General features: G+C 43.2%; 55 protein-coding genes, 1 tRNA gene, 1 rRNA gene and 1 pseudogene (1 of these 58 running past the window's edge). 22 read left to right on the top strand and 36 right to left on the bottom strand.

The features are described from left to right. On the bottom strand, positions 1 to 1,276 hold the 5' portion of the coding sequence (locus HQN90_RS19975) for a M23 family metallopeptidase (protein WP_173221881.1). It extends 269 nt beyond the left edge of the window; 1,276 of the gene's 1,545 nt are visible here — the first part of the coding sequence; it begins with the start codon at positions 1,274 to 1,276; the stop codon falls past the left edge of the window. A 269-nt stretch (positions 1,277 to 1,545) separates the two neighbouring features. On the opposite strand from HQN90_RS19975, the gene HQN90_RS19970 reads away from it, so the two are divergent. After that, positions 1,546 to 1,809 (top strand): hypothetical protein, encoded by a 264-nt coding sequence (locus HQN90_RS19970; protein WP_173221879.1) that lies wholly within the window; start codon positions 1,546 to 1,548, stop codon positions 1,807 to 1,809. A 41-nt stretch (positions 1,810 to 1,850) separates the two neighbouring features. Here HQN90_RS19970 and HQN90_RS19965 read toward each other — a convergent pair whose 3' ends face one another. The 7 genes from HQN90_RS19965 to HQN90_RS19935 all read right to left on the bottom strand — a co-directional run bounded on the left by HQN90_RS19965 (position 1,851) and on the right by HQN90_RS19935 (position 9,996). Further along, positions 1,851 to 2,495, bottom strand: coding sequence for a hypothetical protein (locus HQN90_RS19965; RefSeq protein WP_173221877.1), 645 nt, complete (start codon positions 2,493 to 2,495; stop codon positions 1,851 to 1,853). Between the two features lie 161 nt (positions 2,496 to 2,656). After that, complete coding sequence (locus tag HQN90_RS19960) at positions 2,657 to 3,943, bottom strand: adenylosuccinate synthase (RefSeq protein WP_079415799.1); 1,287 nt, start codon at positions 3,941 to 3,943, stop codon at positions 2,657 to 2,659. An 837-nt stretch (positions 3,944 to 4,780) separates the two neighbouring features. Next, on the bottom strand, positions 4,781 to 6,145 hold the full coding sequence (dnaB, locus tag HQN90_RS19955; protein ID WP_079415801.1) for a replicative DNA helicase: 1,365 nt from the start codon (positions 6,143 to 6,145) through the stop codon (positions 4,781 to 4,783). 191 nt (positions 6,146 to 6,336) lie between these two features. Then, positions 6,337 to 6,786, bottom strand: coding sequence for a 50S ribosomal protein L9 (rplI, locus tag HQN90_RS19950; RefSeq protein WP_079415803.1), 450 nt, complete (start codon positions 6,784 to 6,786; stop codon positions 6,337 to 6,339). Next, the gene (locus tag HQN90_RS19945) at positions 6,783 to 8,744 is read right to left on the bottom strand and encodes a DHH family phosphoesterase (protein ID WP_173221875.1); all 1,962 of its coding nucleotides are present in this window, start codon (positions 8,742 to 8,744) and stop codon (positions 6,783 to 6,785) included. The genes rplI and HQN90_RS19945 overlap by 4 nt, the downstream gene beginning before the upstream one ends. Before the next feature lie 19 nt (positions 8,745 to 8,763). Then, a complete protein-coding gene (locus HQN90_RS19940) occupies positions 8,764 to 9,678 on the bottom strand; it encodes a DUF2232 domain-containing protein (RefSeq protein ID WP_173221873.1) in 915 nt (304 codons plus the stop codon). A 6-nt stretch (positions 9,679 to 9,684) separates the two neighbouring features. After that, complete coding sequence (locus HQN90_RS19935) at positions 9,685 to 9,996, bottom strand: MazG-like family protein (protein ID WP_173221871.1); 312 nt, start codon at positions 9,994 to 9,996, stop codon at positions 9,685 to 9,687. A gap of 280 nt (positions 9,997 to 10,276) precedes the next feature. Between HQN90_RS19935 and HQN90_RS19930 the strand changes: the two genes are divergently transcribed. The 6 genes from HQN90_RS19930 (at position 10,277) to HQN90_RS19905 (ending at position 16,665) form a co-directional block, all read left to right on the top strand. Continuing rightward, positions 10,277 to 11,011, top strand: a complete 735-nt coding sequence (locus tag HQN90_RS19930) for an MBL fold metallo-hydrolase (RefSeq protein ID WP_173221869.1) — start codon at positions 10,277 to 10,279, stop codon at positions 11,009 to 11,011. 32 nt (positions 11,012 to 11,043) lie between these two features. Next, positions 11,044 to 11,910 carry a Cof-type HAD-IIB family hydrolase gene (locus tag HQN90_RS19925; RefSeq protein ID WP_173221867.1) on the top strand — a complete coding sequence of 289 codons (867 nt, stop codon included), beginning with the start codon at positions 11,044 to 11,046 and terminating at the stop codon, positions 11,908 to 11,910. Between the two features lie 103 nt (positions 11,911 to 12,013). Then, positions 12,014 to 13,063 (top strand): ABC transporter substrate-binding protein, encoded by a 1,050-nt coding sequence (locus tag HQN90_RS19920; RefSeq protein WP_173221865.1) that lies wholly within the window; start codon positions 12,014 to 12,016, stop codon positions 13,061 to 13,063. A 19-nt stretch (positions 13,064 to 13,082) separates the two neighbouring features. After that, entirely contained in the window at positions 13,083 to 14,825 is a 1,743-nt protein-coding gene (locus HQN90_RS19915; protein WP_173221863.1) for an ABC transporter permease, read from the top strand. Further along, complete coding sequence (locus tag HQN90_RS19910) at positions 14,822 to 15,895, top strand: ABC transporter ATP-binding protein (RefSeq protein WP_173221861.1); 1,074 nt, start codon at positions 14,822 to 14,824, stop codon at positions 15,893 to 15,895. Before HQN90_RS19915 ends, HQN90_RS19910 begins: the two co-directional genes overlap by 4 nt. Next, positions 15,892 to 16,665, top strand: coding sequence for a Cof-type HAD-IIB family hydrolase (locus tag HQN90_RS19905; protein ID WP_173221859.1), 774 nt, complete (start codon positions 15,892 to 15,894; stop codon positions 16,663 to 16,665). Before HQN90_RS19910 ends, HQN90_RS19905 begins: the two co-directional genes overlap by 4 nt. 98 nt (positions 16,666 to 16,763) lie before the next feature. Here HQN90_RS19905 and HQN90_RS19900 read toward each other — a convergent pair whose 3' ends face one another. Then, on the bottom strand, positions 16,764 to 17,750 hold the full coding sequence (locus tag HQN90_RS19900; protein WP_338042355.1) for a sugar-binding transcriptional regulator: 987 nt from the start codon (positions 17,748 to 17,750) through the stop codon (positions 16,764 to 16,766). Between the two features lie 646 nt (positions 17,751 to 18,396). Here HQN90_RS19900 and HQN90_RS19895 point away from each other — a divergent pair. From HQN90_RS19895 to HQN90_RS19885, 3 genes are all read left to right on the top strand, one after another. Continuing rightward, the gene (locus HQN90_RS19895) at positions 18,397 to 19,137 is read left to right on the top strand and encodes a LytR/AlgR family response regulator transcription factor (protein WP_173221857.1); all 741 of its coding nucleotides are present in this window, start codon (positions 18,397 to 18,399) and stop codon (positions 19,135 to 19,137) included. Between the two features lies 1 nt (position 19,138). Then, on the top strand, positions 19,139 to 20,425 hold the full coding sequence (locus HQN90_RS19890) for a sensor histidine kinase (protein WP_173221855.1): 1,287 nt from the start codon (positions 19,139 to 19,141) through the stop codon (positions 20,423 to 20,425). Positions 20,426 to 20,546: 121 nt separating this feature from the next. Beyond that, positions 20,547 to 22,601: a serine hydrolase domain-containing protein gene (locus tag HQN90_RS19885; RefSeq protein WP_173221853.1), complete on the top strand. Its 2,055-nt coding sequence runs from the start codon at positions 20,547 to 20,549 to the stop codon at positions 22,599 to 22,601. A 326-nt stretch (positions 22,602 to 22,927) separates the two neighbouring features. Here HQN90_RS19885 and rpsR (HQN90_RS19880) read toward each other — a convergent pair whose 3' ends face one another. From rpsR (HQN90_RS19880) to rpsF, 10 genes and pseudogenes are all read right to left on the bottom strand, one after another. Continuing rightward, on the bottom strand, positions 22,928 to 23,215 hold the full coding sequence (gene rpsR, locus HQN90_RS19880) for a 30S ribosomal protein S18 (RefSeq protein ID WP_029196139.1): 288 nt from the start codon (positions 23,213 to 23,215) through the stop codon (positions 22,928 to 22,930). A gap of 1,122 nt (positions 23,216 to 24,337) precedes the next feature. Next, positions 24,338 to 24,850: pseudogene (locus HQN90_RS19875) on the bottom strand (oxidoreductase); the annotation flags it as partial. A gap of 341 nt (positions 24,851 to 25,191) precedes the next feature. Next, positions 25,192 to 26,061 (bottom strand): NADPH-dependent F420 reductase, encoded by an 870-nt coding sequence (locus HQN90_RS19870; protein WP_173221851.1) that lies wholly within the window; start codon positions 26,059 to 26,061, stop codon positions 25,192 to 25,194. Between the two features lie 194 nt (positions 26,062 to 26,255). Beyond that, the gene (locus HQN90_RS19865) at positions 26,256 to 27,380 is read right to left on the bottom strand and encodes an NADH-dependent flavin oxidoreductase (RefSeq protein ID WP_173221849.1); all 1,125 of its coding nucleotides are present in this window, start codon (positions 27,378 to 27,380) and stop codon (positions 26,256 to 26,258) included. A 174-nt stretch (positions 27,381 to 27,554) separates the two neighbouring features. Further along, the gene (locus HQN90_RS19860) at positions 27,555 to 28,127 is read right to left on the bottom strand and encodes a TetR/AcrR family transcriptional regulator (RefSeq protein WP_173221847.1); all 573 of its coding nucleotides are present in this window, start codon (positions 28,125 to 28,127) and stop codon (positions 27,555 to 27,557) included. Between the two features lie 351 nt (positions 28,128 to 28,478). Continuing rightward, on the bottom strand, positions 28,479 to 28,790 hold the full coding sequence (locus HQN90_RS38340; protein WP_216855386.1) for a hypothetical protein: 312 nt from the start codon (positions 28,788 to 28,790) through the stop codon (positions 28,479 to 28,481). 633 nt (positions 28,791 to 29,423) lie between these two features. Continuing rightward, a complete protein-coding gene (locus HQN90_RS19850; protein ID WP_173221845.1) occupies positions 29,424 to 29,693 on the bottom strand; it encodes an SNF2-related protein in 270 nt (89 codons plus the stop codon). 412 nt (positions 29,694 to 30,105) lie between these two features. Continuing rightward, positions 30,106 to 30,393 (bottom strand): 30S ribosomal protein S18, encoded by a 288-nt coding sequence (gene rpsR / locus HQN90_RS19845; protein ID WP_029196139.1) that lies wholly within the window; start codon positions 30,391 to 30,393, stop codon positions 30,106 to 30,108. 24 nt (positions 30,394 to 30,417) lie between these two features. Further along, a complete protein-coding gene (ssb, locus tag HQN90_RS19840; protein ID WP_173221843.1) occupies positions 30,418 to 30,903 on the bottom strand; it encodes a single-stranded DNA-binding protein in 486 nt (161 codons plus the stop codon). Positions 30,904 to 30,938: 35 nt separating this feature from the next. Next, entirely contained in the window at positions 30,939 to 31,226 is a 288-nt protein-coding gene (gene rpsF, locus HQN90_RS19835) for a 30S ribosomal protein S6 (RefSeq protein WP_173221841.1), read from the bottom strand. Between the two features lie 241 nt (positions 31,227 to 31,467). Between rpsF and HQN90_RS19830 the strand changes: the two genes are divergently transcribed. Together HQN90_RS19830 and HQN90_RS19825 are read left to right on the top strand one after the other, a co-directional pair. Further along, positions 31,468 to 31,656, top strand: a complete 189-nt coding sequence (locus HQN90_RS19830) for a YjzC family protein (RefSeq protein ID WP_173221839.1) — start codon at positions 31,468 to 31,470, stop codon at positions 31,654 to 31,656. Positions 31,657 to 31,684: 28 nt separating this feature from the next. Further along, entirely contained in the window at positions 31,685 to 31,954 is a 270-nt protein-coding gene (locus tag HQN90_RS19825; protein WP_173221837.1) for a hypothetical protein, read from the top strand. Between the two features lie 705 nt (positions 31,955 to 32,659). Here the strand turns inward: HQN90_RS19825 and HQN90_RS19820 are convergent. The 5 genes from HQN90_RS19820 to HQN90_RS19800 all read right to left on the bottom strand — a co-directional run bounded on the left by HQN90_RS19820 (position 32,660) and on the right by HQN90_RS19800 (position 34,834). Continuing rightward, positions 32,660 to 33,097 carry a hypothetical protein gene (locus HQN90_RS19820; protein WP_173221835.1) on the bottom strand — a complete coding sequence of 146 codons (438 nt, stop codon included), beginning with the start codon at positions 33,095 to 33,097 and terminating at the stop codon, positions 32,660 to 32,662. Positions 33,098 to 33,321: 224 nt separating this feature from the next. Next, positions 33,322 to 33,409 (bottom strand) — tRNA-Ser (locus HQN90_RS19815). 68 nt (positions 33,410 to 33,477) lie between these two features. Then, positions 33,478 to 33,693 carry a DUF951 domain-containing protein gene (locus HQN90_RS19810; RefSeq protein WP_079415837.1) on the bottom strand — a complete coding sequence of 72 codons (216 nt, stop codon included), beginning with the start codon at positions 33,691 to 33,693 and terminating at the stop codon, positions 33,478 to 33,480. 31 nt (positions 33,694 to 33,724) lie between these two features. Further along, positions 33,725 to 34,579, bottom strand: coding sequence for a mechanosensitive ion channel family protein (locus HQN90_RS19805; RefSeq protein ID WP_173221833.1), 855 nt, complete (start codon positions 34,577 to 34,579; stop codon positions 33,725 to 33,727). An 18-nt stretch (positions 34,580 to 34,597) separates the two neighbouring features. Next, a complete protein-coding gene (locus tag HQN90_RS19800; RefSeq protein ID WP_173221831.1) occupies positions 34,598 to 34,834 on the bottom strand; it encodes a putative Se/S carrier protein in 237 nt (78 codons plus the stop codon). Positions 34,835 to 34,932: 98 nt separating this feature from the next. Between HQN90_RS19800 and yyaC the strand changes: the two genes are divergently transcribed. After that, positions 34,933 to 35,556 carry a spore protease YyaC gene (gene yyaC, locus HQN90_RS19795; protein WP_173221829.1) on the top strand — a complete coding sequence of 208 codons (624 nt, stop codon included), beginning with the start codon at positions 34,933 to 34,935 and terminating at the stop codon, positions 35,554 to 35,556. Here yyaC and HQN90_RS19790 read toward each other — a convergent pair. The 12 genes from HQN90_RS19790 to rpmH all read right to left on the bottom strand — a co-directional run bounded on the left by HQN90_RS19790 (position 35,531) and on the right by rpmH (position 46,340). After that, positions 35,531 to 36,022 (bottom strand): DUF4446 family protein, encoded by a 492-nt coding sequence (locus HQN90_RS19790; protein ID WP_173221827.1) that lies wholly within the window; start codon positions 36,020 to 36,022, stop codon positions 35,531 to 35,533. The two genes, yyaC and HQN90_RS19790, sit on opposite strands and share 26 nt — an antisense overlap. Positions 36,023 to 36,037: 15 nt before the next feature. Continuing rightward, positions 36,038 to 37,198, bottom strand: coding sequence for an aminotransferase class V-fold PLP-dependent enzyme (locus HQN90_RS19785; RefSeq protein ID WP_173221825.1), 1,161 nt, complete (start codon positions 37,196 to 37,198; stop codon positions 36,038 to 36,040). An 83-nt stretch (positions 37,199 to 37,281) separates the two neighbouring features. Then, complete coding sequence (locus tag HQN90_RS19780; RefSeq protein WP_173221823.1) at positions 37,282 to 38,154, bottom strand: ParB/RepB/Spo0J family partition protein; 873 nt, start codon at positions 38,152 to 38,154, stop codon at positions 37,282 to 37,284. Then, a complete protein-coding gene (locus HQN90_RS19775; RefSeq protein ID WP_079415849.1) occupies positions 38,151 to 38,909 on the bottom strand; it encodes a ParA family protein in 759 nt (252 codons plus the stop codon). The genes HQN90_RS19780 and HQN90_RS19775 overlap by 4 nt, the downstream gene beginning before the upstream one ends. 159 nt (positions 38,910 to 39,068) lie before the next feature. Continuing rightward, positions 39,069 to 39,884: a nucleoid occlusion protein gene (gene noc, locus HQN90_RS19770; RefSeq protein WP_079415851.1), complete on the bottom strand. Its 816-nt coding sequence runs from the start codon at positions 39,882 to 39,884 to the stop codon at positions 39,069 to 39,071. Positions 39,885 to 40,129: 245 nt separating this feature from the next. After that, on the bottom strand, positions 40,130 to 40,858 hold the full coding sequence (rsmG, locus tag HQN90_RS19765) for a 16S rRNA (guanine(527)-N(7))-methyltransferase RsmG (protein WP_173221821.1): 729 nt from the start codon (positions 40,856 to 40,858) through the stop codon (positions 40,130 to 40,132). Further along, the gene (gene mnmG / locus HQN90_RS19760; protein ID WP_173221819.1) at positions 40,858 to 42,756 is read right to left on the bottom strand and encodes a tRNA uridine-5-carboxymethylaminomethyl(34) synthesis enzyme MnmG; all 1,899 of its coding nucleotides are present in this window, start codon (positions 42,754 to 42,756) and stop codon (positions 40,858 to 40,860) included. Before mnmG ends, rsmG begins: the two co-directional genes overlap by 1 nt. Positions 42,757 to 42,802: 46 nt before the next feature. Continuing rightward, a complete protein-coding gene (mnmE, locus tag HQN90_RS19755) occupies positions 42,803 to 44,179 on the bottom strand; it encodes a tRNA uridine-5-carboxymethylaminomethyl(34) synthesis GTPase MnmE (protein ID WP_173221817.1) in 1,377 nt (458 codons plus the stop codon). A 71-nt stretch (positions 44,180 to 44,250) separates the two neighbouring features. Continuing rightward, entirely contained in the window at positions 44,251 to 44,868 is a 618-nt protein-coding gene (gene jag, locus HQN90_RS19750; RefSeq protein WP_173221815.1) for an RNA-binding cell elongation regulator Jag/EloR, read from the bottom strand. Next, positions 44,865 to 45,635 (bottom strand): membrane protein insertase YidC, encoded by a 771-nt coding sequence (yidC, locus tag HQN90_RS19745; RefSeq protein ID WP_411830184.1) that lies wholly within the window; start codon positions 45,633 to 45,635, stop codon positions 44,865 to 44,867. Before yidC ends, jag begins: the two co-directional genes overlap by 4 nt. A 71-nt stretch (positions 45,636 to 45,706) precedes the next feature. Next, positions 45,707 to 46,066: a ribonuclease P protein component gene (gene rnpA, locus HQN90_RS19740; RefSeq protein ID WP_079415863.1), complete on the bottom strand. Its 360-nt coding sequence runs from the start codon at positions 46,064 to 46,066 to the stop codon at positions 45,707 to 45,709. 139 nt (positions 46,067 to 46,205) lie between these two features. Then, a complete protein-coding gene (gene rpmH, locus HQN90_RS19735) occupies positions 46,206 to 46,340 on the bottom strand; it encodes a 50S ribosomal protein L34 (protein WP_029196162.1) in 135 nt (44 codons plus the stop codon). A gap of 604 nt (positions 46,341 to 46,944) precedes the next feature. Between rpmH and dnaA the strand changes: the two genes are divergently transcribed. From dnaA to HQN90_RS19690, 9 genes are all read left to right on the top strand, one after another. After that, the gene (gene dnaA, locus HQN90_RS19730) at positions 46,945 to 48,336 is read left to right on the top strand and encodes a chromosomal replication initiator protein DnaA (RefSeq protein ID WP_173221813.1); all 1,392 of its coding nucleotides are present in this window, start codon (positions 46,945 to 46,947) and stop codon (positions 48,334 to 48,336) included. A 179-nt stretch (positions 48,337 to 48,515) separates the two neighbouring features. Then, positions 48,516 to 49,658 carry a DNA polymerase III subunit beta gene (dnaN, locus tag HQN90_RS19725; protein WP_173221811.1) on the top strand — a complete coding sequence of 381 codons (1,143 nt, stop codon included), beginning with the start codon at positions 48,516 to 48,518 and terminating at the stop codon, positions 49,656 to 49,658. Positions 49,659 to 49,670: 12 nt separating this feature from the next. Continuing rightward, on the top strand, positions 49,671 to 49,886 hold the full coding sequence (yaaA, locus tag HQN90_RS19720) for a S4 domain-containing protein YaaA (RefSeq protein ID WP_079415869.1): 216 nt from the start codon (positions 49,671 to 49,673) through the stop codon (positions 49,884 to 49,886). Between the two features lie 28 nt (positions 49,887 to 49,914). After that, positions 49,915 to 51,030 (top strand): DNA replication/repair protein RecF, encoded by a 1,116-nt coding sequence (gene recF, locus HQN90_RS19715; RefSeq protein ID WP_173221809.1) that lies wholly within the window; start codon positions 49,915 to 49,917, stop codon positions 51,028 to 51,030. A gap of 5 nt (positions 51,031 to 51,035) precedes the next feature. After that, positions 51,036 to 51,284, top strand: coding sequence for an extracellular matrix regulator RemB (remB, locus tag HQN90_RS19710; RefSeq protein WP_079415873.1), 249 nt, complete (start codon positions 51,036 to 51,038; stop codon positions 51,282 to 51,284). An 81-nt stretch (positions 51,285 to 51,365) separates the two neighbouring features. Continuing rightward, positions 51,366 to 53,282 (top strand): DNA topoisomerase (ATP-hydrolyzing) subunit B, encoded by a 1,917-nt coding sequence (gene gyrB, locus HQN90_RS19705; protein WP_173221807.1) that lies wholly within the window; start codon positions 51,366 to 51,368, stop codon positions 53,280 to 53,282. Positions 53,283 to 53,327: 45 nt separating this feature from the next. Next, positions 53,328 to 55,823, top strand: coding sequence for a DNA gyrase subunit A (gene gyrA / locus HQN90_RS19700; RefSeq protein ID WP_173221806.1), 2,496 nt, complete (start codon positions 53,328 to 53,330; stop codon positions 55,821 to 55,823). Positions 55,824 to 55,907: 84 nt separating this feature from the next. After that, the gene (locus HQN90_RS19695; protein WP_173221804.1) at positions 55,908 to 56,975 is read left to right on the top strand and encodes an HD-GYP domain-containing protein; all 1,068 of its coding nucleotides are present in this window, start codon (positions 55,908 to 55,910) and stop codon (positions 56,973 to 56,975) included. Positions 56,976 to 57,374: 399 nt separating this feature from the next. Then, a 16S ribosomal RNA gene (locus HQN90_RS19690) occupies positions 57,375 to 57,671 on the top strand; the annotation flags it as partial.

Below are 57,671 nucleotides of genomic sequence, written 5' to 3'. Positions count from 1 at the left end.
TGTTCCCGGTGATATCAATCCCTTTGTGGAGCTTGCCCCAGCGTACGCCAAACGTACTCGAAATGCTAGGAGAAACGACAGGCCATGCGAACTTGCCAGTGCCTTCGCCTTTGACGACTTTGGTTCCCTTTTTCACTTTGGCTGTGACCGGTTTGTCGATGATCTCTTCATCCACGAGCTTTTCTTCGGTCATTAAACCATCGACCTTCGTCACTTGAATCGTAACCTTCTTCAGCCCGTTCTTGCCTGGCGAAATCGGTTCTACGACCCCGACGCGTTGCGAATCATCTTTCACATACTCCGTATCGTATTGAATCTCTTGATTCTTCACAATGCGTTCTGTCGTTTTAACGGAAAGCGGCGGCTTCAACACCGTGACATCGAGCTGATTGCCGATTTTGAGCTTATCATCCTGAAGCCCAGGATTTTTATCATAAATAAATTGCTTCGTAATCCCTAATTTCTTAGCAATACAAGAAACGCAGTCGCCTTCAACTACCGTGTATTTGGCTGGCTGAACATCACCCGTTTGGAGTTTCTTGACGACGTCTTCGGGTTTAGCCAATTCCTTCGGATCAATATTTACATCGACCTGATCCACCTGCTGAACAAACTCAACCTTCTCAAGCTCCGAAGGTGCAGTTGCAATATCATCGCCCATACTCGCCGATAGCGCAGCAACCTTAGCGGTTTCCTTGCCTTTGGGCGCGAAAGGAGCGCTTACCTGATCCAGAACCTGATTAACGGTCTGTTGATCCTTCAAAATGGCAACCGTCTTCCCGTCTATCTTCAACGCTACCCCGACCGGTTGAGGTATCAGCAGTTGATTAAGAGACGCCAGAACAGATGCATCATCCGACTTAGCATTGTAAGCCCTTTCAGGGCTGTAGGTGATCCCATCTGTTTTGAGAACAACGTGTACTTCTGGAAAATCGTTCTGAACTTCTTGTGGTCTTTGCTGCTTATAGTCATCAATAATTTTATTATCACTTACAATACCTATTTCTTTGCCATCCAGCATAACATGATAAACGTTATTCATGCCTGCTTCCACATATTGATGTCCGGTAAATGTAATTACCCCTGTGAGAGCGATTGCGCTGACTCCCAGTACTAGAGACCATTTATGTCGTTTCATTACCGTTAGCGTCGTTGTTGTCGTTGTTTCTTCCAGCTGCTTGTCTGATACTGATTCATTTCCGGTCAAGCTTTCTCGCTGAGGTGTGAATCTCTTGATGAGATCCTTCACAAAGCGCATACCCCTGAAACCTGTCATGATCTTCTCCCTTTGAACGGTTTTGCATCCACAGATACATAAATAAACCTTGATTAGACATAATATCCATAAAGGATGTCTTCCTTTTGTTAAATTTAACACACTTTCTCTGCCTATTTCAACAAAATCCTCGATATCCATGTGATAGATTCGTGTCAACCACCAAAAGAAGACGCTAAAGAGTCACTTTTTTGTCCGCATTGCCAATTGATTTTTGCTGCTGCTGCTAAATTTGACGAATTTGCTTGAAAATTAGAAAGGGGTTATAGATGATGGAAATCAATCTAGAAGCGAGATTTTTCGACAGATTTAATATGGAAAAAACGGCCGAAATTCTTCGATCGCAAGGTGTGCTCGATATTCGATTTACAACCGAGAACGAATCCAACACTCCTTACTCTACGGACAGCTACGTTCAATCCATGGATCATGACGCGGCTGAACCCATCTACTCCCTTAGGGTCAGTGTTGAGAAATCCCGCTATCGCCAAGCAGAGGATACGATTATCAAATACGGCGGACAGCTCCATTAGCTTTAATCGACTATTCGGATGCCTCTCGAGCTCTAGCTGGTTTAATACTTGCCCAGAATATCGTTCAACTGCTTCAGCTCGTTCTCATTTAAATACTTTTTAAGCGTTTCGTTGATTTGGTCCATCTCATCCGTGGTAATCCCATCCTCGAGCATAACGGATAGATGCTGAACTTCACTTTGCGGCAGCTTGGCAACAACAAGCGAGAATAATTTCATCTTATCTTCGCTGGTTAAGGCCTCCTTCTTTTTGGCAAAATCCTCGGTCGACATGACGATATCTTTCTTCTGTTCATGGCTCTCGCTTTGTACCCGTCCCATCACAGGCAGAGCATCATCCTTCGCTGGGGAAGGCAAGGCGCCAACTTCCTTATTCGGATTACTTTTGGAATCAGCTGTAGGCTGACTTCCAGACGGGCTGGGACTAGGAGCAGGCTTCGCGTTCGAAGGTGTTTCGACTGGAGCAGCTTGCTTCCCTCCGTCTCTACGCATAACTATATTCAGCTCGCCCCCCAATCTTGCAGCAAATTCACTAAATTGAATCTTTTTACCCAAAGCTGGGATCTGATATTGTCGAAATATATCCTCCACGTACATATTCACAACATACCATGTCGTAAACATCGAAATTGATGTAATAAGGACGGTGCTAATGACAATTTTGCTCAACCACGTTAATAATTTCATTTCTTCATATCACTCCTGGCGCATAATCATGTTCCCCCTTCCCAGTATTGACGAAATCATCTCCATTAAATCCCTTTGGACAAAAAAGAAATCCTCTAAGCTGCGCAACAGCCTAGAGGATTTTTGTTTATAAAGCGAAATGACTCGCTTCCCTATTTATTTTATGCGTAGATAGGACGAACCAAGTTTGTTTGCTCACGATTACGGCCTACCGAGAAGATCGCAATCGGAATGCCTGTAAGCTGGGATACGCGCTCTACGTAATGTCTTGCGTTCTCTGGTAGATCGCTCAGCGTACGCGCTTCAGATACGTCTTCTGTCCAACCTGGAAGCTCTTCGTACACGGCTTCGCACTCGGAGATAGCTTTCAAACTAGCTGGGTAGTGCTCGATCAATTCACCGCGGTACATGTAGCCTGTGCAAATTTTGACAGTTTCAAGGCCTGTTAACACGTCGATGGAGTTCAAGGAAAGACCTGTGATCCCACTAACACGTCTTGCGTGACGAACAACAACACTGTCGAACCAGCCTACGCGGCGCGGACGTCCTGTTACTGTGCCGTACTCAAAACCTTTTTCACGAATCCAAGCACCGATCTCATTGTCCAGCTCCGTAGGGAAAGGTCCGTCGCCAACACGTGTTGTGTAAGCTTTGGCTACACCGATGATGTTGTGAATCTTCGTTGGGCCTACGCCGGAACCGATACAAACGCCGCCAGCCGTTGGGTTCGAGGAAGTTACATACGGGTATGTACCTTGGTCGATGTCCAACATAACGCCTTGTGCGCCTTCGAAAAGCACTCTGCGGCCTTGATCGATATATTCATTAAGAATAACGGACGTATCCTTCACATAAGGACGAAGGACCTCAGCGAATGCCAAGTATTCTTTGAGGATAGGCTCTACATCAAGACCTGTGGAACCGTACACTTGCTCGATCAATACATTTTTCTCAGCCACAATGCGTCTAAGCTTCAATTCAAACTCTTCCGCATCCATCAAATCCGCAATACGAATGCCGTTGCGAGCTGCTTTATCCATATAACAAGGTCCGATCCCTTTGCGGGTCGTGCCAATTTTGCTATCACCTTTGCGGTCCTCTTCCAAACCATCCAGCAGCAAATGATACGGCATAATGACATGCGCGCGGTCACTGATGTTCAGATTCGTCGTTGTAAAACCATTATCATGAATGTAATTAATTTCTTCAATAAGTGCAGCTGGGTTGATAACCATCCCATTCCCAATTACACACGCTTTATCTTTGTAAAAAATACCGGAAGGAATCATTGTTAGCTTATATTTCTTGCCGCTAATAATAATCGTATGGCCTGCATTGTTACCACCTTGGTAACGAGCAACAACCTCAGCAGATTCCGCTAAGAAATCCGTGATTTTCCCTTTTCCTTCATCTCCCCATTGCGTACCGACAACAACAACCGTTGACATATGCACTTACCTCCGTACGGTGACGAGTCACCCATAATGAGCCTTGATGGCTGTAATTCCACAGAGAAAAGTTGGACCTCATTAAAGCGCTAAAGCATTCAGCGTCCATCATACTTCCCTCTGGCGATGCAAATCCCTTTACACACCGCTCGCGCGGGTCACAGGCTTACTCACCGAAGGAACACCAGGTCTCTTCGGCAGTGATCTGCAGGAAGTGGACCTACCTTTCGGCATGAAAAACGACCTAACTTCGAACTAGCCCTGCATCATCATACAGGCATTCGACAAGGTTTTTTTCACCGTCTCTAGTGTAGCAGTCCCCCATAGCAAAGTCAATGAAAAACGAACAATTCCACATGTGCTTGTATAATCGTTCGGAAATTGCACACACTATTACATTCCACCTTCGGATCTGCAAGCAAAACGTGAAAACTTGAGGAGGAATCGCGTTAACTCCGCGCTTTGGCTGCTTCTAACCTGCTTGTTCTTTAGGGCTGTTTTTCGGCCTCTCAGCGACCAATTACAGAGAATCTGCTCTTTTCTCCTCCTGTAAGGCCGTTTTTCAGCCTTACGGAGGGCATTTCCAGCTTTCCACCCACCTTAAGGCTGAATTTCGGCCTCTCAGCTTCCACTCGAGGAGAATCTGCTCTTTTCTCCTCCTGTAAGGCTGTTTTTCAGCCTTACGGAGTTCATTTCCAGCTATCCGCTCACTTTAGGGCTGTTTTTCAGCCTTACGGAAGTCAGTCCCAGCTTTCCACCCACCTTAAGGCTGTTTTTCAGCCTCTCAGCTTCCACTCGAGGAGAATCCGCACCTTCGCGGTCAAAAAAAAACAGCCGTCAATACTGACCGGCTGCTGCTTCTTGATGACTTCGATCCATGTTCACGAATTTATTGAATTGCTTCAAGAAAGCCAACTCCACGGTGCCTACCGGACCGTTCCGCTGCTTAGCAATGATAATTTCGATAATGTTCTTCTTCTCGGATTCTTTATCGTAGTAATCGTCACGGTAAAGGAACGCGACGATATCGGCATCTTGCTCGATGGAGCCCGATTCCCGAAGGTCAGACATCATCGGGCGTTTGTCCTGCCGCTGCTCAACACCCCGGCTCAGCTGCGAGAGCGCAATGACCGGTACGTTGAGCTCACGCGCAATTTGCTTCAGCGTACGGGAGATCTCAGAGACCTCCTGCTGACGGTTGTCGCCTTTGCCGCGGCCGGCAATCAGCTGCAAGTAGTCGATGAGGATCATGCCGAGCCCCTTCTCCTGCTGCAGACGACGGCATTTGGCGCGAATGTCCGCGACCGTAATTGACGGTGAATCGTCGATGTAGATGTTGGCCTCAGACAAAGCGCCGATCGCCATCGTCAGCTTCTCCCAGTCGTCGCCCTCGAGGTAACCTGTCCGCATGCGGTTGGCATCGACATTCGCCTCGGCGCAAATCATACGCTGTACGAGCTGCGCCGCGCCCATCTCGAGGGAGAAGATGGCGACGGTTTCCTTCGCTCGGACGCCAACGTTCTGCGCCACATTCAGCGCGAACGCGGTTTTCCCTACGGAAGGACGCGCCGCCAAGATGACAAGGTCAGAACGCTGGAAGCCGGACGTCATCTTATCGAGGTCAATGAACCCCGAAGGGATCCCCGTTGAGCCGCCCTTATTCGAGTAGAGCTGTTCAACCTTCTCGAAGACTTCCATGAGCACGTCGCGAATGACCACGAAGCCGCTTGAGCTGCGGCGCTGCGAAATCTCGAGGATCTTCGATTCAGCCTCGCTCAGCATGGAACCTACATCGTCTTCATTGGCATAGCCGTTGGAGACGATCTGTGTCGCTGTGCGAATCAAGCGGCGAAGCATCGATTTCTCCTCGACGATCGCCGCATAGTAATCGATGTTGGCTGCTGTCGGCACTGCATTGGCCAGCTCCGACAAATACGTTACGCCGCCGATCTCTTCGAGCTGCTGCTTGTTCTGAAGCAGCGATGTTAGTGTTATCAGATCGACAGGCTCCTGATCTTCCGCAAGCTCAACAATCGCTTCGAAGATCCGCTGATGCGTCCCCCGATAGAAATCATCGCTGGATATCCGCTCCATAGCCGTAATCAACGCATCGCCATTAATCAAAATAGCACCGAGCACCGCTTGCTCGGCTTCTATATTTTGAGGGGGTACACGATCCATAAACATATTATCTCCGCTCATGCTGTTATACCCGCCTTTCTTTTCGTAGTTAGTTGTTTCATATTTTCGGATCATTTTAATAAAATAGAAGCCCCCAGAGACTCTTATTGGGACAGGAACCTGCCAAATAAGTGATAGACTCACAAATAAGAGCTGCTAGGGACTTCTATTCAGTTCATTTCTTTTATGACTATGACTTTAATCTGATTGTGTTACTTCTCTTCCGTCACTTGTACATTCAAGCTAGCTGTAACATCACTATGAAGCTTCACAGGAACTTTGGTCACACCAAGTGTGCGAATAGGATCTTCCAAAACAATTTTACGTTTATCGATCACAATTTTATATTGTTTTTCCAGAACCTCAGCAATTTGCTTACTTGGAATCGCTCCGAACAATCGTCCGCCTTCACCTGCTTTGGCCTTGATTTGAACGGTCATTTCTCCCAGCTTCTCACCTAGTGCCTGCGCGTCTGCTTTCTCTTGATCCTTGCGGCGTTGTTCAGCTTTCTTCTGGTTATCGAGCACCTTCACAGTGCCTGTTGTCGCTGGAGCAGCAAGCCCCTGAGCAATCAGGAAATTCTGAGCGTAGCCCTCAGATACTTCTTTCACTTCACCTTTTTTACCTTGGCCTTTCACGTCTTTCAATAAAATTACTTTCATTCGAAAAGTCCCTCCTCTTCCTGAATATCCTCTAATACTTTCTTCAATCGGCTCGTTGCTTCCTCTAAAGTGCCATCCAGCTGAGTAGCCGCATTCGTCAAATGCCCGCCGCCACCCAGTCGCTCCATAACCACTTGGACATTCATCTGCCCCAAAGATCGAGCGCTAATGCCAATCAAACCGTCATGTCGCTCCGCGATGACAAAGGAAGCCATAATATTCGTCATATTCAACAATGTATCAGCAACTTGCGCAATCATCAACTGAGAATATTTATGGTTTGACGACGCAACGGCGAGTGCGATATGTTCGTGAATCGTTTCCGTGTGCTTAATCACTTCGGCTCGCTCGATATAAGAATCGAGATCTTCCTTGAGCAGACGCTGAATAAGCGCGGAATCAGCCCCATTTCGACGTAAATAAGAGGCGGCTTCGAAGGTTCTGGCTCCGGTACGGAGGCTGAAGCTCTTCGTATCTACCACAATGCCGGCAAGCAGCGTCGTGGCCTCCAACACTTCCAATGCAAGCTTCTCATTGATGTATTGGAGCAGCTCCGTCACGAGTTCGCATGTAGACGACGCGTAAGGCTCCATATAGACGAGTGTAGCATCATGGATAAACTCCTCACTGCGACGATGGTGATCGACCACCACGACCCTATGGGTCTGCTGCAGCAGCTTAGGCTCGGCTACCATAGATGCCTTATGCGTATCTACGACAACTGCCAAAGAGCGCTGAGTCGTAATCTGCATCGCTTGTTCCGGTGTGATGAACCAACGATGCAGCCTTTCGTCCGCGGCGATCGTTTCCATCACCTTTTGAATCGACGGATTAACGCCCTCCAGTACGATGTAACCTTCTTTGCCAATTACCTGTACCGCCTTCAAAACACCGATAGAAGCCCCAATACAGTCCATATCCGGAAACCGGTGACCCATGATGATCACCTTGTCACTATCTTTCATCAAATCACGTAACGCATGGGAGATCACTCTTGCCCTTACCCGCGTTCGCTTCTCGACCGCATTCGTTCTGCCGCCATAAAAAGACAGTCGCTGTCCAGCCTTGACGGTAACCTGATCGCCGCCGCGGCCCAAGGACATATCCAGACCCATTTGAGCCATTTGGCCAAGCTCCATAAGCTGTTCAGTCCCTGAGGCGATCCCGATACTTAACGTCATCGGCAGCTTGTTCTCAATGGTCAGATCCCGGACATCATCCAGGATCTCGAATCGTGTTTGCTCTAGTAAGCGCAGAGCTTTCTGGTCCAGCAGGATGAGGAACCGATCTGATGAGGTTCGGCGCAAATAAATTTGGTGCTTTTGAGCCCATTCCGTAATCTCACCGGTCACCTTCGCCAGCATGATACTGCGCGTCTGATCATCCAGTCCTTGCGTCGATTCCTCTAAGTTATCCATCATCACGATACCGATAACCGTTTTTTCATCTTCATACTTCTTGGCCAAAATCGCTTGTTCCGTAATTTCACGGAAATAAAGCAGCCGCTCTTCGGGCTTAATCCATACTTGATAAATAAACTTTCCGATCGATATCTCGAGCTTATCGGTTTTGTCCTTTTTGCTTTTCAGATCAGGTAAATAATCGTACAAGGGCTCACCGATGACCGAATCCTTCTCCAACATTTTCGCGACAAAAGGGTTATGCCATTCAATGCGCTTCTCTTCATTATATAAAATAATTCCGATGGGGAGGCCGCTCATCACTTCATTGCCGGCTTTTTTCACCCGATGTGTAATTGTCCCGACATAAGTGTTCAGCTCTCTACGAAAAGCCGTCTCTGCTTGCAGCGTAAAATATGCCATAACCCCGCAGACCATGAAGGCTGTAAGACCCAACCACCATTTGAACATATAGATTGTCGCTGTCATCACAATGAGCAAAACGAAAATCCACACGATATGTTGACCGTGCCATCGCTTTAAAAGGAACTTCGGCATTCGAAACTAGCTCCTAATCCTATAAATTTTTCTTAAACCGTTCACGGATTGGAAACGCAACATCAAATACCCCTAATAAGCTGTATACGATAAAAAGAGGAGGCATAAAACATACCAAGATTATCGCTGCAATCGGTAAAATAGGCTTCCACTTGTTCGCATGAGCAACGAAGAACAGAAAGCAAATCGCTTGGATGGTAAAAGCGAGCATAAGCAGCGGCATCGCATTCATCAGCAGCGTGGGAATGAAGGAGTTTGAATTGGGGTTCGTGAATAAATCCAAAACAAACACAATCAAATAGAGCCAAACGAGCGATTTCTGCAGCATCCACTCCCGCATAGGGCGCAGTCCGGGAATACCTTCCCCTGTTTTATTAAGCAGCCAACGGCTGATACCGTGAGTTACAAACGTATAGAACAGGGCAACGAAAATCAAGTACAACGGAATCACTTGGACAATGAAATTCACATACCAGTTTTGATCCTTCGGCAGCACCTCTTGAATCCCTGCAGGCATGCTCGCAATGCTGTCTATCATGAAGTTTTTGAACTTCGCAACCGGATCGAACCCAAGTGAATACCCGATCAGAAGAGTGATCAACGATTCCGCCAGAAACGTAATGATTCCTGCCGTCAACACGGACCTTGCGGCTGCTTTGCGTTTATATAAATTACCCATAACCAGAACCGGCGGCAAGAAGAACAGAGAAACCGATATCAACGAAATCCCATGCCATTGGGTTAATAAATAAACGACAAGCAAGCTCACCACATAACTGATCACGAAACGCTTGGTGCTTGATTTAACGTATAGCATTAATACAGGAATGATAAGAAAACTAAATGTGAAAATAATAAAAGGCGTCATTAAAGATAGCAATGAAACAATGGTCACTGCGCTCCAGATAATGCTTTGCCAATTTCGATTCCCCAACCGGGCTCACCTCTTACGTAAATGTTCTTCGAGCGATGAAATGTCGCCGTACCAATCCTCAAGTTGATGGCCCTCTTGGCGGTGCTTCTTCATTTTATCTATAATGGCTTCGTCCAAACTGCGATAAGATATACCAAGTCTTCTTCCCAAAATATAACCGCTTGAGATTAAGCTGGCTAATCCATCGACAATTTTCACTTGGCTGCCTTCCCATATGCCTTTGAGTAGATGTGCTACATGATCTACGACTTCTGTCTTGAGCCACTCAATGACTTTGGCCCGTCTGGCTAGGTCAACATCCTTTTCCCTACTCAGCAACCGTCATCTCTCCCCATCCAACAAAGACTATGGAGTCAATTATACCACAAATACGCACAAGAAAAGAAAACCTCTACGAACGGTGTGGATCCTGAATTATTGGAGATTCCCGCACGTCTCTTCACATCGTTCTATTCATGCCAAATCGGATTCATTTGAATGAGCCATTTACAGTATCTTAACTTGACCCTCATGTACTTTAAATTTATATTTATGACAAATGTACAGAGTAAGAACAAATGTAAAAACTTACAAATACGAACAACATTGAGGTGACAACATGCAGGTAAATATCTTGGGATTCTGGGGTGGATATCCTTCTGCCGGTGGCGCAACAGCAGGCTACTTAGTAACAACGGACGAAGGACAAATTTTGCTGGATTGTGGAAGTGGCGTAATGAGCCAACTGACCTTTCATACGTCCGTAGAGCGCTTGTCCGGCGTTATTTTATCCCATTTGCATCATGATCATATGGCCGATGTCGGGATTTTACAGTACGCTGCTGTGGGAGCCATAAGAAACAAACGGATGAACCACAAGCTAAAGTTATTCGTGCCTGACGAACCGGCTGATACGCTTAGCAAACTGTATGGTCCGCATACCGATATCACCCTGATTAATCCCCTACTAAAGATTCAATTAGCTGGAGCGGAAATTGAATTTGTTCCCGTACAGCATACGATATCCTGTTACGCTGTGAAAATTACTTATCAAGGCAAAGTATTGGTTTATTCCGGTGATACCTCGTATTGCGATTCGTTAATAGAAATCGCCAAAGATGCGGATATCTTCTTGTGTGAAGCGACCATCTGCGAGGGCAGCCATCATACAACTGGTGACGGACATATGGACGCAAGCCAAGCGGCAACGATCGCCGAAAAAGCAAACGTTAAGAAATTAATTCTGGTGCATTTGCCAGGAGACGGCAATCTTGAATTAATGAAACAAACGGCAAGTGAAGTGTTTGGCGGCCCTGTCTTCCTTCCTACCACAGCGGATATGTACACGGTCTAAACTCGCAATCCCAAATTGAATGGAGCAAAATCATGTATAGATTATTAGCGCTAGACATGGACGGCACACTGCTGAATCCTAACAAGATCATAACACCTAGGGTTTATCAATCCCTGCAAGCCCTTATAGGAAAGGGGGTGAACGTAACCATTGCTTCGGGGCGCTTTCCCGCTTCGGTTTGGCTGCACGGCAAACACGTAGGTATGAATGCTCCGCTTGTCGCTTTTAATGGAGCCGTTATCTTGGATGCCAGTACCGGAGCGAAAATACACGGTTATCCAATTCCGTCTGCTGCCGCTCAGCGCATTGCAGCATTAGGAGAACGAACAGGCTCATACGTACATTTTTACGGCTATCAGGAGCTATTTGTCGAACAAGTCAATGCAATGAATGCGGCGTGGCCTTTAGCCAATGTTGTCATGGACCCCAGCAAAGCCCATACCTATGAGAATTATAAGGATCAGGCGAGCAGCATTCAGGTGAAACCAGTAGGCTCTTTGGTCACATTTGCGAAGACTACATCGGAACTGCTTTATAAAGCTACCTTCATTAACGAAGATAGTCATTTACTGGACGAGCTGTATTATGAGCTTCAATCCTGGCAGGAGTTCACTTTGACTAGAACTGGAAAAAGACGCTTTGATGTCAACGCAGCAGGTGTCAGCAAACAAGCAGCCTTAGAGGTCGTATGCCGCTCGTTAGGCATTTCGTCCGACCAGGTTGCTGCTATGGGCGATTATGACAATGATGTGGACATGCTCCAATGGGCAGGACTAGGTATCGCCATGGATAATGGCAGCGATGAGGCCAAGAAAGCCGCCAACGCAGTAACGGCAAGCAACCAAGACGATGGCGTTGCCGACGCGATTGGGCGATACTTTCAAAATCTATCGGTGTAACAGAATTCTTTCTTGCCATGTTTACAAACTAGGAATCCACAGTTAACAGCCTTCTGACAAATGCTTTATATACTAAAAATAAAAGATATTTAGGGAGAGAACCATGTTGATGAAAAAAGGATCTATCATAGCTAGTTTGGCAGTACTACTCGTAGTAAGTGGCTGCGGTGCAAAAACGGCTCAACCATCCCCTTCTCAAGGAGCTCAAGCGACTCCGTCAGCAACAGCAGCGCAAGTTTCAGGGAAGCTGACGTTCTATACCTCCCAACCAGAAGATGATGTGACGAAGCTAATCACCGCATTCAATAAGAAATATCCCGATGTGAAAGTAGAAAACTTCCGTTCTGGAACTGAAGAAGTAACTGCGAAAATCCAGGCCGAGAGTCAAGCCGGCAAAGTGCAAGCCGATGTGCTTTTACTCGCTGATTCCGTCACCTTTGAAGGTTTAAAGAAACAAAATCTGCTAGCCTCTTATAAATCACCGGAATTAGCAAAAATTCCAAAAGATCTGGTTGATCCAGAGGGCATGTATGCGGGAACGAAAGTGATGGCAACCGTTCTTGCGATTAATACACAAAAAGTAAAAGCAATCCCAACCTCTTGGAAAGTACTTTCCTCTGCGGAGAGCAAAGATGCGGCTATCATGCCAAGCCCGATCTACTCCGGTGCTGCTGCTTATAATTTAGGCGTATTGACTCGCACAGACGGATTCGGTTGGGACTATTTCAAAGGCTTAAAAGCGAACAATATTTCCGTTGTCAAAGGAAACGGTGTTGTGCTTAATGCTGTAGCCGCTGGAGAAAAATCGTACAGCATGGTCGTTGACTATCTGGTAGCGCGTGAGAAAGCCAAAGGTTCTTCGGTTGATTTGATCTATCCTACAGAGGGCGTTCCGGTTATTACAGAGCCTATCGGCATCATGAAAAATGCAGCAAATGAAAAAGCAGCGCAAGCTTTTGTCGACTTCGTATTATCCGAAGATGGCCAAAAATTAGCTTCCGATATCGGCTACACCCCCATTCGCGAAGGTGTTCCGGCTCCAAAAGGTCTAAAAAGCATCTCCGAATTCAAAGTAATCTCCTCTGACATAACCAAACTGACAGAAGCTCGTGACGCAGACAAGAAACAGTTTACTCAGTTATTCGGACAATAAGAAGCGGAGCACATAAACAATGATCGATTCAAAGAAGATTCAGATTGCGAGGGAGGAAGTCGGGATCAAACCCGCACTCCTCCCCTTTTTTATGAAAAGAGCTGCTATTCTGTTAACCGTCATCTTGCTTGTTGTGTTCTTTATCATACCCATTGCTAAATTAATCTATTTAAGCATGCATAGCGGAGCTGGGCTAACCCTAACGCATTATATGGAAATGCTGAAGCAGGACAGACTGTGGAAAACGCTCAAAGACACCTTTGTTATCGTTACTGGTTCCTCCCTATTATCCATTATACTAGGCGTCTTATCGGCTTGGTTCATGGGTTATACCGATCTTAAACATAAGAAACTGCTTCATATGGCTATTTTGCTTTCCTTTATACTGCCTTCTTACGTCTTAACCTTATCTTGGTCTTCCTTCATGGGCACGCAAGGATTCGCAGCTAATCTTCTGCACTTTTTTTATCCTGATGCTAAACCATGGAGCATGTACAGCTACGGCGGCATTATCTTCGTAATGGGTATTCATCATTTCCCGCTTGTTTATTTATTGACCGTTGATGTGCTCAAAAAAATTCCTCGGGATCTAGAGTGGGCAACAAGAGCAAGCGGCGCCGGAAGATGGAAAACCTTTTATCTGGTCACCCTACCCTTGTCTTTACCTGGTTTAACCGCTGGTGGACTGCTCGTATTCCTGGCTTCGTTAGATAATTTCGGAATTCCAGCCTTCCTTGGCATTCCCAAAAATATATCCGTATTAAGCACGTTGATTTATGAGGAAATTATTGGTTTTGGTCCTTCCGCTTTTGCAAGGGCAGCCGCTTTATCCGTTATGCTGGGCATTATCGCCGTCATTGGTACGCTCTTGCAATGGCTTTCCGTCAAAAAAATCAAAGCGGTGGATACCGTTATGATCGATAACAGTCCACGCCACTTGCTTGGAAAGCACAGATCATGGATAACCACGACCATCTGGGCGTTTCTCGCTTTGATTACTGTGGTGCCGTTAAGCTCCATGGTTGCGATCTCCTTAAAAAAAGCGTATGGACTTCCTTTTAAATCCGTCAATTTGACGTTTGCCAATTATCATTACATCCTGCTTGAGAATCCGAAAGTATGGCAATCCATTAAAAACAGCTTCATGCTTTCTGCCACAACCCTGGTCGTTTGCTTAGTACTCGGATCCCTGATTGCTTATGTTCGAGTACGCAAGCCTTCGTGGATAACCAAAACGACCGAGCTAGCTGTCGCCCTTCCTTATACATTGCCTGGAATCGTGTTTGCCCTGTCCATGATATTCGCATGGATGGAACCGATCCCTGGCTGGAATCCCGGTGTTTATGGGTCCATTCGTATTTTATTTATTGCTTATGTCTGCCGATTTCTTATTTTGCAGGTCCGTGCAAGTATTACAGCTTTTATGCAAATCGATGCCTCCATGGAAGAGGCCGCACATATTTTCGGCGCTGGTTTTTGGCGGAAATGGACATCCATCCTACTACCGCTTCTGCTTCCCGGACTGTTAAGCGGAGCATTTCTTGTCTTTTTGACAGCTTTCACAGAACTAACCGTATCTGCACTGCTATGGTCGACCGGCTCTCAGACGATCGGTGTTACGATATTCAGCTTTGAGCAGGCTGGTAATACCCTGTATTCAACGGCGCTATCCAGTTTAATTGTCATCTTAATCGTTCTAGGCATGGTCATTCTTCATCTGTTTGAAAAGTTTCAATCCAAAAAAGGAGTTCAGCAGCCATGAGCATTCAAATCGCCAACGTTAGTAAAAAATTCGGAAGCTTTCAAGCGCTGAAATTATTAAATTTATCGATCGCCGAAGGTGAATTCGTGGCCATTCTAGGTCCATCCGGCTGCGGTAAAACAACTCTGCTGCGCATGCTTGCCGGATTTGAACAGCCTACAACTGGAGAAATCCAGATGAATCATACTACGGTAGCGAAGCCAGGCTTTAGTCTTCCTCCGGAAAAAAGAAGAATCGGCATGGTCTTTCAGGCCTTCGCCTTGTGGCCGCACCTAAATGTCACTGAGCATGTACGGTTTCCGATCCGTCATCATAAAGAGACGCCAGCCTCTATTAAAAGCAGGGAGCAGGATCGTATTACCGAAGTACTTCAGATGGTCGGCTTGTCACAACACGCTTTACGTATGCCGCATGAGCTGTCTGGCGGCCAAAAGCAGCGGGTCGCTCTAGCTAGAGCGATTGCTTCTGAACCTTCCCTGCTGTTGATGGACGAACCGCTCAGCAGTTTGGATGCCATGCTGCGCATGGATATGCGTCGTGAAATTCAATCCATCCACAGGCAGACTGGAACTGCTGTCGTTTACGTAACCCATGATCAGGGCGAGGCTCTGGCCATGGCAGATCGAATCGTCGTCATGAAGGACGGACAAATTGAGCAGATCGGTACACCCCAAGACATTTATTTGCGACCGCAAACAGAATTTGTTGCCAAATTCGTTTCCAAAGCCAATTTGGTTCGTGGCCGCTGGCACAACGACATGTTTGCACCGATAAGTTCTGATGGAACCGTCCAGTGGCATGGCAGCCAAGTAGCTGACTACTTTAGAGCGACTGGTTTATATCCAGTTCGCCCCGATCAATTTCAACTGAGTCCTCCCCATCAGTCAGGTATTCAGGGTGAGGTTGTTAATGTGCAATTTCAAGGAAAGGAATTCCATTATGATATCCGATCCGAAGACGGCCAGTGGGAAATCAGTTCCCCGCTCCATTTTCAACTGCATGACAAAGTATCCCTCAATTTATTGAATGAACCTGTACAGAACTATAACAATATTGAGGTGTTTGCGTGAAACGAAGCATGATTTTTTTTGATATCGACGGAACCTTGCTGGATCATAATAAGCAGCTGCCTCCTTCAACCAAAGAAGCCATTCTCAAATTGAAGGAGGCAGGCCATGAGCTTTCCTTTGCAACCGGCCGCTCCCCTTTTATGCTCAAACCACTGCGGGATGAACTCGGCATCGATTCCTTCGTAGGTTTCAATGGCCAATATGTGATGCTGCAAGACAAGTTAATTTATAAGAACCCCATTCCTACAAGTCTCATTCGTTCTTTATCGGACTACGCCCTGGAAAGCGGCAATCCCCTTGTATATTTAGACCACGAAGGGATGAGAAGCAGCATCCAGTACCATTCTCACGTCGAAGAGAGCATCGGCACTTTACTTTACACCCATCCGGAGTACGGCCCTACTTACTATGAAGATCGGGAAATATATCAAACCATGCTTTTCTGTACCGTTGATGAAGAAGCCGCCTATCAAGAACGGTTTCAGCAGCTCGATTTTGTTCGATGGCATCCTGTCTCCATGGATGTACTGCCGTTTGGCGGTTCCAAAGCTCAGGGCATTGAGCGGCTCATTCACACTCTCGGCTTTGCCAGGGAGGATGTTTATGCATTCGGCGATAATCTCAATGATATGGAGATGCTGCAGTATGTAGGCCATAGCGTGGCGATGGGCAACTCGCCTGATTTCGTAAAAAAAGCAGCACGCTATGTAACAAAGGACGTTAGTCAGGACGGCATTGCCTATGGCTTGGAGCTTGTAGGCTTATTATAAGAAGTATAGGATTAGTTAGATGAACCAAAAAAGCCCTATAAGCGTAACATCTTTTCACAAAATGTTACGCTTATAGGGCTTTTCAACATCCATTTTTGTTAACTCGAGGATACGATCAAATGATTCTCTTTTAGTCGAGCCACTAGGCTGGACGCAGTCAGTTCATCCGTTATGAGCACATGTACATATTTCCCTTTTAAAGCCGCGAGAATACTATCGATTTTATGTAAACCGACTGCAATCCCAATCACCATTTTCACGGTTTTCAAATGCTCTAGCTCGATACCAATAACCTTGTCATTAATGGGATGCTTGCAAAGCTCACCATTTTGGTCAATAAAGCGGGAATTAATATCGGCTACCGCATGCAATGATTTCAATTCCTGCAGCACATCCTGACTCAAATAACCAATCTGTTCCATCGTAGACATGGCAAACGGATTGCCGATTCCGACTAAAGCCATATCGATTTGCTTGCCTTCCTCTAAAACGGATGCTATGTAAGGAAGTTGAACGAGCTGATCTCTAAGAAGCTCAGTCTCCACCACCGCGGGTGCATAGAGAGATTCACATTTGACCCCCATTTTTTTAGACAATTCGTAGGCAATTTGATTAGAGTGAATCTCCGTCTTGTCATTGCCCATCCCGCCGACTAAGGGTATGATCTTGAGATTTTCTTTTTGCTCAAAGGGGAATTCCTTCACCATATGAAACAAGGTCGTGCCCCAAGATACACCGATGCGTTCCGTTTGCTTCATTGATTTCAGTACAAATTGTGACGTCGCCTTGCCAACCGTGCTATATATCAGATCCTGATTCAAGTCTCGGGTAGGTACCACAAGCACTTGTCTGAGATCAAATGCCGTTTCAATTTCTTTCTCCAGATCGCTGGTTTCCAACCTATCATCATGAATGAGGATTTCTACAATGGACTCATCCCTTGCCTTTTGCAGTAATTTGGAGACGGCCGGTCGTGAAATGCCGAATTTGACCGCAATTTTCTCCTGCGTCCATGACTCAAAATAATAGAGTTTACATATTTTTACGATCAGTTTTCTTTCTTCTGAATTTAACAGGCAACTCACCACCTACATTTGTTCTTACCTTACACATTTGTAGTAAATATAAAATTAATAACGAATAACGTCAAGTTAAGAGTTCGTAAATCGCATATTCTTGGGTCCCACCCGCGCAGTAAAAACGACAGTGATGAAGATGATTACGAATCTCGTCAAGCCGACAAGTGAGGAGATTCTATGATAGATGTATTTGTGAGAGGGACATTTATTATTTTCGCGGCCGTCTTGCTGCGGCAAAAGGGAAAGAATCTGCTGAAGAAAGGTTACAGCTGCCGAGTTAATTCCTGTGAAAACAAATGAAGTTCCTCTGTAATATCTGGGTCTATAAAAAACTATCCTTTCGTGGTTAATTCTACTTCCTTAGCTTGATGGGCATGCGGCGGTAACCCTTATAAATCCATATCAAACAGCTAAGAGCCTTACAAATTTCATGACTTAACTTTTGCAGTCATATGAATCTAGCTACTAGGTCATTGTGACTTTTTTCGATTAGTATAAAAGGGTATTAAGAATTAAGAATACGATGGTTCAGGTATCTTAACGAAGTGATTTGAGGGATTCAAATTTGCATTTCATTATATTAAGTCAAAAGGTTGCATCATCCTTACATAGAGTTCTAGAATAAAGGTAATAGAAATGAGGGGGATCATTTTTGTATAGAGTGGCTATTTGCGATGATGAAGAGAGACAAAGAGAGCTTGTTAGAGCTATCCTTATTACTTTGTCGATAAAGTCAAACATAGATTTTGAGATCGAATTATTCGGCTCGGGAGAGCAGTTGGTATCTTATTATGAGCGCCGTGAAAATCCATTCCATATATTGATCTTGGACATTGAAATGGATGGAATGAACGGGATTCAAACAGCCCGTACAATAAGAGGGTTAAATAACCCGGATGAACAAATTATTTTTCTGACAAGCTACCCTCAATATATGGTGGAAAGTTTTGACGTCATGACATTCCAGTATTTGATAAAACCCATTGCCCCCTCGACCTTGGAGGAGAAAATCATCAAGCTATGTCAATACTTTCAAGCACTTGATAAAAAATTCATGGTCATCAAATCTGCCTATGAAGAAGTCGTTTTAAAATATGATGATCTCATTAGTATTGAAGCTGCCAAAAGCTTAACCATAAAAAGCAAACTACATTTTACTACCTCTAATCAAACCTATGAAAGCAAAGGCATCATCTCTGATTATGCTTTGGCATTAAAAGACTGTAACTTCTTGCAAATCCATCGTTCCATTATTATTAACCTGCTTCATGTGAGAAAGTTTGCTAGCGGAGTTGTTCTAATGTCCAATGGGTTGGAATTACCTATAGGCCGTTCTAAAATTAAAGAGGTTAAAGATACTTACACCAAATTTATGATTATGAAGGTCAATTGATATGATTTCAAATAATTTTCCTATTGTCTTTAGCATTGTACTACTGATGGGTGTTCAAATTAATTTTTTCTTCAACTCGGTATTTGATAAATCAACTAAAAAACATTACCGATTCATTTACTTCCTTATCTTTGGGTTGCTTTATTACCTATATCTAGTTATTCCCGTCTCGCCTATTTTATCTTCGATTCTAACCTTGCTTATGATATTTAGTTGTGCGCAATCTTATAAAGTAGAATTTAAAACCAAGTTCACTTTTTCAATACTTTACGCTGTTTTAATAACTCTCGCTAATTTTATATCCCTTTATCTTTTTTATACCATAGATTCAGTTGACTTTAGCTTTGATCCTGTAAATGAACAAGACCAAATAGCCAACACGAAAGCTATTTTACTCGGTTGTGTGATCATGTTTGCGATCATTCAGATCATACGACTAGTTACAAAACGTAGAAGTTTATCTTTGGATAATCGTTACTACGTATTATTCTTGGTTGTTCCTATCGTAAGTATATACCAGCTGAGTACTCTAACTTATAAGGACGTTTATTCTTTCATTTCCGTTATTGGATTTCTTTTCTTAAACGTTATGATTGTCTATATTTTTGATAATATCGTTGATAAATTTCAATTCTTGCATGAGAATACTCAGTTGCAACATCAGATGGACTATCAGGATGCGAATTATGAAAAAGTCGTTCACAGCTTCAAATCCATTAAAAGAATCATTCACGATACGAATCAACAGTTTTTGTATATTGAAGAGTGTATTAAGCGAAATGAGTTAGCAGCAGCCATGGAACATATTAAGACTACATTAAATAAAGTCGAGGGAGCCTATCACCGGGTGAATACAGGGAATCTGGTTATAGATGCTCTTGTCACAAATACGCTTAATATTGGACAAGCCAATGGCATAAGAATAGATACTAAGCTTAACTTATGTTCACAAGAAGTCCATATTGACCGTTATGACTTATGTGTTGTCATTGGAAACATGCTAGATAACGCAATAGAAGCTTCTAAAAAGCTAAAAATCGCAGAAGACAGATACATGCTTATAAAGATACATGCTACCGAGTCTACCCTTCTCATTCACATCTTGAATCATATGGAGAATGAAGTTGCCCACTTATACAGCCACAAACCAAACCCGGAATTTCATGGTATTGGATTAACGAACATAGCTAGAATCTGCGACAAGTACGGTGGTCATATGACCATTGAAACGAAGCATAAAGTATTTAATAATATGGTCCTACTGCCATTTAACAGCAACAATCCTTAGACAGCATGTTGTTTAGGGATTGTTTTTTTCGTTTCAGGGTGATTTTTAATATAACAGCCCTCTTCCTTGTATGATGAATTCAGCAAGTCACATCTAGAAAGAATACGAGGAGGAATTATTAATGAAGAAGATGGTTTCTGTATTAATGACCACTATACTTATTTCAATACCGGTCACCCCTGCTTTTGCTCTAACGAATCATGATACTGTAAAAGAAAAGGCACAGGAGCTGGCTTCGAAGATCGTGTCCGATTATGGTGTAAGTGGATTGCAGTATGCAATTATGGATCATGGATCCATTGTTTTATCGGATAGCGCTGGTATATACGATAAAGCGACCAAGAGTCCGATAACCAAAGACACGATGTTTGGCATAGGCTCGGTAAGTAAAACGTATGTGTCTGCTGCAACGATGATGCTAGCTGATTCTAATAAAATTGATATTGATAAACCGCTAACCACGTATATCAAGGACTTTAAAATGGCAGATGAACGATATAAAGAGATTACGCCACGCATGTTGATGAATCATTCTTCAGGAATTTACGGTAGTTACTATGGGAATAGTTTATTGTTTGATGATACTGATATGAAAAATCATGATGAATTATTGGTCAAATTACAATCAGAGCGCTTAAAGTCAAACCCCGGCGAATCTTCGGTATATTGTAATAATGGTTTTCAGCTGCTTGAAATCTTGATTGAACGAGTGAGCGGTTTAAGTTATAGCGAATTTCTTGAAACCTATATTAGCAAGCCTCTTCATTTAAGCTCTACTAAAACACCACTTGATTCATTTGATAGAGGCAAGCTCGCAAAAACTTATTCTCCTTCGCAAGATCAGGCTTTACCCGTTGAGAATACCAATATCATTGGGACAGGAGGCATCTACTCCACAGCCGAAGAATTAAGTAAGTTCGCTGAAGTATTAATCGGGAATCGAACGGATATTTTATCTGAGAAGTCAGCAGAGGCGATGCAAAGTCACGAATATAGAAAGGGTGTGTGGGTTTCTGAAGAGACAAACACCATTAATTATGGTCTTGGTTGGGATGCCGTCCGTTTAGCGCCGTTTAGTGATTACGGAATAACCGCACTATATAAAGGTGGAGATACGCTTATGTATCACGCTGCTTTGACTACCCTACCCGAACATGATATTTCTATAGCTGTGCTTTCATCGGGAGGGGGTTCTATCTACAATAGTATGCTTGCATCTAATGTTTTATTGGAATATGCAAGAGCCAAGGGCATCATTAAAGAGATCCTACCTGAAAAAACATTTGAAGCTCCATTGAAAGTGGATATGCCATCGGATTTGATTGCTTACTCTGGATTATACGGTACCGTAGGTAAAACGATAAATCTGGAGATAAAGAACGGAGAGATTGATTTACCCACTCTAGGAAATGGATTTCTACCGCCTCAAAAATATGTATATACAGGCAATGGACAATTCAAAAACAACGATGGGAATGTAACCCTAAGCTTTGACCAACCGAAGAATGGAGAAACCTATTTAAAACTTAACGCTTACATAAATATTCCAGGATTAGGTCAAACAGTTATGGTGATGTATGAATATCAAAAGTTAGATTCCAACTCTCTCAATCAGTCAACTAAAACGGTATGGGAAGATAGAAATGGAAAAAGTTACTACACTTTGGATGAAAAGATAACTTCAGTCATGTATCTTAACAAAGCACTGTTGGCCAAAAATATATCCGTTGATACCAACCATGGATACGCATCCGGTACTAAAATTGTTGATAAGAATAAAGCAGTAAATGTAATTAATATTCCTATTATGAAGGGAAGAGATGCTTTTGATTTGAATTTCTATAACGTGAACCATGCAGAGCATTTAGTGATCGATGGACAATCCTATATCAGAGAAGATGCGATTCAACCCATTTATGAAGGGAACGACTCGTTTGCCGTTATACCATCCAATGGTCAAGCTGTATGGTATAAAATTGATGAAAAATCAGCCAATCGAGTCATGAACGTTGAGACTCCGGTAAGTGGGGAATTTGCCGTTTATGACAAGGATGGAATGGTTGTGAACTTTTCAAAGATAAGTAACAATCATTCGACAGTACTGCCTGAAGGTGGGATGATCGTTTTTGGTGGTAATGCGGGGGATGTATTTAAAATTAATTTGAAGAATAAATAGATTTGTAAAAGTCCGCATAATTAGCGGGCTTTTTGATTTAAGGCTATATAAGCAGGGCGTGAATGACTATTACAGCGATGCGATCGCTTGGGCCAGCCAGAATTACATCTGTTCTCTATTTAGCGCTATTGACTCTGGGGTATCTACTAGCGAAACAGTTCTCACAAGCATCGCCTTATGTATAGTTTCGGCAGCCCTTTGTTAATACTCATATTATTCTTTCCCTGCTATTAAAAAAGTCCCAGACGCTTCATGTTTTTCCTGATCTGTAATTCTTACAGAAAGCAAAAAAACAGCCGGTTTCCCGGCTGCTCTCTGTGTAAACTCTATTCCGTTGTGTAAGGCAACAATGCGATTGTACGGGAACGCTTGATAGCGATTGTCAATGCACGTTGGTACTTAGCGGAAGTACCAGTTACACGTCTAGGAAGAATCTTCCCGCGCTCACTGATGAACTTTTTGAGAGTTTCAATGTCTTTATAGTCAATGTGCTTGATTTTGTTAACTGTGAAGTAACAAACTTTACGACGTTTGCCTTTACCGCCTTTGCCACGAGGAGCAAATTTGCGGTCGCCGCGATCTTCACTATTGTTATCTCTTTTTTGGAAAGCCATGTGTTTGTTCAGTCCTTTCTACATTTAGAAAGGAAGTTTTGTAACCTGAGACATGTGTAATCCCCAACAAAACCCCGTTATTACTGGATTTGTATTGTGTTACACAACTATTCTGTGTAAGTTGTCAGTCTCCATTCCATGTTTCTTCTCGGATATACATGAGTTTACCCTTTAAGTATGCAACTTTAAGGCAATAAACCAATTTTTCCGTGTTATTCTTATTTTTCTAACAGTCGGCAGTTTAGTTTATTCAATTATCAAGGTTCATCAGAGAATCTTGTACATTATATTAGTCAAAGAAAGAAACTACAATAGCTAAATAGAAACAAAAAGTTTCAAAGTATGCACAATGGTAATCTTATAGTTCTTCGTTAGCGGAGAAACTGCCGAACGATTGTGGCTCAGCATTCCACTGGGCATACATTACTTTACCCCAATTCACTAATCAATAAAATATTTACTATATGGATGTGGTTCTACATTGTAGAGTGCGATGAGCCACGATTCGTTTTGCTGTTACATCAGAAAGCTTTAATTCACCGTTGACGCATGTTAACCAGTCATATCTATCTCTACCCATCCTACAAGAGACTATTGTGCCGCTATGCGCTCTTGAATGATTGTTCTGTCCTCATCACGCTTCAATTACCAGCCCTCACAGGTAGCGCCCCATTTGTAATGTTCAGCTTGCTCTTTATGAGTTTTCATGTACATATCTCCTCTCTTCTTTCAACTTCTCGGCATATAAAAAAAGACAACTGATTTTAAGAATCAGTTGCTCTAACGCTTCTACATATTCACAAATCTTTTCCACTTTTAATTAGACATGGGAGTGAAAATCGCTAAGGGCACCGTGGAGAATACGTGCAGCATCTGGAATGAATTGGGTGATTCAACTTCACCTCTGTTCCCTCATGCCTTTTTAACGTCACGTCCTAATATTTCTCGCTCTCTTTCATTCATAATCGATACCTAATGGATGAAATCCTGCGAATAGACGAGCTTGCGTGAGATAATCAAATCATACCGAGGGAGCGTAAAGATTTCACTAATCATAGCTGCCGCGCCGACATGGCAGCTACGATTAGTTGGATCGTGTGACAAGCCAGTTCTTACGTTTACTTAATCTTTGCTGATCGGAAACCAACCCGGTGCTGCCAGTATGAAATTCAATAGTTTTTTCGGAAGTTCCAACTGATCGAGTTTTGAAGTCTTCATCTCCGTATCGATCTCGGCCTCCTGGCCATTTTCGGTCTTTTCAACCCACTCGGAATCTATAAGCAACGCCTGACCAATAGCAATTAGCGGTAACCCTAACTCTACAGCTTTAAGTGCATCGTCCGGTGTTTTAACGGAACCAGCCGCCATCAACGGTACTCTGTCGTTTATTTTGTCGAGAATCAATTCGAGTCTCGATTTGTCACCTTCGTTATCAATCGGTTTTGAGGTCAGGTTATCTAAGGAAGCATGGATATAATCAACATCCAGTTGAACAAGCCGTTCGATTATTTCGTACGTATCACTCATACGCAATCCCCCATCTTTTGATGATTCTTCAGGGGAAATGCGGTAGCCCACAATAAACGGTTTTTGCGCATGTTTCTTAATGACATTTTGGATTTCATTAATAACAGCTGTAGGGAAACGCTATATGGATGTCATAAATGGTAAGAACCTTATCCCACCAGAGCTTTGACTGATTTAGAATCGATGCTCAAGTTTTCAAAATCAGGTTCTACGTGAAGGGCATACCATATTATTCGATAGTTTTCAGGACGCGTTCTAGATAAAAGAAAGAATAGACAGGGAAAACAACGACTGATTATAAGTTGATATTTTTGTTTACGGCAGTAGAATGGAGCATTATTCGGTATTTTTAAAAGACAAAACATATTTTGTTTCCGATTACACGAAAATATACCTAAATGGAAAATAAGCCTCCCAATCCGGTTGCGGACTGAGAGGCTCCTGTATCATTAGTTATTATTGCCTTCCAATCGTTTATGTTCGAATACGTATGCCAGAACTTCTCCCGGGTTTTTGCCCGACTTAAATTGAGAATAGAGTCCCTTCGCTGCAGCCGCTACTGACCATTGCTTCGTTTCAACCAGAACTTGAATGGCTTTGTTTATGCTCTGCATATACTCGTTATTCATCTCCATTGCCGTTTTTAGTTCTTTTTCGCTACTACCGATGCCTGAAAATTCCGGGGTCCGCTCGTTAGTCGCTTGGGAAAGAGCTCTACGCATTTCTTCTACGCCAAGATCCGTGCAATAGGCAGGCGACCCGGGTTGTTGACGCCAAGATTCGTCAAGCCCGCCAGCATCTACAGGATCAAAACCTGCCTCGGCTGCCAACTGGAACACGATTGCCTTAGCTGCAGCATCATCGCCAGATATGGGTAAAGCAAAGCGGTGAGAAAGTCCTGACTGAATTTCTTCCGTCAAGTTATACCAATACGTGGCATTAAACGCTTTGATAACCGGATGATGGATTTGCTGCTCGACCCAGCGGCTTTCGGGTAAACCTTTTTCAATAGCCTCGATAACGCCGTCGCGGAAAAAATAATAATTGCAGGTATCGATCACAATCGCACCTGGAGCAATCGTATTGAGGAATTCCTTTGGCAAATCGAGAATTCTATTTTCAGGAATAGAAAGGATAATAACTTCGGCTCCTTGAGCGACGTCCTGAACCGTTGCTGGAGTTGCTCCCGTCTCTTTGGCTAATTCGTGCAGAGCTGGGGAGTTACTTGAATTAGCGATAGTTACAGTATGTCCTTTTCTAGTGTAAATCCGGGCAAGGTTACCTCCGACATCTCCCGTTCCGACAATAGCAATTTTCATATTGAACAACCTTCTTTCTTAGTTTTTTATTGTAGTCAATAGTGACCGCGACGGGGTCCGCAACTGCCGATCCCGTTTTATTAATTGAACCAACGTTCTCCGTTTAGCGTAAAGATTTCACTAATCATAGCTGCCGCGCCGACATGGCAGCTACGATTAGTTGGATCGTGTGACAAGCCAGTTCTTACGTTTACTTAATCTTTGCTGATCGGAAACCAACCCGGTGCTGCCAGTATGAAATTCAATAGTTTTTTTGGAAGTTCCAGCTGATCTAGTTTTGAAGTCTTCATCTCCGTATCGATCTCGGCCTCCTGGCCATTTTCGGTCTTCTCAACCCACTCGGGATCTACAACCAACGCATGACCAATAGCAATTAGCGGTAATCCTAACTCTACAGCTTTAAGTGCATCGTCCGGTGTTTTGACGGAACCAGCCGCCATTAACGGTACTCTGTCGTTTATTTTGTCGAGAATCAATTCGAGTCTCGATTTGTCACCTTCGTTATCAATCGGTTTTGAGGTCAGGTTATCTAAGGAAGCATGGATATAATCAACATCCAGTTGAACAAGCCGTTCGATTATTTCGTACGTATCACTCATACGCAATCCCCCATCTTTTGATGATTCTTCAGGGGAAATGCGGTAGCCCACAATAAACGGTTTTTGCGCATGTTTCTTAATGACATTTTGGATTTCATTAATAACTGCTGTAGGGAAACGCAAGCGGTTTTCTAGAGTGCCGCCCCATTCGTCGGTACGTTGATTTGTCATTGGTGACCAGAAATTTTGAATTAAAAATCCATGTGCCCCGTGAATTTCAATACCATCAAATCCAGCTTCGATCGCTCTTCTTGTGGTTTCACCAAAGGCATGGATAATGGATAAAATCTCCTCATGTGTCAACTCTCTAGTTTCTACGCTTGGTGCAAAGGTCGTTTCTTCCGTTTTCATTGCAGTAGGACTTACTATATCGAGGCCCGGCAAAGCCTTATTACCGGCATGGAAGACTTGAAGTAAAGCAGGAGCTCCGCCACTTTTCGCAGCATCTGCGAGTTTTCTCAGACTCGGAATAAAGGAATCATCGTAAGCGGCAAATTCATCAGTAAAGCCTTGACCGTTTGCAGTGACCTGCGTGCATCCCGTTATTACGAGTCCAACACCCTTAACTCTTTTGCGGTAATAGCTGATTTCTTCGTTGGAAATCGTTAGATCATCGTTGCTCGACCAGGTAGTCATCGGCGCCATAACGACACGATTCTTAATCGTGATACCATTTTTGAACGTGAAAGGTTGGAACAGTTGGTTGTAGTTTGTAGTCATTATTTGTCCTCATTTCTTGATTTAATTGATCGAACGTTCGTTTATAATAAGTGCAAAAAAAATTACTGACTTATCTTAAGATTTCCTGTCCGACTGTTTTTATAATAAACGTTCATTCGATTAAAATCAAGTGGTAATAATCAGAGGGGGCTGTCCCCCTCTGAAAATATCAAACTAAGCTTTTACAGCATCCCAGGTCATTTGAATTAATTCGTTAACACTTTCTTCTTTCAAAGCCATTCGTCCACCAAAATATTCTTTAGCATATTGAACAGCCGGATAAAACATGAACATTTGGAGCAAACTCATATCTACCTGTTTGAAAACATTTTGAATCTTACCTTTTTCAAATAAGCTACAGATTGGTTCAAACAGTTCATCTTCTTCTTTTCGGGATATTTTATGAAGAAGAGGTGAGTTTGAAAATTGCTCTATAAATAAAAATTCATCTTTATTGGTCAAAATATAGTTAATAAACTTTGTCAACGTATGGTGGAAAGCTGTTTGAATGGAGATGGAGTCATCATAATTCGAATACACTTCAAGACACATCTTCTTATTGACGCTCAAATATAATTTATTCAGCATATCCTCCTTGTTTTCAAAGTAAACGTAAATCGTCGAAGCAGATACGCCTGCTTTCTTCGCAATCTTGGACATTGAAGTTTCAGATAAACCAATTTCATTTATCAGCTGGATCGCTGCATTAAAAATGCTCTCACTTTTATTTTCATCTTTATGTCTCATAGTTTAAAACTAAACGATCATTCGATTAAAGTCAAGTTCCTTTATGAGCATCCTGTAATGAGATAATATTCTTGTTACCAGTTATTTCTACATGGGAGTCATAAATGGTAAGAACTTTATCCCACCAGAGTTGATTTTAACAATATTTAATTCGTTCTTTTTCTAACATTAAATAACTATTGAACTATGCTTGCCCTTTAGCTTAATGAGGCCCCCCGATCTATCCCGAGGCGGCCTCATTATGTTTGTGTTGAGCTATCATTTTCCGTTAGCGGAATGATGATTCACGCAATGGTCCCAACCGGACGATCCGTTGACGATGCAAGCCAAGGACGATTGGGCTGCTCATCATCAGGGATTGCATTGTCGTCGGAGTAGGCGGGACAGATGCGAGTCAAACCTACTTGACCCGGGCTCGGCGGATGTTAATCGTCCAAACGCCCACGCCACCATCAGCGGGAACTCTTCTCGCCACATCACATCGTCGTGCGACGCGACCCGCTCTCTCATTTCAACGTCAGCACCTGCATCGCGCAGCGCAGCCGCCCACCGGGTCGCGTTCTCGAGGAAGAACGGCTCCAGTGTGCCGGCGACGTATACCGTAACCTGACGACCACCATCATACTCGAGCGTCTCTGTGACGAGCTCTCCCGCGATCTTCATATCTCACATCTCCTGTGTTTATAATCAAACTTATCTCGTGTAGAGCAACTCATAGGATAACCTGAAGAAACAAGTAACAGTACGGTTTGAACAGTCTCGAGCGAAACAATAAGATCTTCAAGAGAAACGTTTATCAAGGGTAGTATCAGCGAAGCTGAAGCTGTCACCAAGTGCAATCTTTCTATACCCCCAAACCTATTACAATATAGCCGAGCTACGCAAACCTTTAAAGAGCTTCTAGCCCAGGGGATCGATGATGCATTGATTCAGCCTTATTCTGGCCATGAAAGCCGTAAATCATTAGAAGTTTACTCTTGATATTTTGGTATGCAGTAACTTCCTTACACGAAACCGCCCATAACAACATATCTGGAGCGGAAATCTAACCACCCACTAGTCTCTTCTGAAAGCATCTTACCGAATTTCAGTAAGTTGAACACTTCGAGCGGTGAATTGATCAGCAGGGTGACGGTCTACACATACCGGTACCTTAAGGGTATTGCATGGATAGTATCACCCATTCCTGAATGTCCTCATCAAGGATGCAGAAGTCTAATGACCATGTTATCCAACCACTGCATGATCCGAATGTCATCTCTAAAGGTCTTTTAAGGCACGAGAGCGAACGTCCAATCATTTATAGTAGCTAGATCGGAGTATTGTCTTGTGACGTTTCTTCTGAGTACCGTCTATGACTACAGCTTTCTGAAACGTGTGCTTGTGGATCTCATAACGCCAGTTGTAATGCAGTGAAGCCTTTGCCACGATCAGGACCCGCCATACTTCACCTCTACGCTTACGGGCTTCCATAGCTGTCCCTACTTGGAACGACTTACCTAAGCCCACGTCATCAGCCAATATGAGGAACGGACGCTCAACCATAGCGTTAAATCTACGCACCATAATGTACACCACCGCGGGGGTGGAATTTTATCTAAAGATAAAAAAGAGACGCAGTAAAAACACTGTGTCCCTGTAACAACTAATCTTGCTATATACTTCTTTTTTATTTAATTCATGTGCTAGTAAAGTCATATCCTTACTTCAATATCTCTAAACTGCTTAGCAATTAATTACTCGAAAATTATGTTTAAATGATCCCTTGTAAAACAAGTGAGTCTTTGTTGGTTAGTGTGGTTAAGATTGACGTGACTCCAGGCAGTTATTCAAGAAAATTAATGAGAACCTGCACGACCCACTGAATCAAAACCGTTCTCACGAATTCACTTGAGCTACGTCTTCATCTTTTCTCGATATCATCTCCCTTAACAAAACAAAGAGCAACCGGTTTCCCAGTTGCCCTTTGTTTCAAATCCTATTCCGTTGTGTAAGGCAACAATGCGATTGTACGGGAACGCTTGATAGCGATCGTCAATGCACGTTGGTACTTAGCGGAAGTACCAGTTACACGTCTAGGAAGAATCTTCCCGCGCTCACTGATGAACTTTTTGAGAGTCTCAATGTCTTTATAGTCAATGTGCTTGATTTTGTTAACTGTGAAGTAACAAACTTTACGACGTTTGCCTTTACCGCCTTTGCCACGTGGAGCAAATTTGCGGTCGCCGCGATCTTCACTATTGTTATCTCTTTTTTGGAAAGCCATGTGTTTGTTCAGTCCTTTCTACATTTAGAATGGCAAGTCATCATCGGAAATATCGATCGGTTTTCCGTCATCAATGAAAGGATCCTGCTGCTCGCGCGATCCACCGCCACGATTGCCACTACCGCTTCCGCCGCCGTAGCTAGCGTTAGAGTTAGATGATCCGCTTTCTTCACGACTTCCGGCACTATTACTCGATTCAAGGAAGCGTACATTATCGGCAATAACTTCGGTCACGTATACACGCTTGCCCTCATTATTATCGTAATTCCGTACCTGAATGCGGCCTTCCACTGCTGTCAAACGACCTTTACGCAAATAGTTCGCGCATGTTTCGGCAAGCTGCCTCCACGTGACGATATTGATAAAGTCCGCTTCTCGTTCTTTCGAACCTCCACTTGTGAAAGGACGGTCTACTGCAAGAGTAAACTGCGTAACGGCTACACCGGCTGGCGTATAGCGAAGTTCTGGATCTTTGGTCAATCTACCGATAAGAATAACACGGTTCAACATCGGACATTCCCCCTGACGAAAATACTGGCATGCATTTAAGCTACGTCGTTTGTGATTAAGTGACGGATAACTTCATCCGAAATCTTAAGTACGCGATCAAGTTCAGTTACAACAGCAGGTTCTGCGTTGAAGTGTACCAGCACATAGTGCCCGTCACGGAACTTATTGATCTCATACGCAAGACGGCGTTTGCCCATCAGGTCATGTTTGGAGACTTCGCCTCCACCGTTCGTGATGATGCCTTGGAACTTTTCTACTGTAGATTGAACAACTTCTTGCTCAATATCAGTACGAATGATGTACATCATTTCATATTTGCGCATGTATTTCACCTCCTTTTGGACTAAGCGGCTCCTATTCGAACTTGTTAGACAAGCGAAGGAGCAAGGAGCGAGGATTCTTATTCAAAACTCGCACCTGAATACTATAGCAAATTAGGCGACAAATTACAAGTTTTTCTCTTTCGATAAGAGAAGGATGAACATGGTAATGCCCTACATACATGGTTCCCCTTGATAAGGGTAATCTAAACACGATAATAATTCTTGTGAAGAGGTGATCATTGTGGGTGAATGGACACATTTTAATGAAGGCGATCATGTTCCTAACGACGGTGAGTATATGGAGATCGGCGAGAATGCTTTTCACATGGGGATTACGAACCCGAAAACAGTTACTTTGAAAAAAGGTGATACCTTCCCGGCCACTAGCAACCATAACCGGAAATGGCACCGCAAAGGGCTGCGGCAATAAGTTTGATCATGACAAGGAGAATGACTCCATGCGAACAACTACATTTACCTGGCTGTTCACCTTTCTTGGTGCAGCTCTCTGTTTAGTTCATTATTTATTTCATGATCATGACGCTTTCTATATGATCTTCTATGCTCTCAGCATACCGGCTTGGTTTGCATCCACTTTTACGAACATCTATGAAATATCGATGTCTAAGATGTTGATCATTTATGTGCTGACCATCGCCACATGGACGATCGTCGGCTACGTGATTGACCGCTACTCCGTCAGCCATAAACAGAAAAAAACCTACTAGTTTTCGGATTCTACTGAAGTTCCCTCTGAGCACCTGTTCAGAGGGTTTTTCGCAGTCACGTCTGTCTATTAGGTGTGTATTAGGCGAAATTTTATTACGTCTACGTTTCGGAAGCAGGTATAATTCTTTTCACTGGAATTTGTCCAGTGAAATCAGCCGTCAAAGAGCTGAGTGCAAGCTTCCACTGGAAATAATCCAATGATTTATTCATTTTAACCTCAAATGTACCTTCTTGATGGATTATGCATTGGAGTTTTTCCAATGAAAACGTTACTTCAAGTTATTCAAACTAGTTTGCATTGGAATTAATCCAATGAAACCAGTTTTTCACTTCATCTCTTCTCAAAGAAGGGGAGACCCCTGCTTTACCTTCATTTGCCCACATGTAGAAATAGGTAAACCCATACTTTTATCCATGGGGAGGGAGGCGTGTGGGGCTCCAACCGCAAATCACCTTTCCACCCTCACCACCTTCCCTCTTCTATTCTACTTTGAGCTGCCTTCCACTTCTTTGTTTTCTATCCGGTCTGAGATCCGGTATTCGTATCCATATCCCTTTGTATTACTCTGGATACGTAGCCCCTCCACAGCTCTCACATGTAAATTGTAGCGGTACGGTCGGATCCCTCAATAATAAGGGCTAAGCTTCACTCACCCAAACCCAAAAAAAGCCACACAACAAATTTCGTTGCGCGGCTTCTGCAATTACTTCCGAAATACTTGCTTCTCTGAAATCTTGCCATCTGCAAAATATACAACTTCCAAGATGTAACCAGGCTGATTGGATATTGCAAAATCATATGTTTTCTTGCCATTCTCATCTTTGACTAGTTTTCCTTTGGCGCCTGTTTGCTTCACCAAATCATCGTAGGTGTCTGTCGTGCTTATTTTATCGACCTGTTCCTTCGTAATCTGTGGAAGTGGCTCATCCTTCGCAGCGTCCTTGCTGCCAGCCTGTGGAGTCGCTGTCGCTGCTGTCCCCCCGTTTGTCCCACTAGGCGTCGCAGAAGCCCCAGCAGAGGGCTGTACCGTCGCTCCTGTTGTTGGGATAGGAGTTGTTGTACTCGTCCCCTCATTCTTCTTTGAGCAGCCTGTAACGACTAGGCCCAATACGATTGCCATCATCAACCAATTTTTCTTCATAGCCTTCTACCTCCTTCTTTTTGCCTATGCACAGTTATAGATTTAGTCTGCTTCCTTTCACTGCCTTCTATCCCTGCAAATAAACAAAAGAGCTTATTACATCCTTATAGACGTAACAAGCCCCTATATTGTTTCAAATTGTTATTTTGCACATTATATGCTAAACAAAAAAGCCTCCTACATTATAGTCATGTAGAAAGCTTCTTAACGATTTCGTTTATGGACGGAAAGAGTGGGAGTCGAACCCACGCACGCCTCGCGACGCCTAACTGATTTCGAGTCAGCCCCCTTGGACCACTTGGGTACCTTTCCAAGAAAACGAGAACAGGACTTATTGTATCAAAAAAGTCTGTCTCTCGCAAGTGTTTTCCGCTAGCTTTTTAAGAAGTCTCTTCGGTTGCTTCTGCATTCGATCTCAGCACTTTTTTCAGCTTGCTTTCGAACTTTGTTCGAGGAACAAGAACGCTGTGTTTACAGCCCACGCATTTGATTCGAATATCCATGCCCATGCGGATGATTTCCATTTCATTGGTGCCACACGGATGGGGCTTTTTCATCTGCACAATATCGCCTAGCTGATACTGCTTCTTCTCCATTCGCCTGTCACCGCCTTCTCCAAGTAATAAGTTAGGAGCCTCCCAGATTGATCACTTCAATTTGGCTCATATCGAATTGCTTCTTGATTTCAATATTCAAAAGCCTTGTAACATTAAATTGAGTAGTCGGCTTACACTCGGCAATAACACGAATTTTCAAATCTGTCGTTCCGACAACCTGCACCCCAAGGACCTCAGGCTCTTTGACGATGTTATCTGTCAGCGTCTGTACATGTCTGACCGTATCTTTGAGAATTTGTGTCGCTTGATCAATATCCAGATGGCTCGGCACCGTCACATCAACAACCGCTAAGGAATTATAAGTTGAGAAGTTCGTTACCTGTTTGATGTTTCCATTCGGAATAATATGGACCTCACCCGTCCAACTTTTGATTCTTGTTACGCGTATGCCGATTTCTTCAACCGTCCCTTTAAAGGCATCAATCTGGATAACGTCCCCTACCCCAAATTGATCTTCAAAAATAATAAAGAAGCCCGTTATTACATCTTTGACCAAACTCTGTGCTCCGAAACCAATCGCTAACCCCACAACCCCTGCTCCTGCGAGCAGCGGCCCCAAATTCAAGCCAACTTGACCCAAGATGAGCATGATGCAAATCAGATTGATTGTGTAAGTGATTAGATTATGTATGAGACTTCCAATCGTATTCGATCTTCTTCGATCAAATTTAAGGGGCGACTTATCCCTTGCCAGCATCATATGATTGATGGTCTTGTTCGCTATATGAATGCATATTTTAGCTACGACATAGATTAATATAATTTTCACGATAATCCAGAATATCGAAGCTAGCATTTCAGGTTTTGTAACATGTTCGCGGATCCATTGCATTAAATTCGTATAATATTCAGTTATAAAGGCCATCTTGAGACCTCCTTATCGTCATTCCATCGTAACATAAATATCGTCTTTTTTAAAATAAATGCCTCTGATTTCTACATGCTCCGACGCAATGATCTCTTTCACTTGTGATAGATTCTCTCCGGGAAATTCAATGGAAAGCGCACAACCTGCCGTGATTTCTTTCGGCGTAGGTCTGATATCGATTTCGATATCTGCGTACTCTAGCAGCATCTCTGCACGAAGCGCTTGCTGGGTCGAATCGAATGCTAATAACATCACTGAAAGTTTCAGGGAAAATCCCCCTCTCCCTACGTATAAATGCCCCTATCTATCCATATACTAGTAAAAAAAGAAATAGCACTTGGAGGGATATTATGAAATTTCAATTTGGTTTCGACGGCGTTAAACACACGGATCTAGCCCCACTGAAAATCCAACATACCGATGCCGATTCCCCTTTTCTTCTTTCTAAGCATCTACAAGCCATTTTCAGTAAACTACCAACCTATCAACCTATCGTCGTCATTTGTGTAGGAACAGATCGTTCCACTGGAGATTCTTTGGGACCGCTTGTTGGTACACATTTAAACCGAATTGCCACTCTCCGAAACCTGCATCTTTTTGGCACACTGGATGAGCCGGTTCATGCTATGAATTTATCGGAAACAGTAGCCAATATTCAGCAGCAATTTGAAAACCCATTTATCGTAGCTGTAGATGCTTGCCTTGGTCAAGTATCTAGTGTTGGATGCATTCAAGTAGCGGATGGTCCTCTTAAGCCAGGCGCCGGTGTAAATAAAGACTTGCCTCCGGTTGGGGACATTCATGTTACCGGTATTGTGAACGTTGGCGGCTTCATGGAATATTTCGTCCTGCAGAATACACGACTTAGCTTAGTTATGAATATGGCTCACATCATAGGTGATGCCCTGCATTCAGCCTTGCGCCGGACTCAAGCTTATACACCCAATGCTACGGCTGCTTTAAAGTTTGATTAATCGCTTCTTTTTCCTCGGGACTTAATGTATACGTTGATTGTGCATTTTGAATGGGCTTCGCATATAGATACATCTGTTCGCGACTATGTATTCCCGTCAGAATGACGCCATCTTGAAATTCATCCAATAACGCTATCGTAAAACTTAGATCACTTCCACCTTCGTTAAAAGCATTGTAGCGATGAATAGCTACTTTGGATTTCATCTTCATTATGGCTTGACGAATCGTTTCAACCTTGGCTGAAGTCGTTATGGATTCGGCCTTTTGCTCGTTGATCCCACTTTGCATATCAATGATGAGCTGCTCCATATTCTCAGCTTGTGAACCATTCATCATTAGCGTGTATTGTTTACGCAAGGATGATAATTTAACGAAAAGTACAATGACGAGAATAAATAATACAACTATAAATGCGAGGCAAGCTAGAACGATAACTCCGCCATCCAAGCCAAACAGTTCCCCCATGGTTTATCCCTCTTTCTATTTAGCATATTGCGAATGGATTTCCTTCACGGCCTGAATTAATGCATCCACTTCATGATCTGTTGTAAAATAACCAATGCTTGCACGTACGGCGCCTCTAGCCAATGTACCGGCTGCTTCATGCGCAAGCGGGCTGCAATGATAGCCGGACCGAACGGCAATCTGAAAAGATTGATCCAGAATAAAGGCGACTTCAGATGAGTCGGCATCGTCGATATTGAAGGAAACAATCCCTGTTTTATTCTGTCCAAGTTGGGGTCCAAGAACCGTTACTCCTCGAATTCCCAGTAGGCCTTCCATTAACAACTGCGTTTGACGCCATTCCTTTTCATGAATCTTTTCAACCGTTTCCGCTAAGACGAATTTCACGCCTTCGTTTAATCCAGCGATGCCTACCGTATTCTGTGTACCAGCTTCGTAGCGGTCTGGCCTTACGGTTGGCTGCTGAATCGCCTCAGATTGACTGCCTGTTCCACCATGCAAAAGAGGGTCAAGATCGATGTCGGGATGTATATACAACCCACCCGTTCCCTGAGGCCCTAGAAGCCCCTTGTGGCCGGGGAAGGCTAACATGTCGATATTCATACTCCCTACATGAATAGGCAGTATACCAGCGCTCTGAGCGGCGTCTACAAGCAGTTTAGCGCCATGCGTACGGCACAGCTCTCCGATTTCACCAACAGGCATAATCGTTCCCAACAGATTCGAGCTATGATTCACAACGACTAATGTTGTATTTGATTTAAAAGCCCTTTTGAGTTCATCTAAGCTTATATCCCCATGCGCGTCATTATGAATATAAGTAAGCTCAACTTGCGAAGTTGCCTTCAAATGTTCCAGTGGCCTTCTCACAGAATTGTGCTCAATGTTGGTACATATCACATGATCGCCCGGCTTCACAAATCCTTTGATCGCTTGATTGAGCGCATGCGTTGTATTCAGCGCAAATGAAATATCATTCGGATTTCTGACTCCAAATAATTTAGCTAAATTCTTTCGCGTCTCAAATAAGGCTCTACTCGCTTTCACGGCCATCTGATGACTGCCACGCCCAGGGTTCGCAGCATACTCCTCCATACAAGCCATCATAGCTGTCATGACCGCTGGTGGTTTCGGCCACGACGATGCAGCTTGATCGAAATACATAACATTCTCCATTTTTTCACCCTCTCCTCATAAATATAGCATACCTTAGTTTGATCTTTCGAATCGAAAGAAAACCATCGGTATGCTATCTAATTTTAAGAGATTTTGCCTTGAAGCAATTCTAGTAAACGATTTAAATCATCTTTAGAATAATAAAGAAGTTCGATCTTGCCTTTATCCTGCTGAGCCTTGATTTTAACTGTCGTTCGGAAAATATCTCTCAACTGCTCTTCAGCCTGATTAATGTAGGGATCTCTATTTTTTTCTTTCTGTGCTTTCTTTTCCTTTTCTTGCCCTGGTGGTTCTTCCAACATCTTCACAGCTTCTTCAAGCTCACGAACACTCCACTGTTTACTTATGGTTGTTTCTGCGAGTTCCTTCTTCACCTTATCGTCCTTCACACCTACAATGGCTCTTGCGTGACCCATTGATAATGTTCCACGTGAAACATATTGTTTAATGGATTCCGGTAATTGAAGCAATCTCAAAAAGTTGGCAATGTGCGAACGGCTCTTCCCTACTTTGGCGGAAAGCTCTTCTTGGGTCAAAGAGAATTGATCAATAATTCCTTGATATGCAAAAGCAATCTCCATCGCATTCAGATCTTCACGTTGAACATTCTCTATCAAGGCAATTTCCATCACCTGTTGATCAGAAAAACTTCTTTCAACAGCTGGGATCGTCGCTGCCCCCGCAACCTGCGAAGCACGGTACCTGCGTTCACCTGCAATAATCTCGAACCCTTTAAGAACTTTACGAACGATAATTGGTTGGATAACACCATGCTCTTTAATCGAATCAGCAAGTTCTTTAATACTGTCTTCGTTAAAATGCTTCCTCGGTTGATACGGATTAGCTCTCAATTGGGATAAAGGAATTTGAATGACTTTATCACTTTCATCAATATGTAATGAAGTGATTAAAGCATCCAACCCCTTACCTAAACCTTTGGATAAACCTTTGGTCATACAGAGATCACTTCCTTCGCAAGCTCTAAATACACTTCCGCGCCTTTTGATCTAGGATCATATGTAACGATGGATTGTCCATGGCTGGGCGCTTCACTCAAGCGAACGTTTCTTGGAATAATCGTTTGATATACTTTTGTTTGGAAATACTTCTTCACTTCTTCAATAACCTGAATACCTAAGTTCGTTCTTGCATCAAACATCGTCAACAAAACACCTTCGATTTGAAGCCCTGTATTAAGATGCTTTTGGACTAGTCGAACTGTATTAAGCAGTTGGCTTAATCCTTCAAGCGCATAATATTCACATTGAATTGGGATAATGACAGAGTCAGCAGCAGTCAATGAGTTAATCGTAAGAAGACCAAGAGACGGGGGACAATCTATAAGAATATAGTCGAATAAATGTTTAACTAATTGAAGCGATTTCTTCAAACGAACTTCTCTTGAAATCGTCGGTACTAATTCAATCTCGGCTCCAGCAAGCTGGATCGTTGCTGGCAAGATTTTAAGATTTGGAACATTTGTATCAACAATTGCATCTTTGGGATGAACGTCATTAATCAGAACGTCATAAATACAATTGACTACGTCTGCTTTATTAACGCCAATACCGCTTGTCGTATTCCCTTGCGGATCAATATCAACAAGAAGCACTCTCTTCCCAAGTGAAGCTAAGGAAGCTCCCAAATTAACAGAAGTTGTCGTCTTACCGACGCCACCCTTCTGATTCGTTATTGCTATTATTTTAGACAAAACCATTTCACCTCAATCACTTATGTTCCAAATGCCAATCAAAGAGCAGTATTACTATCTTAACACATCTATCAGCTAGTTACCTCACTATTTGATAGTTTTAACTTCTAAGAAGCAAAAAAAACGGCTTGCGCCGTTTAAGGTAGCAATAAATGCCCGTTATCGTTTAGGAATTTTAATAATAATTTCGTAATGATCCTCGTGATCTTTTTCAGAGGTGTTAATGTTCAGTCCAGAGCTGGTTACCATCTCGACAGACTGTCGAATCGTATTCAAAGCCAAACGTACATCCTTAGTAAAAGATACACGACGTGTTTTCTTAAGCTTTGCGGCTTCTTTCAGGAAATTAATTTTAATTTCCGTTTGTTTTACATTTAACTCTTTAGAAATAATTTCTTCGAGAACCTTAACTTGCAGTTCTTCTTGATCAAGCGCTAGTAATGCTCTTGCATGTCGTTCCGTGATTTTCCGTTCCATCAAAGCCATCTTGACCGGCTCACTTAATTGTAAAAGACGAATCTTATTCGCAATCGTGGACTGGCTCTTACCCAAACGCTGCGCCAAGCTTTCTTGCGTCAAGTCATGCATCTCAATGAGTTGTTGGTAAGCCGCTGCCTCTTCTATCGCAGTAAGACCTTCCCTCTGCAAGTTTTCAATAAGGGCAATAGATGCCGCTTGCGAATCATTGAAATCACGTACAATTGCTGGAATAGTGTCCAGACCCAGCTTTTTAACAGCTCGAAGCCGGCGTTCCCCCGCGATTAACTCAAACGTATTATTTTTGACTCTGACAACAATCGGCTGAATAACACCATGCGTCCGAATGGTCTGACACAATTCTTCAAGTCGATCATCATCAAACAACGTTCTTGGCTGATACGGACTTGGAATAATATTGTTGACAGCTATGTTTTTGACTTCATCAGTCGTTGAACGATCAGCAAGTCCAAATAACTTCGATATTTGTTCTTTCATAGGAAAACCAACCACCAACTCTTCCCGTAGTTTAAGCGACCAATACGATCCAAAGATAGACGACCTCTTCGTCCTACAGAACGAAAACGCTTGTCAATAATACGGTGAAGTATGACAAGTGCTCACATAAACATACTAACTTTATAATATATATCGTACTTATGTTATAATTCTCCATGCAAAGCCAAAATCCTGCTAGAACTGCACGATCTGCGGAATGTTTAAATGTTTCACGTGGAACATTTTCACATTTTGGACAATGGTTCTTTCAGCGGAATGCCTGCTTTCCTCGGATACTTGCTTGGCGTTGCAGACACCTTTTGAATTTCAACAAAATGACGAACTGATTCCTCAATCGGCAGCAACATGCGGTTCACTTTAATAACTTTCCCTTTTAACTCCGATAAGCTATAACTAGCACTCGCAAGTTCCTCTTCAATCTCAGAACCTTTCATCGCGATGAATGTTCCCTCCTTTTTCACAAAAGGAAGACAGAACTCATTCAAAACTTGAAGTCTCGCTACTGCTCTAGCTGTAACTAGATCGAATTGGTCACGATATTTAGGAAGTCTAGCAATATCCTCTGCCCTGCCGTGTACGCAATCCATATCCGTAAGACCAAGCAGATTAACAATTTCCTTTAGAAAAAGAATCCTTTTATTCAACGAATCGACGATCGTCACTTTCAGATAAGGAAAAGCAATTTTCAAAGGAATGCTGGGGAAGCCTGCTCCTGAACCAATATCAGCAAGACTCATTACAGAATCCATAGAAAAGTTAAAAGAGACAGAGAGGGAATCATAGAAATGTTTCAAATACACTTGCTCTCTCTCTGTAATACCTGTTAAATTCATTTTTTCATTCCACGCCACCAACGTCTTATAATACTGCTCGAATTGATCCAGTTGGTGCGCAGAAAGAAAAATATTTTCTTTTTCTAATAATTGAGTAAACTGTTGTTGAATTGCATCCATTAGTTACCTCTTGCCGCAGTGACGCGATTATAATGTTCCAAGTAGACAAGCAAAATAGAAATATCCGAAGGCGTAACGCCACCGATCCGTGATGCTTGCCCAATGGAAATCGGGCGAATCTTTGCAAGCTTTTGCTTAGCTTCAGTAGCAATTCCATGTATTTCACTGTACTCGATATCATCGGGAATTTTCTTCTTCTCCATTTTACGCAGGCGCTCTACTTGATTGCTTTGCTTCTCAATATAACCCGCATACTTAACTTGAATCTCAACTTGTTCTTTCATTTCCTCATCAAGAGGCAGAGACGATGGCGACATTTTCTCAATAGCACTGTACCCAATCTCAGGACGACGCAGCAAAGATATGGCTGGCACGGAGTTGTTAAGCTGCACGCTCTCCAAGCTTTCCAACAATTGCTGCACATGAGGTTCAGGCTTAATCTTATCAATAGAAAGTCGTTCGATTTCTTGATCCACCAAAGACTTCTTATTTAGAAATGCCGCATAACGCTCATCTGAAATAAGTCCGATCTCATGACCTATTGGCGTTAAACGCATATCCGCATTGTCGTGACGAAGCAGCAGCCGATATTCTGCACGAGAAGTTAACAAACGATAAGGTTCATTCGTTCCCTTTGTTACCAGGTCATCGATTAGAACACCGATATACCCTTCCGAACGATCCAGAACAACAGCTTCTTTCCCCAAAACTTTGCGGGCAGCATTAATACCAGCCATAACACCTTGCCCAGCAGCTTCTTCATATCCAGAAGTTCCGTTAATTTGGCCAGCAGTGAACAAACCGCTTACCAGCTTAGTTTCCAAAGAAGGTTTCAATTGCGTAGGAACAACCGCATCATATTCGATCGCGTAGCCGGTACGCATCATTTCAACTTTCTCTAGTCCAGGAATAGAGCGCAAAATGCCAAGCTGCACATCTTCAGGCATACTCGTAGACAATCCTTGCACATAATACTCCGAAGTGTTGCGACCTTCGGGTTCCAAGAAAATTTGATGTTTAGGCTTATCTGCGAAACGAACAATTTTATCCTCGATGGATGGGCAGTATCTTGGCCCTGTACCTTCAATAGCCCCAGAGAACATAGGAGCGCGGTGCAAATTCGAGTTAATAATATCGTGCGTTTCTTCAGATGTGTACGTTAACCAGCAAGGCAGCTGCTCATCATTGTTAGGAACACCTTTCGTTTCAAAAGAGAAGAACTTAGGCTCATCGTCACCAGGTTGAATTTCTGTTTTGCTGAAATCAATCGTATCTTTATGAACACGCGGGGGTGTACCTGTTTTGAATCGAACGAGATCAAAGCCAAGCTTGCGCAATGACTCAGATAACTTAACAGAAGGTTGTTGGTTATTCGGCCCGCTCTCATACATCAGCTCACCCATAATAACTTTCCCTCTTAAATATGTCCCCGTTGTTAGAACAACCGCCTTCGCATAATACTCAGCGCCTGTTTTGGTAATTACGCCTTTACAAATGCCGTCTTCGACAATAAGCTCCTCGGCCATACCTTGACGTAGTGTCAAATTCGATGTGGCTTCGATGGTTTCTTTCATTTTATGCTGATACGAAAATTTATCCGCTTGTGCACGTAGCGCGTGAACCGCAGGGCCTTTCCCCGTGTTCAGCATTCGCATTTGAATATAAGTCTTATCAATATTGCGACCCATTTCGCCGCCTAGAGCGTCAATCTCTCTAACAACGTGGCCCTTCGCAGGACCACCAATGGATGGATTGCAAGGCATAAAAGCAACCATGTCCAAATTGATCGTTAATAACAATGTGTTGCAGCCCATTCGTGCTGAGGCCAGTGCAGATTCACATCCGGCATGTCCAGCACCGATAACAATGACATCATAATCACCTGCATGATATCCCATAATAAACGTCCCTCCCTCTTTTATGAAAACGCAAATGCTGTCGTTTTCATTTTCCTAAGCAGAATTGTGTAAAAATTTGATCGATCAACGATTCTCCAACGGAATCCCCAATAATTTCACCTAGCTGCTCCCAAGCAGCTCTTATATCAATCTGAATCATATCTATAGGTACATATTGCTCATTCGCCTCGAGTGCATCATGAAGAGAACGTTTGGCTTGCTTCAATAACGCGATATGTCGAACATTGCTAACATACGTCAAATCGCTGGATTCCAGCTTGCCTTCAAAGAAGATAGCCGCGATTGCTTTTTCCAAGTCTTCAATACCTTTATTTTCAATCAGAGACAACTCGACAATACGCTCCTGCGGAAAATAACTTAGCACTTGTTCAACATTCAGCTTTCTAGTCAAATCAATTTTATTAAGAATAACAATGGTTTGCTTGTCTGCTAATTGCTTCATCAAGGCGATTTCATCAAGCTGCAGCTCTTCATTGCTGTTAAGTACAAGCAGGATTAAATCCGCTTCAGCTAAAGCTGTCTTGGAACGTTCCACACCAATCTGCTCGACAAGATCCGTTGTTTCCCGGATACCTGCTGTATCGAGTAGCTTCAACGGAATACCGCCAATATTGACGAACTCCTCAATAACATCCCTCGTGGTACCTGGAATATCAGTAACGATAGCCCGATTTTCCTGAGCCAGCTCATTCAGCAATGAGGATTTGCCTACATTCGGCTTACCTACAATTGCAGTCTCAATGCCTTCGCGCAAAATCTTTCCTTGCTCCGCAGTCACCAAAAGTCTATCAATTTCAAGCATCACCGTATCGCACTTCGTCTTAATGAAGGCATTCGTCATTTCTTCAACATCATGCTCTGGATAATCAATATTCACTTCAACATGAGCCATTAACTCCACCAAAACATGCCGCAAATGCTTAATTTGCTTCGACAAATTACCTTCAACCTGTTTCAAGGCCACCTTGAAAGCTCGATCCGATTTGGCTCGAATCAAGTCAATAACCGCTTCAGCTTGGGTCAAATCTATACGACCATTCAAAAAAGCACGCTTCGTGAATTCACCTGGTTCAGCCAACCGCACTCCTTGCTGCAGCAGCAAATCGAGCACTTTTTTGACAGAAACGATGCCTCCATGACAGCTGACCTCCACCACATCTTCCATCGTAAATGAACGTGGAGCTTTCATTAACGTAACGAGAACCTCCTCTACCTTTTCGGCAGAAGCAGGTTCTACAATGAATCCATAATGTACCGTATGCGTCTGCGCAACAGATAGTTTCGTTTTTGAGCGAAAAATCCGTTCCACGAATGGAACGGCTTCCTCTCCGCTCACACGAATAACCGCTATCCCACCCTCGCCGAGCGGCGTAGAAATAGCAGCAATCGTATCATTTAGCATCGTATTTACACCTCGAATTTACCTGAACTTAAAGAAAAAGCAATGACATGAACAAAGTCATTGCGGCAGCATTATTTGACAGCGATAACGACCCGACGGTTCGGTTCTTCGCCTTTACTATACGTTTTGACAACAGGGTGTCCTTGCAATTCGGCATGAATAATTTTACGTTCCTGCGAATTCATAGGCTCGAGAATGACTTCTTTTTTCGACTTAATCACACGATTAGCAAGCCGAACAGCCAACTCTTCCAATGTTTTTTTGCGTCTGTCGCGGAAATTTTCCGCATCTAAGATAATGCGAAAATGCGAATTCGCATACCGGTTAGCAACAATATTCACCAAATACTGCAAAGCATCCAGTGTTTGTCCTCTTTTACCGATCAAAATACCTAACTCAGAGCCACTCATATTCAAGACGAAGCCTTCGCGATCTTTGCGTGTATCTATGGTGATGGAAATTTGCATCGCTTCGAACATATCTTGTAAGAAAGCAATTGCTTCCTCAAGTGGATCCGGTATCAACTCAAGCTCTACTTTAGCTTCTTTGGAACCAATAAATCCGAACAACCCTCGAGAGGGCTGCTCCAAAATATGAATGTTTACACGATCCTCGGAAACTTGCCATTGAGCTAGGCCGGATTTCACCGCTAACTCAATAGTCTTTCCAGTCACCACAATTTTTTTCATTTGGACAGGCCACCCTTATTTTTTTGCGATCCGGACTTTTGTGATCCAGGAGAACCATAAATAAAGTAAGACTGAACGATCGTGAAGATATTACCGTAGATCCAGTAAAGCGGAAGAGCCGCTGCGAAATTCATGGACATCACGAAAATCATTACCGGGAAGATATATAGTAAGCTTTTCATTTGTTGATTCATTTGGGAAGACATAAACATCTGTTGAACGAATGTGGTTGCCGCGGCAATCAACGGAAGAATATAGTAATGATCCGGTTGACCAAGATTCATCCATAGGAATGTATGCTCACGAATGTGATCATTACGCATAATCGCTTGATAAAGAGCGATCAGAATTGGCATTTGAACAATGATTGGAAAACATCCAGCTAAAGGATTCACACCATTTTGCTGAAAAAGCTTCATCGTTTCTTCCTGCTGTTTCTTTGCATCATCTTTGTACTTTTCTTTGAGCTTCTTCATCTCAGGCTGCAAATCTTGCATCCGTTTAGAGCTTTTGTATTGCTTTAAAGTAAGCGGCAAAATAATTAAACGAATGATCAAGGTAACAACTAAGATTGATAACCCATATTGACCCCATAAATGATCAGCGAACCAATCCAGGGTTTGAGAAAGCGGGTACACAAAATATCTGACGAAAAAACCTGCGGTATTGGGATCAATTGGTGCCATAGCTGCGCTTGATGGACTACATCCTGACAACAATAAGATCAACGCAGAAAACGATGCAAGCAAATAGATTCGACGAGTCAAAATGAGATCCTCCTAAATATCTTTTCCAACATAAACTATAACACATCTTCAGCTCGCAAGGAAATATTGCGTCACTTTTTTATTGTGTCATTTCTTTTTAATAAAGAAGCTTTGCGGATGACATGCCAAATGCTTTTTTCCATCTCGGCATATTCCATTTCGACGACTGGTTTTCTGGCTAATAAGATGTAGTCATAATGAGGCGTCATTTGATCTTTTTTCAAACGAATAATTTCCTTCATCATTCGTCGAAGGCGATTTCGGACAACGGCATTGCCTACCTTCTTGCTCACAGACACACCCAGGCGAAATTTCTCAAGCTTTGGCTGCGGCAAATAATACAGCACGAATTGGTGATTGGCCATTGACTTGCCATAGCGATAAATTTTATTGAAATCTTCTCTTTTAGCTAATCTATATTCTTTTTCCACGGATTTTACGCTCCAGACAGATAACATCCAAATCTATGTTTCATAAACACGACAGATATGATCTAGTTTTAACCGAATTCAGCTCATGTAAACCGATCAGACAAAAAGCAAAAAAAAAAGCCCCTTCCGGAGCCTCTTTTTACGCGCTAAGAATTTTTCTTCCTTTAAGACGACGAGCTTGCAGAACTTTACGTCCATTCTTCGTGCTCATTCTTTTACGGAAACCATGATTCTTCTTACGCTTTCTCGTATTAGGGTTAAACGTCGGACCCATCTATAGCACCTCCCTACCTGAGGATATCCATCCTACAAAATTTCTACTACTCATTAAATCATATTTCCCTTAAGAAAGTCAACCTACCCGAGTGTGCAGAAAAAAAGACATTTTGTTCAGCACATTTCCAAAAAGAATAACCTGTGTATAAAAATTTGGCTTGTGGAAGAGAACCCTGTCGAAAATTAACAGAATATCAACAATATCTTGTGTTGTGAACAAAATCTATGCACAACTTGTTGTAATTGTGGATAATATCAAACAATCCGTTGATTAACGGACTGTCTTTTGTTAAGATGATAATGTTTCTGTTGTGGATAGACACCACCAACTCTCCGACTTATCAACAATCTGTGGATAACATTGTGAACAATTTTCCCTCTACAAGAATAAGTCATTTCGACCGATCCTTAATAATGTGGATAAAATCGACAAAGTCTGTTCTTTTTTGACCCTAGCAGACATCAAGGTTCATTTCGCCGTTAAACGAGCAGACTATACTTACTTCGTCACGAAGCCTTTCCGGACTGGCGATTCACATACATCGAGTTGTATCCATAACGTATGCTTTTTCGACACAAGCTCATTACTGGCCTTATGCCACATGTTTAATTTCAAAGGAGTGAATACTGTGGAAGGCCATTCTACCGACTTATGGCAACAGATTTTAACAATCATTCAAACCAAACTCAGTAAACCCAGCTTCGATACTTGGCTCAAATCAACGAAAGCGACAGTTTTTAATGACTCTACTGTCGTTATTTGTGCGCCCAATAATTTCGCGCAGGAGTGGCTGGAAAGCCGCTACACCAAGCTGATTGAAGGAACAATCTATGATTTTACAGGCAAGCATGTGTCTGTGAAATTCATCATTGAAACGGAAGAACAGAAAGCACAGTCTACAGCGATGCTTCCAACGGTTATACCGCCTAAAGGCCCGGCAATCGTCGCAGGTGAAGAAAATTTCACGAATATGATGAATGCGAGATACACCTTTGATACCTTCGTTATCGGATCCGGCAATCGCTTTGCGCATGCAGCGTCTTTAGCAGTTGCTGAAGCTCCCGCCAAAGCCTATAATCCGCTATTTCTCTATGGTGGCGTTGGTTTGGGCAAGACACACTTGATGCATGCGATCGGTCATTATGTGCTGGAGCATAACCCAGGTTCCCGTGTTTTATATATTTCATCCGAAAAGTTCACGAATGAATTCATTAATGCGGTCCGCGATAACCGCGGTGAAGGATTTCGTAATAAATATAGAACAATCGACGTCCTATTGATTGATGATATTCAATTCCTCGCCGGTAAGGAAGGTACACAAGAGGAGTTCTTCCATACTTTCAATGCCCTTCACGAAGAAGGCAAACAAATTATTATTTCCAGTGATCGCCCGCCCAAAGAAATTCCAACCCTGGAGGATCGCTTGCGTTCACGGTTCGAATGGGGCTTGATTACCGATATTCAACCGCCCGATTTAGAGACTCGGATTGCGATTTTACGCAAGAAAGCCAAAGCGGAGAACCTAGAAATTCCGAATGAAGCGATGATCTATATCGCCAACCAAATCGATACAAACATTCGTGAGCTCGAAGGAGCGCTAATTCGCGTTGTAGCTTATTCGTCCTTGATCAATCAAGATATCAGCGTTCATCTGACAGCCGAAGCGTTGAAGGATATTATTCCGTCCAATCGGCCGCGCGTCATTACGATACAGGATATTCAGCAGCGTGTTGGAGAATTCTATGGATTGAAGCTGGAGGATTTCAAAGCGCGCAAACGAACAAAAGCCGTAGCCTTCCCAAGACAGGTCGCGATGTACCTGGCGCGTGAGCTGACGGACTTCTCTTTGCCGAAAATCGGAGATAATTTTGGAGGTCGTGACCATACAACCGTCATTCACGCCCATGAAAAAATAACGCAGCAGTTAAAAGTAGATCAGGATTTATACAAGATCGTTCATAACCTGACAGAGCGCATCAAAAACCCCTCTTAATAACTTCCTTTTTTCAATAAGCCTATGCACAATCTATTCACATGTGGATAGGCTTGATTTATATAAGATTCATCCACATATCCACATATCCAGAGCCCCTACTGCTATTACTAATAAAGAATGTTATTATATAATGATTATGCTAACGCAAATTAAAAAAGAACCACAGGAGTGAAATCATGAAATTAACGATCCTCAAAGACCATTTAATCGAATCCATTGGTCACGTTTCCAAAGCCATCTCATCTCGAACGACAATCCCGATTCTTACAGGGATCAAAATAGATGCAACGTTAAGCGGTGTAACCCTCACTGCCAGTGATACAGATATCTCAATTCAAAGCTTTACAGCAAGTGAAAATGAAACGATCAAAATTATTCAATTATTCCAAGCCGGGAGTGTTGTGCTTCCAGCTAAATTTTTCATAGAAATCATCCGAAAGCTTCCTGCCCAATTGATTGAAATCGAAGTCAAAGCCAATTTTCAAACGATTATTCGTTCAGGATCTTCCGAAATTCAAATCATGGGACTTGATCCGGATGAATATCCGCTGCTGCCCGAAATTGAAGAAAGCAAAATGCTTCGTCTTCCCAGCGATTTATTAAAAACAATGATTAAGCAAACGTCTTATGCGGTTTCCACCAACGAATCTACACCGATTCTTACGGGTGTTCTCTGGAATATTACAGGTGATAAACTGAAATTCATTGCTTGCGACCGGCATCGCCTGGCTAGTCGTGAAGTGACAGTTGATAACGATAACGCGCAAAACCTGCCTAATATTGTTATTTCAGGTCGAACATTGAACGAATTAAGCAAAATTTTGCCCGATCAAAATTCACTTATAGATATAGTTATTTCAGACAATCAGGTTTTATTCAAAATTCATTCAATTTTGTTTTACTCCCGCATTTTAGACGGAACCTATCCAGATACATCCAAGCTAATTCCGCAGTCTTTTCAAACGGAAATGGTCGTACCGACCAAAGAATTGGCAGAAGCGATCGACCGCGCTTATTTATTATCCAGAGAAGATAAAACGAATATCGTCAAAATGATGATGCAAGAAGATCAGACGATCGAGATCTCTTCAAGCTCATCGGAGCTGGGAAAAGTAACGGAGCAAATTAACCTGCAGCACATTGCCGGTGATTTACTCAAAATTTCGTTCAACTCCAAATATATGCTTGATGCCTTAAAAGTACTCGATTCCGAGTTTATTCACATCGGATTTACGGGAGCTATGCAGCCAATCATCATGAAGCCGCAAGATTCTACAAATATGCTGCAGCTCATCTTGCCTTACCGAACGACGAATTAAGGAGAATCGGACATGAAACAGATCGGAATTAATACGGATTATATTACCCTTGGGCAGTTTTTGAAGTTATCGGACTGTATATCCACAGGTGGACAAGCTAAATTTTTCGTTGTGGATACAAAAATCGAAGTAAACGGGCAAGCTGAAAATCGCAGAGGACGGAAGCTCGTTCCGCAAGACGTGGTAACCGTGGAGGGTTTCGGACAATTCGAAGTCGTTAGCTCCTGATCGGCTTAAACCAGGAGGATGACCAGCCATGTTTTTGAATAGACTTGCACTTCGGCATTACAGGAATTACGAGCAGATTGAGATTACAACGACTAACAATGTGAATATCTTTGTTGGACCTAACGCGCAGGGAAAGACGAATTTATTGGAATCCATCTATGTGCTGGCCATGACCAAGTCACATCGCACCCATCAGGACAAAGAATTAATTGGCTGGAATGGAGAACAGACACAGCTGTATGCAGAGATTCAGAAAAAGTATGGCAGCTGCAAGTTGGACCTTTCCATTACGACCAAAGGCAAAAAAGCCAAGATCAATGGTCTTGAGCAAAAGAAACTAAGCAATTTTATCGGAGCTTTGAACGTGGTTATGTTTGCTCCGGAAGATTTGGAAATCGTCAAAGGCACCCCTGGTGTCAGGCGGCGTTTCCTCGATATGGAAATCGGCCAAGTTCAGCCTTCGTATCTCTACGATTTGTCGCAATATCAGAAGATTTTGGTGCAGCGAAACAATTATTTAAAACAATCTTTCCCCGGAAAGAGCACGCCGGACGCCATGTTAGACATTTGGAACGAACAATTAGCGCAATATGGTGTTAAAATTATGAAAAAACGTCAAAGCTTTATTAAGAAGCTGCAACAATGGGCGGAGACCATCCATCGAGGAATAACCAACGATAGCGAAGCCCTTCTTATTCGTTATGCCCCGTCTTTTGAGATCGAAGCTGAAGATGAATCTGTTTTATTAAACCAATTTATGATAAAGTTATCATTGGTTAGAGATCAGGAATTCCGAAGAGGCGTTACGCTAGTGGGCCCTCATCGCGACGATCTTCTTTTTTACATCAACGATAAAGAGGTCCAAACGTACGGTTCTCAAGGGCAGCAACGAACAACAGCGTTATCCCTCAAGCTTGCGGAGATTGAGCTCATTCATGAAGAAGTCGGCGAATATCCCCTATTATTACTTGACGATGTGCTTTCAGAGCTTGATGAATATAGACAGACGCAATTGATCCGCACGTTTCAACAGAAAGTCCAGACGTTTATCACCACAACCGGATTGGAAAGTGTTCATTTGGACCAACTGGACCATGCTTCCGTGTTTCATGTGTTGAAAGGAAATGTAAGTGGCAGGAGCTGAGGAGCATGTTTATTCATTTGGGTGGCGAGAAAATTATTAGAGCTTCCGAACTGATTGCTATTTTCGATATCTCGATTGAGAAGTCTTCCAAAATATCGAAACAATTCATTCAGCAAGCTGTAAAAGATAAGAAAACAGAGAAAATCGGTGAAGAAGAATGCAAATCGCTCGTCGTTACGAAGAGTAAAGTGTATTATTCACCAATTTCCTCAACAACGCTCAAGAAAAGAGCACATCAGTTGTTAACGAACTAACCTCCTCTACGCGCGGTCGCTTATCTTGAATTGGCATCGATAGAGGTTTATCTCACTATAAAAAAGCAGGTGGAGATTAACATGTCTGTGAATCAAAATGCATACGATGACAGTCAGATTCAGGTTCTGGAAGGTTTAGAGGCCGTTCGTAAACGGCCGGGTATGTACATTGGTTCCACTAGTGCACGTGGACTTCATCATCTGGTCTGGGAAGTTGTCGATAATAGTATCGATGAGGCGTTGGCCGGCTTCTGTACGAAGATCGATGTTATCGTCCATAAGAATAACAGTGTAACCGTTATTGATAACGGCCGTGGAATCCCAGTGGGTGAAAATGCGAAACTGAAGCGTCCGACACTGGAAGTTGTTCTTACGGTTCTTCATGCGGGCGGTAAGTTTGGTGGAGATGACTCGGGTTACAAAGTATCCGGGGGTCTTCATGGTGTAGGTATCTCTGTTGTCAACGCGTTGTCTGAGCTGCTGACTGTGCAAGTTAAGCGTGACGGCAAAATTCATGAACAAGAATACCGCCGCGGCGCGCCTCAGTATGACGTGAAGGTCATTGGGGAAACCGAGGAAACAGGCACACAAGTGACGTTCCAGCCGGATCCGGAGATTTTCAAAGAAACCGTTGAGTACGATTACGATATTCTGCAATCAAGAATTCGTGAGTTGGCTTTCTTGAACAAAGGGATCGAAATTAATTTAATTGATGAGCGCACGGATACTTCGAATACACATATGTATGAGGGCGGGATCGTCTCCTTCGTTCAGCATTTAAACCGCAACCGCGAAGTTGTGAACGAAACCCCTATCTATGTGGAGGGCTCCAAGGATAATATCTCCATCGAGATCGCACTTCAATACAACGATAGTTACACAGAGAATATTTATTCTTTCGCCAATAATATCAATACCCATGAGGGCGGAACGCATGAATCCGGTTTTAAAAGCGCATTGACGCGGATTCTGAACGACTATGCCCGTAAAAGCAATTCCCTGAAAGAAAGTGATTCTAACCTTTCCGGTGATGATGTGCGTGAAGGTCTTGCTGCGATTATTTCCGTGAAAATTCCTGAGCCTCAGTTCGAGGGTCAAACGAAAACGAAGCTTGGAAATAGTGAAGTTCGTGGGATTGTGGAATCTCTGTTTGCTGAGAAGCTGCAAGAATTCATGGAAGAGAATCCTGCGACTGCGAAGAAGATCCTTGAAAAAGGGATTCAAGCGGCAAGAGCCCGGGAAGCTGCCCGTAAAGCGAGAGAATTGACCCGTCGTAAAAGCGCCTTGGAAGTTAGTGCCCTGCCAGGTAAACTAGCAGATTGCTCTTCCAAAGATGCGTCCATCAGTGAAATATACATCGTAGAAGGTGACTCTGCAGGCGGATCAGCTAAGCAAGGACGTGATCGTCACTTCCAAGCGATTCTGCCGCTTCGCGGAAAAATCTTGAACGTAGAGAAAGCTAGATTGGATCGTATTTTGTCCAATACTGAAATTCGTGCGATGATTACTGCCTTTGGTACAGGGATTAGCGATGATTTCGATATTGCCAAAGCGCGTTATCACAAAATTATCATCATGACCGATGCCGATGTTGATGGAGCTCACATTCGTACGCTACTGCTCACTTTCTTCTACAGGTACATGAAAAAGTTAATCGAAACCGGTTATGTGTATATTGCGCAGCCTCCTCTTTTCAAATTGGAGCGTAATAAAACGGTTCGTTATGCCTATAACGAAAAACAAAGAGAAGCCATCATGCAGGAGTTCGGTGAAGGCGCCAAAGTCAACGTTCAACGTTACAAAGGATTAGGCGAGATGAATCCGGAGCAGCTATGGGAAACGACAATGGATCCGGAAAGCCGTACGTTCTTACAGGTAACGATCGAAGATGCGATCGAAGCAGATACACTTTTTGATTCTTTGATGGGCGATAACGTAGAGCCGAGAAGAGATTTCATTGAGGAACACGCCAAGTACGTGAAAAATTTAGATATCTAAACGTCCTAGACGTTGCTAACGATGTAGCTTTCAGGAGGAACATTCATGAGCGAAGAATTACATTCGCAAGTCAAAGAAATTGACATTTCGACCGAAATGCGTACATCCTTCTTAGACTATGCGATGAGTATCATTGTCAGTCGTGCACTGCCAGATGTAAGAGACGGTCTGAAGCCGGTTCATCGTCGTATCTTGTTTGCGATGTCTGAGCTAGGCATGTCTCCAGATAAACCACATAAGAAATCAGCGAGAATCGTCGGCGAAGTTATCGGTAAGTACCACCCGCATGGTGATACTGCGGTGTACGAAACGATGGTTCGGATGGCGCAAGATTTCTCCCTTCGTTATATGCTCGTTGATGGTCACGGTAACTTTGGATCCATTGATGGCGATATGGCAGCAGCGATGCGTTATACCGAAGCTCGTCTATCCAAGATCGCTATGGAACTGTTACGCGATATCAACAGAGAAACGATCGATTACAAGCCCAACTATGATGGGGAAGAGAATGAACCCGTTGTTCTTCCTTCCCGTTTCCCTAATCTACTGGTGAACGGAAGTTCAGGGATCGCAGTAGGGATGGCCACAAATATTCCTCCGCATAACCTGCGTGAGGTTATCGAAGGTATCCAACTGATGATTCAGAATCCGGATATCACGCCGCTTGAACTGATGCAAGTCATCAAAGGACCGGATTTCCCTACAGCTGGCTTTATTTTAGGTCGCGAAGGGATTAGACAAGCGTATCAAACGGGCAGAGGTTCTGTTACGATGCGGGCTAGAACGGTTATTGAAGAGAACAATAACAAAGCTAGAATCATCGTTAATGAATTGCCTTATCAAGTGAATAAAGCAAGACTTGTTGAGAAAATTGCTGAGCTCGTTCGCGAGAAGAAAATTGACGGCATCACGGATCTGCGCGATGAGTCTGACCGTAATGGGATGCGCGTTGTTATTGAGCTGCGTCGTGATGTGAATCCGAATGTCGTTCTGAATAACTTGTTTAAACAAACAGCCATGCAGTCTAACTTTGGAATTATTATGTTGGCGCTAGTTAATGGCGAACCAAGAGTTCTGAATCTACGCGAGATGCTGCACTACTATCTCAAGCATCAACAAGAAGTTATCCGCCGCAGAACCGAATATGATTTGCGCAAAGCGGAAGCGCGTGCGCACATTTTGGAAGGTTTGCGTATCGCTCTTGACCACTTGGATCAAGTTATTGCATTGATTCGTTCATCAAGAACGACGGAAGAAGCCAGAGAAGGACTCATGTCGACATTCCATTTGAGTCACGATCAAGCTCAAGCTATTCTGGATATGCGTCTACAGCGTTTAACTGGTTTAGAGCGCGAGAAGATCGAGGCGGAATATGCGGAGCTCATGAAGAAAATCGCTGAGCTTAAAGCGATTCTTGCTGATGAGCAGCTGATTCTAGCGATCATTAGCGAAGAATTGAATGAGATCAAAGAGAAATTCGGTGACGAGCGACGTTCTGAAATCACGGTTGGTGAGGAAAGCATCGAAGATGAAGATCTCATCCCGCGTGAAGATGTCGTTATCACGATTACACATACAGGTTACATCAAGCGTCTGCCGGTTACGACGTATCGGAATCAGAAGCGTGGTGGACGAGGCATTGTGGGTATGGATACCAAAGACAATGACTTCGTGGAACATTTGTTCGTAACCAATACGCATCATTACCTGCTGTTCTTTACGAACAAAGGGAAAGTGTATCGTCTGAAAGCTTACGAGATTCCGGACTTGAGCCGAACTGCACGAGGAACGCCGATCATTAACTTGATCCAAATCGAGCAAGGCGAAACCGTGAATGCTGTAATTCCGGTTGAAAGCTTCGAAACCGACCAGTACTTATTCTTTGCAACGAAGCAAGGTGTTGTGAAGAAAACGCCAATTGACGATTATTCCAATATCCGTAAAGGTGGCTTAATTGCTATTAATTTGCGTGAGGACGACGATCTCATCGGTGTTAAACTGACAGACGGTAACCAAGGTATCATCATGGGAACGAAGCAGGGAATGTCCATTCACTTCCCAGAGCAGGATGTACGTTCGATGGGTAGATCGGCTACAGGGGTTAAAGGTATTCATCTTGATGCTGAAGATGCTGTCATCGATATGGATGTTGTCCATGAAGATAACAGTGTGCTTATTGTAACGTCCAAAGGCTTTGGTAAACGGACACCTGTATCCGAGTACCGGATTCAGTCACGTGGCGGAAAAGGGATCAAGACATTGAATGTCACGGACAAGAACGGTCCTGTTGTTGGACTTAAAGTGGTGGAGCAAGAGGAAGATCTCATGATTATTACGGCATTAGGTACGGTTATTCGTACAAGCATGGACGGTATCTCCGTCATGGGCCGTAATACACAAGGGGTTCGCCTAATCAATATTCGTGAAGACGACGAAGTCGGAACCTTAGCTCGTGTTCAGAAAAATGAAGAGCAAGATGGCAGCGAAGAAGATGGCGATTGGGAAGAATCAGAAGCAACAGAATCAACCGATTCTGAGTAAATAAAATGTGGGGATGGGGCTTACAAACCCATCCCTTTTCCTTTACAATATGAAGTATACGATAGTTAAGGTGAGTGAATGACCGTGCCGAACGTAATGGTTTCTCAATTGAAATATGGTGAAAGATTAGGCGATAATGTAATAACGAAATTGGGGAATGTCCTTTTTAACAAAGGGAAAATTATCAATAATAGAGATATTGAGATTCTCCAAGCATTTCTGATCGCATCCGTTTTTATTGAATCCAAAAATGGCAGTGAGGTCGAGGCCACAACGGAAGAGGCAAAGCCGAAGGAAACAGCAACCACCCCTCCATTTCAAATAGAGTATCAGAATATGCTAAAGCTGCTTAAGCGTGTCTATCTGCTGGCTAATGGCGGGCAACCATTACCGATCTTTGACATTAGGAATGGACTTGAAGCACTCATCCAGCATATCGATGCATATAAAGTGCTTACCTTCGCACCCAAAAATCGCAATCTGCAGGATTATATCTATCACAAAAGTATCATGGTCAGCTTAACGTCCTACTCGCTGGCCATATGGCATGGCCTTCCTCAGAAGGATTTGATGCAGATTGCGTTAGCAGGCCTTCTACATGATATTGGGACAGCTAAAGTAGATCCGGCTATTCTGGAGAAGAAAGGCCGCTTAACGGAAGCTGAGATGGATGAGATCAAGCAGCATACATTAATCGGGTATCAAATTCTCAAAAATGTATCCGGTATTAACGAAGGCGTGAAATTAACGGCAGTCCAACATCATGAACGCGAAGATGGCTCTGGATATCCATTGGGTATCAAAAGCGATCAAATTCATTTGTATGCCAAAATCGTAGCGATTGCCGATATTTATAACGCAATGACGAATGAGCGTTTCCACAAAACAGCTGTGTCTCCTTACATCGTGCTTGAACAACTTTTCACGGAGTCCTTTGGTAAAGTAGATCCAACGCTCGTTCAAGTATTTATCAACAAGTCTACACAGATCAGTAATGGCACGCTCGTCAAGCTTAGTGATAACCGAGTGGGTGAAATTATATTTTCAGACCGTTCTAATCCGACTAGACCTTGGGTTAACGTTAATGGAACGATTGTTAATCTAACACTCGAAAGAAGTTTGTTCATACAAGATGTTATCGGACATGTTTAGCAGCTTAAAAATCCATGTGAAAACCCCTGTTGAAGGGGTTTTTTCTTTTCAGTTATGAATGATCTTCGATAGTGGTTTTCTTGATTAAAAAGAAATATCAAAAAAAGCTTGCATTCCTTTTCCGTATTTGTTATATTACTCCTTGTCGCTTCGGCGGTCGAACGAAAGAACGAAAGAAATTGAAAAAAAGTTCTTGCAATCGAATAGGCCGATGTGGTATATTGATCAGGTCGCCTTTGAGGGGCGAAGGATGAATATGGAAGACATTGATCTTTGAAAACTGAACAACGAGTGAGTAAGCACGAACGAGCAATCGTTCAAAAAAGAGATTGTAAAATCTCGCTAGCAAGTCAATTGAGCATTTCAGCTTTCAGATATACGGATGAGCAATCGTCCGCTACTATGGAGAGTTTGATCCTGGCTCAGGACGAACGCTGGCGGCGTGCCTAATACATGCAAGTCGAGCGGAGTATTTCCTTCGGGGAATGCTTAGCGGCGGACGGGTGAGTAACACGTAGGTAACCTGCCTATCAGATCGGGATAACTATCGGAAACGATAGCTAAGACCGGATAACTGGTTTTCTCGCATGAGAGAATTATGAAACACGGAGCAATCTGTGGCTGATAGATGGGCCTGCGGCGCATTAGCTAGTTGGTGGGGTAACGGCTCACCAAGGCGACGATGCGTAGCCGACC

The organism is Paenibacillus alba (assembly GCF_013204855.1).
GTDB classification, from domain to species: Bacteria; Bacillota; Bacilli; order Paenibacillales; family NBRC-103111; genus Paenibacillus_E; species Paenibacillus_E alba.
This window is presented reverse-complemented; position numbering and strand designations above follow the sequence as displayed.

Bases quoted from the DNA above. Each gene is read 5' to 3' on its own strand.
- HQN90_RS19785 (WP_173221825.1), bottom strand. From the start codon at position 37,198: ATGGAGAATGTTATGTATTTCGATCAAGCTGCATCGTCGTGGCCGAAA.
- rpsF (WP_173221841.1), bottom strand. From the start codon at position 31,226: ATGCGCAAATATGAAATGATGTACATCATTCGTACTGATATTGAGCAA.
- HQN90_RS19860 (WP_173221847.1), bottom strand. From the start codon at position 28,127: ATGAGACATAAAGATGAAAATAAAAGTGAGAGCATTTTTAATGCAGCG.
- HQN90_RS19925 (WP_173221867.1), top strand. From the start codon at position 11,044: ATGTATAGATTATTAGCGCTAGACATGGACGGCACACTGCTGAATCCT.
- dnaA (WP_173221813.1), top strand. From the start codon at position 46,945: ATGTTTAATTTCAAAGGAGTGAATACTGTGGAAGGCCATTCTACCGAC.
- HQN90_RS19910 (WP_173221861.1), top strand. From the start codon at position 14,822: ATGAGCATTCAAATCGCCAACGTTAGTAAAAAATTCGGAAGCTTTCAA.
- rplI (WP_079415803.1), bottom strand. From the start codon at position 6,786: ATGAAAGTAATTTTATTGAAAGACGTGAAAGGCCAAGGTAAAAAAGGT.
- yyaC (WP_173221829.1), top strand. From the start codon at position 34,933: ATGAAATTTCAATTTGGTTTCGACGGCGTTAAACACACGGATCTAGCC.
- HQN90_RS19960 (WP_079415799.1), bottom strand. From the start codon at position 3,943: ATGTCAACGGTTGTTGTTGTCGGTACGCAATGGGGAGATGAAGGAAAA.
- gyrB (WP_173221807.1), top strand. From the start codon at position 51,366: ATGTCTGTGAATCAAAATGCATACGATGACAGTCAGATTCAGGTTCTG.
- HQN90_RS19865 (WP_173221849.1), bottom strand. From the start codon at position 27,380: ATGACTACAAACTACAACCAACTGTTCCAACCTTTCACGTTCAAAAAT.
- rpsR (WP_029196139.1), bottom strand. From the start codon at position 30,393: ATGGCTTTCCAAAAAAGAGATAACAATAGTGAAGATCGCGGCGACCGC.
- mnmG (WP_173221819.1), bottom strand. From the start codon at position 42,756: ATGGGATATCATGCAGGTGATTATGATGTCATTGTTATCGGTGCTGGA.
- HQN90_RS19920 (WP_173221865.1), top strand. From the start codon at position 12,014: ATGTTGATGAAAAAAGGATCTATCATAGCTAGTTTGGCAGTACTACTC.
- dnaB (WP_079415801.1), bottom strand. From the start codon at position 6,145: ATGAGCGGAGATAATATGTTTATGGATCGTGTACCCCCTCAAAATATA.
- yaaA (WP_079415869.1), top strand. From the start codon at position 49,671: ATGAAACAGATCGGAATTAATACGGATTATATTACCCTTGGGCAGTTT.
- HQN90_RS19825 (WP_173221837.1), top strand. From the start codon at position 31,685: ATGCGAACAACTACATTTACCTGGCTGTTCACCTTTCTTGGTGCAGCT.
- HQN90_RS19970 (WP_173221879.1), top strand. From the start codon at position 1,546: ATGATGGAAATCAATCTAGAAGCGAGATTTTTCGACAGATTTAATATG.
- HQN90_RS19790 (WP_173221827.1), bottom strand. From the start codon at position 36,022: ATGGGGGAACTGTTTGGCTTGGATGGCGGAGTTATCGTTCTAGCTTGC.
- ssb (WP_173221843.1), bottom strand. From the start codon at position 30,903: ATGTTGAACCGTGTTATTCTTATCGGTAGATTGACCAAAGATCCAGAA.
- gyrA (WP_173221806.1), top strand. From the start codon at position 53,328: ATGAGCGAAGAATTACATTCGCAAGTCAAAGAAATTGACATTTCGACC.
- dnaN (WP_173221811.1), top strand. From the start codon at position 48,516: ATGAAATTAACGATCCTCAAAGACCATTTAATCGAATCCATTGGTCAC.
- recF (WP_173221809.1), top strand. From the start codon at position 49,915: ATGTTTTTGAATAGACTTGCACTTCGGCATTACAGGAATTACGAGCAG.
- HQN90_RS19945 (WP_173221875.1), bottom strand. From the start codon at position 8,744: ATGCCGAAGTTCCTTTTAAAGCGATGGCACGGTCAACATATCGTGTGG.
- HQN90_RS19850 (WP_173221845.1), bottom strand. From the start codon at position 29,693: ATGGTGCGTAGATTTAACGCTATGGTTGAGCGTCCGTTCCTCATATTG.
- rpsR (WP_029196139.1), bottom strand. From the start codon at position 23,215: ATGGCTTTCCAAAAAAGAGATAACAATAGTGAAGATCGCGGCGACCGC.
- noc (WP_079415851.1), bottom strand. From the start codon at position 39,884: ATGAAAGAACAAATATCGAAGTTATTTGGACTTGCTGATCGTTCAACG.
- HQN90_RS38340 (WP_216855386.1), bottom strand. From the start codon at position 28,790: ATGAAGATCGCGGGAGAGCTCGTCACAGAGACGCTCGAGTATGATGGT.
- HQN90_RS19915 (WP_173221863.1), top strand. From the start codon at position 13,083: ATGATCGATTCAAAGAAGATTCAGATTGCGAGGGAGGAAGTCGGGATC.
- mnmE (WP_173221817.1), bottom strand. From the start codon at position 44,179: ATGCTAAATGATACGATTGCTGCTATTTCTACGCCGCTCGGCGAGGGT.
- HQN90_RS19805 (WP_173221833.1), bottom strand. From the start codon at position 34,579: ATGGCCTTTATAACTGAATATTATACGAATTTAATGCAATGGATCCGC.
- HQN90_RS19780 (WP_173221823.1), bottom strand. From the start codon at position 38,154: ATGACCAAAGGTTTATCCAAAGGTTTAGGTAAGGGGTTGGATGCTTTA.
- HQN90_RS19965 (WP_173221877.1), bottom strand. From the start codon at position 2,495: ATGAAATTATTAACGTGGTTGAGCAAAATTGTCATTAGCACCGTCCTT.
- HQN90_RS19810 (WP_079415837.1), bottom strand. From the start codon at position 33,693: ATGGAGAAGAAGCAGTATCAGCTAGGCGATATTGTGCAGATGAAAAAG.
- jag (WP_173221815.1), bottom strand. From the start codon at position 44,868: ATGAAAAAAATTGTGGTGACTGGAAAGACTATTGAGTTAGCGGTGAAA.
- remB (WP_079415873.1), top strand. From the start codon at position 51,036: ATGTTTATTCATTTGGGTGGCGAGAAAATTATTAGAGCTTCCGAACTG.
- HQN90_RS19800 (WP_173221831.1), bottom strand. From the start codon at position 34,834: ATGTTATTAGCATTCGATTCGACCCAGCAAGCGCTTCGTGCAGAGATG.
- HQN90_RS19870 (WP_173221851.1), bottom strand. From the start codon at position 26,061: ATGAAAATTGCTATTGTCGGAACGGGAGATGTCGGAGGTAACCTTGCC.
- rsmG (WP_173221821.1), bottom strand. From the start codon at position 40,858: ATGGATGCAATTCAACAACAGTTTACTCAATTATTAGAAAAAGAAAAT.
- rpmH (WP_029196162.1), bottom strand. From the start codon at position 46,340: ATGGGTCCGACGTTTAACCCTAATACGAGAAAGCGTAAGAAGAATCAT.
- HQN90_RS19930 (WP_173221869.1), top strand. From the start codon at position 10,277: ATGCAGGTAAATATCTTGGGATTCTGGGGTGGATATCCTTCTGCCGGT.
- HQN90_RS19890 (WP_173221855.1), top strand. From the start codon at position 19,139: ATGATTTCAAATAATTTTCCTATTGTCTTTAGCATTGTACTACTGATG.
- HQN90_RS19885 (WP_173221853.1), top strand. From the start codon at position 20,547: ATGAAGAAGATGGTTTCTGTATTAATGACCACTATACTTATTTCAATA.
- HQN90_RS19820 (WP_173221835.1), bottom strand. From the start codon at position 33,097: ATGAAGAAAAATTGGTTGATGATGGCAATCGTATTGGGCCTAGTCGTT.